Below are 57,671 nucleotides of genomic sequence, written 5' to 3'. Positions count from 1 at the left end.
ACCTGACGCCGATCGGTCGGCTATTCACGTATACATGAGTGGGGGCGGGGCGCATAATCCTGTGTTGACCAAAACGATAGAAGCGTTGCTTCCGGGTTGTACCTTTGCAAAAACTGATGACCTTGGCATTGCCGGCGACGCTAAAGAAGCGGTGCTCTTTGCGGTGCTGGCCAACGAAGCCGTCGCTGGTTCAGGTACGTCGTTCGGTGAACGACAAGGAGTGCCTAGTGTATCGATGGGGAAAATTAGCTTTACTAAATAGAGTTTAGTGTTTACCGTTTGCTGTCTTCTGTTGCTTCGATACATAACGAGTTACAGACTATAGCGAAGCAACAGAAAACAAAAAACAGCAAACGGTAAACGGTAAACACAAAAACATGATTGACGTAACTGTAATTGGAGGAGGAATTGTGGGGCTGGCCACCGCGCTGCAGATCAAACAGCAGCGGCCGGCTTTGTCGGTGGTGGTGCTGGAAAAAGAAAACCACGTAGCAGCGCACCAGACCGGCCACAACTCGGGCGTAATTCACTCGGGACTATATTACAAGCCGGGCAGCCTGAAAGCGACCAACTGCATTGAAGGCTACCGGATGCTGCTCGATTTCTGCGACCAGGAAGGTGTACCGTATGATCTCTGCGGCAAGATCGTGGTGGCGACCAGGCAGGAAGAAGTAGGGCAGCTGAACACGCTCTTTCAACGCGGACAGCAAAACGGGTTGGGTGGGCTGCGGCGAATCGCACTGGCCGAAATGCGGGAAATAGAGCCGCACGTAAATGGCGTGGAGGGCATCTTCGTACCACAAACGGGGATCATCGATTACACGCAGGTCTGCGAAGCCTATGCCCGAAAATTCCGTGCGTTAGGCGGTGAACTGCATCTTGGCGAGCGCGTAGAGCAGGTAACGCCGGGTACGTCGCTGAGCGTCGTGGTGACAGACAAGAGTCGCTACGAAACGAAGCTGGTGGTGAATTGCGCCGGGTTGTATTCTGATAAGATTGCCCAGCTGACGCAGCGAGAGCCGATCGGCTTGCAGATTGTGCCATTCCGGGGTGAATATTTCAAGATCAAGCCCGAGAAGCACTACCTCGTTAAAAACCTGATCTACCCCGTACCCGACCCGAACTTCCCGTTCCTGGGTGTGCATTTCACCCGCATGATCCACGGCGGTGTTGAAGCGGGCCCGAATGCGGTGCTGGCGTTCCAGCGCGAAGGCTATAAAAAGTCGGACGTGAATCTGAAAGAGTTCTTCGAGACGCTGGCGTGGCCGGGTTTCCAGAAAGTGGCCATGAAATACTGGCAGATGGGGCTCGGTGAAATGTACCGCTCCTTCTCGAAGGCGGCGTTCACAAAAGCCCTGCAAGAGTTGATTCCTGAAATCCAGGAAGACGACCTGATCGAAGGCGGCGCGGGGGTTCGTGCCCAGGCCTGCGACCGCACCGGCGGCCTTCTGGATGATTTCTCGATCATTGAAACCGACCGTGCCGTGAACGTCTGCAATGCGCCATCCCCGGCGGCAACCTCGTCGTTATCGATCGGCAAAACCGTGTCGGAGAAAGTGCTGGCTCGGTTTTAAAAAGGGAAGCCTGTAGGGGCAACCGGATCGCCGGACCGCCATCGTGGTTGCCGCTCTCGGGCGCGGCAGCGACCGCAACCAGTATGCTGACCTCTACTGAGTGACGGCTAATGCGCGGTAAGCGACGGTGCCTTGGCTAGCTACAACCCAAACAGCGGCTATTGCATAGCCGAAAGCGGGCGACCACGATGGCGGTCCGGCGATCCGGTCGACCCAACAGATCAACGATATAGTGATAAGGCTACCGTTCCAGCTTGAAGCCGGGATCGACCGTGGGGCGGGTTGGGGCGTTGGCCACCTGCCAGGCCGTGACGTACATCCAGCGGGTCATGTTGGCCAGTTTCGCATAGTCGATCCGGGCAGGCTCGTCGCGGGGGGTGTGGTAGTCGGGGTGCAGGAGCGTGGTGAAGCAGATCGCAGGTACGTTGGCGCGGGCGTAAGGCAGGTGATCGGAGCGGAAATACCAGCCTTCGGGGTGGTCGGGGCGGTCCCAGAGCGTATCCAGTTTAAATTTCGCCGTTGCCTGATTCGCCGTCATGGCCTGATTGACCAGGTCTGTTGAGTTGCGGTGGGGCACCTGCGAACCCAGCAGGGCCGCGCTGTCGGGCGCGTTCCGCCCCATCATTTCACCGTTCAATACCGCCGCAATGGCTGATTTAGGAACGGTAGGGTGCTCAACAAAATAGCGTGAACCTAGCAAGCCCCGTTCCTCGGCTCCGTGAAAAACGATCAGTAACGACCGTTTCCCTGGTTTTTTGGCGAATGCCCGGCCAATAGCCAGCGCGGCGGCGCAACCCGTAGCGTTGTCATCGGCGCCATTATAGATGGAGTCGCCCGCTACTGCCCGACGAATACCGTCGTGGTCCTGATGGGTGCTGATCAAGACGTATTCATCTTTCAGCTTGGCGTCGGTGCCCGGTAGTTTGGCCACAATGTTCACCGATGGGTAGCTGAAACTTTCTACGTTCACCACGTTGGTAAACTGCTGGTTCGGCTGTTTGATCATGTCCAGTTTGCTGGCGGGTAACCAGAGTAGCGGCGCCTGCGCAAATACACGCGTGTTGGGGCCACCGGGAAGGTCGTAACGGCCCATCTCCATGGCGCTGCTCCACCAGTTGTAGATCGCGTCGGCCCGGGCATCAGACACAAAAATGGTGGCTACGGCGCCCGCTTTCACGAATTCGGCGGCGCGGCGATTCATTGTCGTCAGCATAAACCGACGAAAGCTGAGGTCGCCCGGCGGGGTGCCAGAAAACAGGATAGCTACGGCTTTGCCCTTCACGTCGACTTTCGCCATGTCTTCGGGAGTACCCGTGCCCACATACACCAGCGGCGCATCGACCGACGCAATAGCCGGGGCCAGCGCAATCACATCGGGGCCATAGGTCAGGGCTTTTCCGCCAACAACAAACCGGCTGGTTTCACTCACGCGGGTACGCTGGATGTGGAAAAACTGAAAGTACGTGCCATCGTCGCCGGCGGGTTGCAGGCCCATAGCCCGAAGTTGCTCGGCAATCCAGGCCGAGGCTTTCAACTCATTGAGCGACCCAGCCACACGTCCCTGAAAATGATCGTCGGCGAGTTTATACAGGTCGCGTTTCAGGTCTGCTTCGTTGATGGTCGCCCGATTATCGGCGGGCTGTTTCTGGGCAAAGGTGGTCGAGGCAAACAGCAGCAATAGCCACGCTACCCGGTTGATGAAGCGAATTCGGTTAGTCACGAAAGCAGTTGGTTAGATGAATAGCTAAAATAAGGCGAATCAGGCACATTATGTAGCGGGCTGGCGCGAGGATTTCCTCGCGCCAGGTGACGCTGGAAGCCTACAGGGCCTGTCGTAGCTGCTTCAAATCATTGATCGAGAATTTGAAGGCCAGCGTTAACATGCCGTAAACGGCCCCGCCGATGAGTATCTCAGCTATGGTGTTGATGATGCCTTCATAACCAACCAGGGCTTTATAGGCCATGATTGAGCCGACCATAAGCGCGCAGAACAGAACCGGTTGGGCCACATTACGAAGAAAAACGCCCATGAAATTACCGATCAGGTAGTGGACAATCGCGAAGTTGGCCAGCAGGTTGAACGCCGTGGCCAGCAGAAAGGCCGTGGCGGCTCCCGTAACGCCGTAGGTACGTCCCAGCCAATAGACCAGCGGAATCTTGATCAGCAGGGTAACCAGGTTCAGGTAAAACAGCAGATTGGGTTTACCCTTGGTGAAAGCCAGCGTAAACAGCGGGTGGCTGAGGCACATCATCATGCCGACGAATACAAAAATCTGAATCAGCCCAACAGTAGCGCCCCAGCCTGGTCCGTAGAAGAGGGGTACTACGCTATCGGCGGTGATGTATAGCCCGGCCAATAACGGGAAATTGCAATAGCTCAGCACGTCCAGAATTTTGAGATACGACCGCTTCAATTCGGCGTTGTTGTTCTGCATCCTGGCCAGCACCGGATAGGCTACCTGCAAAATAATGGGGTTCAGTTTGGTGATCGGGAAAATGGCCAGCTGGTAGGCCAGCGTATAGAGCCCCAGCATTTCGTTACCCAGAATGAAGCCGATGAACAGGTTGTCGTAATTCGACTGGACATAACCCAGAATACCGTCGCCCACGTTAAAAAGACCAAAACGCAGGTGCTCACCGATATCGCCGAATGAGAATCGCAGAACAGGTTTGAACAGCGGGCTGCCGAACACGATCTGTAGGGTGGTTTTGATCGCCTGCGTAATGAGCTGCCCCACCACCAGCGACAGTTCGTGGTACCCATTGACGGCCATCACCAGTGTGGTAGCTGTGCCAACGAACGTACCTGAAATTTCGATGAGCGCGATGGTGCGGAACCGCAGTTCCTTCTCCATCAGAAACAGGTAGATCTGCCCAAAGTAAACGATCAGAAAATAACAGGATGATAAGTGCAGTACCCGGTCGAGGCGGGGTTCCCCTTTAAAGGCAATAATGGCGGGGGTCGCCAACTGAATAATACCAAAAATCAGTACACCCAGCGTGATATTCAGGAGATAAAGCGTGGATAGCACCGAACGGTCGCTCTCCTGTTTGTAAATGATTGAATTGGAAAAGCCGAGATTCGTGAAGAGTTGGAAGAAAGTAAGAATCAGGTTGCTCAAAGCCACCAGCCCAAAGTCGCTGGGGGTGAGCAGGCGGGCCAGAACAACCATTTGGCCAAACTGGAAGACAGTAGAGATCACCGTAGCGATGGTGATCCACTTCCCCCCATTCATGGCCGCACTTTTTGTGTTCATCAGTTACTGATTATGAATAGATTATCTGGTGTGTACTTGCTGAGGAGCCGTTGGAGCCAACAACACGAAGCTGGGCGTTTCACCTATGGTGAGCGGTATACTACCATTGAGACTGGAAATCGTGCGTTTTGTCATGTCCTTATTAAACGCATTTGGTACATACAGATCGATCGTCTCTCCTTTGGGCACGGGCAGCGAGTAGGCCACTGTTCGGCCCCGTTCGTCAGGAACCATCAGCACATAAGCGGTCTGAGTGGTTCCGTCGGGTCGTTTGTCGACATACCGGTCAACAATGGGCTGGCCGGGATTTGTGCGCCGGTTCGTTTCACGAAATGTAAAAGTACCAATAAGCCGGTTTACCTGATAGAGGTAGTTGGCTGCCGGCTTCCGCGTTTTGTCGCCGTTGATAAGGCCCATGGAGCTAAACTGCGTGGGATCGGCTGGATTTTCATCGTACATCTGGTAAAAAAATACCCGATCGATGCCCCCCCGCAGATACAGCAGGGCCGTGCGAAGTGTCCAGTCGGCCTGGGTTTGCTCAACTGATTTCGGACCAATGGCGACCGCGTGGAATGGGCTGCCTTGGTTGGTGTCATACCCCGCCTCGGTAATCCAGACGGGCATATCGTGGCATAACTCGTGCGATAGCCGGACAAACGCGGCAGCCTGCTCGCCAACGCCCGCCAGCTCAGGGGCTGCGCCGCGGGTAGCCGCTTTTCCACTGCCCAGCTGCGACGTACCGGCGTCATTGGCATACAGGTGCTGGTTGATCACGTCCCAGCAGAGGTTCACCCGGCCGTCGGGAAGGTACCCCCGGAACTCGCGGCACCAGTCGACCATAGCCCGTACATAATCGGTGGTGCTGGCGGCTAGTCCGCCAATGACTACCGTAACCGTCGGATCGGCATTTTTCACCCCTGCGCCCGGCCCCAGTGTGTGTTTGTGCCCATCGTAGAAGGCCGACAGGTTAGCCGCATATTCGCGGGCCGATTGGTACCCTTGCCGACCTTTCCAGGTTTTGTCACGCTCATTCTCACACTCGATGTACCGGATCAGGCCCAGCCCGATCTTTTTCTGATTGGCTGGTGCCCACTGGTTATGCTGCGCTGTTACGCTAACCAGGTTGGGGTCGATTCGCTTGTTGTAGCCGTAGCGGGCCATGTACTGAAACGCCACCCGTGCCTGTTCGATGTACGAAGTGGGTTTCGACAGGTCACTGCCATACCGGACGGGATTGTTGCCATAATCGCGCTGATCGGCCGGATACAGGTTTTCGAGCCATTTCGGAATTGTTTTCAGGCAAGCCAGCACGTCGATATGTTCGGCTTTCAGGCGTTCGTACAGGGCGTCGTAATTCCAGGCCCCGCTGAGCGTGAGGTTATACGAGTACTGGCCAGGTTGCGCTTCAAGCTTTTCCCAGTCCAGATAATGCCGAACGGCCGCGAAACTGCGCATGGCGGGCATTCGGCTTTCATCGACCTCCCACGAGCGGGCCGCTTCTTCCAGGTTCCATTCAAACATATTCACGCCAACGGCCTGCCGAAAGGGCGTCTGACGTACCTGAAGCGCTTTTCTGACCGGTGCCGGGGGCGTATAGCTGCCATACAGTTCCAGTTCGGACGGGTAGGCGCCTGATGTATTGATCAGCAAAAAGCGAGCGCCTGAAATGGGGGTTTTCAACCGGAACGTACCTGGCTGCTGAGGGTCCGGGCCAACCCATTCCTGGTACTTATCGCCGATGAACCGGGCAATCGGAATGCGTTTCCAGTCGGCTGTAATGATCGATAGCGTCATCGGCTTATCGAGGTTCTGATCGGCGTAATCGTACAGTCGGATGCGGTCGATGGTCATCTGCTCGCCAGCGCGAAGCGGGTAATAGGCATCGTAATTGTCGAGCAGTTTATGCCAGCCTGTATTGACGTTCACGTCTGTCACGCCGTCGAAAAGGGCGTCTAACCCACTACTGGCATTCACTACCTGATACCACCGTTTCGCGTCGATTGGAATGCGGCCCGTTGTGTCGAAGGCACCGCTGTTCGTTGAAACTGCCAGTTGTGGCGGATGTGATACCGCGCTGTTTGGCCGGTTCAGGAACAGAAGCGTAATGCCAACTGCCGCCACCGAAACGAAAAAAAGAGGTTTCATTCTTAGTGTGCCAATGCTCCAGCATCGGTTATAATCAGCAACAGGACGACTTCCGAAACTGGAGCTTCGGAACGACAAAACCAGTATAGTACCAGTACGCAGTTACTGCACAAATACGTTGCCGTGGTAGCAAAACCTGTCTGGTCTATAGTGCTCTATACTGTCAGACAGAACGAAAAAATTGGTTCGGTTTGTTGATTTAGACCTAAATCCTGCAACTTCGTCACGCAACTCGCTCGTGCCAATAGCCTTATGACCACGCTACTAGTCGATACCCTGTCTGCTGTTCAGTGGGAACCATGGCCCGCCCCACTCGTGCCGCCTGGTATAGCCGTTTTTCGGTACCTGATTCGGGCAGATGATCAGCCGTGGCTATACGAACTGCTTCAGACAGAGGAAATTGACCGGGCTGCCCGTTTCCGGCAAGTGGCTGATCGGCAACGATTCATCGCTGGTCGTGGCTGGCTGCGAATGCTGGCTGGCCAGCTGAGCCGTCAGTCCCCTCAACAGGTTCGTTTTAGCGTTGGTCCGTCGGGCAAGCCTTCCTTGGTGCTGGCCGACGGCTCGGTTCATCACTGGCATATCAACGTGTCGCACTCGGGCGATTGGGTACTGCTGGCGGTTGGGTCTGTCCCGGTAGGTGTCGATGTGGAATGGATAAGGCCAAACTGGCCTTTTCAGGATCTGGTCGAAACGAGTTTCAACGCCCACGACCAGGCCCAGCTCGCGGCCAGCCCTACCCCCCGCGACCTGTTCTACACCCTGTGGACGCGAAAAGAAAGTTTGTTTAAAGCAACCGGAAAAGGATTAACAAATGACTTTATGAGCATTTCGGCGTCAAAAGGGGTACATCAGGTTGTAACGGGCCTGCCAGAAGGGTCGGGTACGTGGTCGATACGAAGTTTTACGGTTGCCCATGCCTACGTTGGGGCTGTAGCCTGCCACTGTCCGGTTGTTTCGGCTCGTTTTTTTACACTTGATAAACCCGCGTTGGGTTGTCAGGCCTCCTTGTTTGGTCATCAGTAAACAGGAGGATTCACCGTATGATCATTGGCATTGAAGCCCAGCGGTTGCTGCGGCCCCACAAACACGGAATGGACATTGTAGCCCTGGAAACCATCCGGGCGCTGGCTGCTCACCGTGACCACGAGTTTGTTGTTTTTGCCAAACCCGATACCGACCGTGCCAGCCTCTCCCATTCGCCTAATCTGCGGATAGTCGAGCTCAGCGGCGGGCCGTATCCGGTCTGGGAGCAATGGGCTTTACCAAAAGCAATTCGGCAGGCAGGCGTCGATGTGGTGCATTGCACGGCCAATACTGCCCCACTTCGGGCGTCGGTGCCCGTCGTGCTGACCTTGCACGACATTATCTTTCTCGAAAAGACCATCGTTGGCGGAACGGCTTACCAACGCTTTGGCAACGTTTATCGCCGGTGGAACGTACCTAAGGTGGTGCAAACAGCCGACCGCATCCTGACCGTTTCGCATTACGAGCGGCAACGAATCATCGATCACCTGCGGGTAGCGCCCGAGCGGGTGACAACCGTGCATAACGCCGTTAGCCCGCAGTTCCGCCTGATCGATGACGCCAATGCCCTGGCCGGCGTGCGGGCGCGTTTTACCCTGCCAGAGGCCTTCCTCTTTTTTCTGGGCAATGCTGATCCTAAAAAGAATGTACCCAATGTGTTGCGGGCGCTGTGGTTGCTAAAACAACGCGGCCAGCTCACGCTGCCACTGGTGATGGCCAACGTGTCGGCTGGGTACGTTGATAAGGTGCTGGCCGAAACCGGTACAATGGCGCTAAAGCCAGACATCATCTTATGTGGCTATATCCCCAACACGCTCTTGCCAACGGTCTATAATCTGGCTACCGTGTTTCTCTGCCCGTCGCTGCGCGAAAGTTTCGGCCTGCCCATTCTGGAGTCGATGGCCTGCGGAACACCCGTGCTGACGGCCAGTACGTCGGCCATGCCGGAAGTAGCTGGCGACGCTGCCCTGCTGGCCGACCCAGCCTCGCCCGAAGCGATGGCCGATCAACTGGCCCGGTTACTGACCGATACGGACCTGTGCCTTAGCCTACGGCAGCGGGGCCTCGAACGGGCCGCCTTATTTTCGTGGGCCAATACGGCCAAACAATTGCTGGGTATCTATGCAGGCGTTTCGTAACGGCTGGATATTATGATTCAACAACTATTGCTCAAATCGCTCTACGTCGTTGCGGCATTGCGCTACCCTCGCTACCGGCCCGACCTGCGGTACTTCGTGCGGGATAATTACTTTGCCCGCCTGAGTCAACTCCGCTTTTGGAAAGCCGATTTCGTGTCGAAAAAACCGTATAAGGTGGTCGAGTTCTACGGCGAATTTGACCAGGAAGTGCGCTACGCCATGCCGTTTGCCTACTGGCATCACCTGAACGGCACTCTGAAACAGACTATCTCGGCAAAGAACACCCGTCCGTTCTATTTCTTCAGTCCCGATCACGTCGAGAAGCACGAAAAGCGCGTTTGGGAGGCAGGGTACGGTAATTACAGCATACCAAATATGACTCACGCCCCTACCTACGATTTCTCGAAATGGGCGCGGGTGCCGTTCAAGCAGCACTACAAAAACGAGCTGTTTGTGTACGATAAACCACTGCTGGTCATTGCCAATAAGTACAACATTGAGTGGGACAAACCACCCATCAACTTCCTGGATATTCCGGCCCTCGATCGCTTGATCAATGGCTTAAAAAGCCGGTATCAGATCGTCTACAACCGCCCGCTGGGAGGTCAGATCGTGCTCGACAACAGCGAGATCATGGACCTGGGGGAGCATGCCTGGCTACAAAAAACACACCCTGACGTGTTGCTGATGAACGACCTGTTTGATACCTATCACGATCGGGTAGCTAATTTCAACCACCTGCAACTACTGGTCTACGCCAACTGCGACCGCTTCATCTCGATGCATGGGGGAACGGCGGCGCTGGCCAGTTGCTTTGGAGGTATCAACGCGCTGCTGTCGCACCCCGGCGGTGGCTTTGAGCACGACTTCGACGAGTATACAAATCTATTCCCGGCTTTGTCGGGCGCTACGATCCTTCACGCCAAAAACCGCGACGAGTTGTTCAGATACGTGGAAATAAATTATTAGGTTACTGTTTGCTGTTTACCGTTTTCTGTTGCGCTGCCTGTAGAACGCGACAGTGATTAGCAGCGCAACAGCAAACAGCAAACAGAAGACATTTTAACTGATTTATGGTTATTGCAAAAATCACGTCGGGGCTGGGTAACCAACTGTTTCAGTATGCGCTGGGGCGGCATCTGGCGTTGCAGAATAACACGTCGCTCTGGTTTGATTTACGCTATTTCCACCAGGAATACGAGACCGATACGCCCCGAAAATTCAAGCTCGACCGCTTCAAGGTATCGTATAACCTGCTCGATAAGTCGCCCTGGCTGTATGCGTCGAAGGTAACCCGGCTACTGCCCAACCGATCGTTACGCCCCTTGATCGAGACCCGCTACGAAACCGAGTTTCATTTCGAACCCCGCATGACTCGCCCTGCGGCCCCACTGACAATCCTGTGGGGTTTCTGGCAATCGGAGCGGTATTTTGAAGCCAGTACAGCCCAGATTCGACAAGAGTTGACCTTTCAGCGGGAGGAAGGCAATACGTTTCGGTCGTACAAGCGTCAGATCGAGGAGGCTGACATTCCCATTTCAGTACACATCCGTCGGGGCGATTACGTCACGCATCCCGAGTTCAGCCAGTCATTCGGTTTTCTGGGGCTCAACTATTACCAGACGGCTATAACGTACCTGACCAGCCGACTCCCGAACGCCACGCTGTTCTTCTTCAGCGACGATCCCGACTGGGTACGGGCCAACCTACAGACTGAGCACCCCAACGTACTGGTAGCCAATGCCGGCCCCGATGCCGATGTGGATGATTTGCAGTTGATGAGCCTGTGCCATCACCATATCATTGCCAATAGCTCGTTCAGCTGGTGGGGCGCCTGGCTCGACCCGCGCCCCGATAAAATCGTGATTGCCCCCCAACGCTGGTTTGCCAATAAACCCTGGGACACCAAAGATTTGGTGCCCGCGTCGTGGTTGCGGATGTGAAGCAGACGCGTTAACGTACCTGCTGCATCTCGGGCTGATGACGGACGGTAAGCTGAAACACGTCATGGCGGGAATAGTGACCAACGCAGTCGAAATCCAGTTTGCTTTTAACCAGTTCTGAAAAGTCCAGCTCGGCCGTTAAGAGCCCTTCCTGATCCCAGAGCGGTCCGGCCAGTACCTCACCCATCGGCGACATAATCACGCTGCCACCCCGGCTCATCACGTCGGGCTCATCGATGAGGTGGGCCTGGTAGCGTTCGGGATAGTCGGCTTTGGTCACGTATTGGTTGCTGGCCAGCACAAAGCATCGTCCTTCCAGGGCAATGTGCTGCATGGTCGACTGCCAGGAAGGGCGGGCATCAGCGGTGGGGGCCAGGTAAATTTCCACACCTTTCTGATACATGGCCATTCTGGCCAGTGGCATGTAGTTTTCCCAGCAGATTAGCCCGCCAATCTTGCCTATCTCAGTGTTGAAACTAACCAGTGTGCTGCCATCACTTTCGCCCCAGATGTACCGTTCGAGGCCTGTTGGCTTGAGCTTGCGGTGTTTTCCAAGCAGTTGTCCGTCTTTTCCGAAGTAAAGCAGAGTACAATGAAGTGAACCGCCGGTTGGCTCTCGTTCTGTGACACCCAAGGCCACCAGTATGCCTGCCTGCCGAACGGCCTCGCTGAGCCTGGCCAGTTGGGGCGAGCCAACATCAAGGCTATTGGTCCAGTAGTCGAGCCACATAGCCCGACCCTGATCTGACCGACGGCCAACGACGGCGTCGAATCGAAGGCCGCGGGGATAGCAGGGAATGAACGCTTCGGGAAACAGCAGCAGTTCGCAACCCGCTGCGGCGCCTTTGGCAATCCAGGCCAGTACAATGTCAATGCTTTTCTCCAGATCGAACAGGGCGGGCGTGGCCTGCACAACCCCTACGTTAACGCGTTTCATAAGGCTTTCCCTGATCAATAAGCGTAGCAAAAACCGCCTCGAACTCGTTCGCCCGGTGCGCCCATGAGTTGGCGCGGGCCATGTCGACGCGCGCCTGAACACGGTCGGGGGCGTTGTCGGTGAGGGCGTGGCGGAGGGCGCTGGCGAAAGTTCCGGGCGTATCGGCCATCGCAACAATCCCCGAGAAGTCATCGAGAATCGAGAAGGGCGTTGACACGACCGGCAGACCACCCGCCAGATATTCGTTGATTTTCAGGGGGTAGATCGTGTATGTATGCGCGTTGCATACGAACGGGATCATCGTGGCCGACAGCCCGGCGAGCAGCGGCGGCAGGGTAGCGGGCTGCTGCGGCGGCGTGAACACAACATTGGGGAACGTACCCAGCCGTTGCCGGATGGCGGGCTCCTTTATTTCGCCGATGAACTGGAATGTCACGTCGGGCATTGTCTGAACGCAATACTCAACAAGATCGATGTCCACCCGGTCGTCGGCGGTGCCGAGGTAACCTACAACGGGGCGTTGGGTGGTGTTCGCCTTCTGCGATGAATTGGTGGCAATCAGGGAACGTACCTGGTTGAAGAGGGGAAAGTCAACCCCGTTTTTTACGCAAAACGTACGTGGCTGAATGGTTGCTTTGGCCTGGCGCAATGCTTCTGATGTCGTTATCACCGCATCGACCCGGCGCATATACTGGGGTTCGTAGCGGCCACCGTGTTTGCTCATCCATTTGGCAATGGTGATCTCGTCGAAGCAGTAGTAAAGGGTGCCTGCTTCGTTCAGTTTGCCCAGCATGGCTTGTCCCAAAACGGGGTGCATGCCATTGATAACCAGTGGTCTTTTAAAGCCTAGTTCAGTCATGGCCCGCCGTAGCCCGGCTATTAACCGGTTGGCGTTGACCGCCAGTAACGGGTCGTGTAGGGCAGGGGGCAGGAAATTGATCGGCACCATCACGGGCGGCTGCCAGACATGAACCACGCTGCCTTCTTTGCCTGCTTTGGTAGTCAATGGGGTATCGAGCCGCATGATCGACCGCACAGGTACGTCTTTCTGTCTGCCCAACGCGCCCATGATCAGATCTTTTGCCGTATGCTGATAATCGACATACAGCACCCGGTGCCGCACCGATAGCTCGCACATGAGTTGAACCACGGCTTTCTGAAAATCGCCTGCCCAGGTTGTCTGGCCTACACAAATGATACTATCGAATGGGGGCATAAATACGTTTACTGTTTTCTGTTTACCGTTTTCTGTTGCGCTGCGAATCACTGTTGCGTTCCACAGGCAGCGCAACAGAAAACGGTAAACAGAAAACAGTAAACTACTTTTTCTTCTCCCACCGGTCGGCTGAGGCGAAGAGCATGGAGTTGATATACAGCAGGGTACTGGTTGGAAACTGGCCCAGGATTGGGTTTGAGTAACTAACCACGCAGATGCCGATAAATTCGCAAAGCAGCACGAGCATGAGTGTGATCAACCACGGGTCTTTCAGTTGCCAGAGCTTCCAGATGCCCGTCAGAATGATACCGGCCAGCACAAACAGGTAAACACTGAGCCCCACGATCCCCGTTTCGATCCAGAGCTGTACGTACCAGCTATCGGGCGGAATCTGGGCGGCCCAGTGCCAGGGCGTAAACCGGACCCCTGCCCCCGATGAGCTACCGATGCCCGTTCCAAACGGTAGATCGGCCAGGTAAGCCTTCAGCCGATTCTGGTTTTCGAGGCGAACCAGAAACGATTCATCTTTGGTTGGATGCAGCGCCGTGCGGATGCGGTAAATCTGGTAAACGCTGTCGCCAATGTTTGTGAAGTAAAGGATGGCCATCAGCGGAATACCCACAATGGCGCTGTAGACAACGGGCATCAACTTGCGCTGGAGTACCAGAAACGCGCCGAAGCCACCCACCAGCACAAAGAGCGCCGACCGGGTGCCAGACACGGCGAAGCCCCAGAAAATGACCAGCGTAAGGCCCCAATAAAAAAACCGGTAGAACCAGTTTTTTTCGGCCATGAACAGAATGAGGCAAACCAGGGTAACGCCAGCCATCTCGGCTCCGAACTGCCCGGCATCGGAATAGAACGAGAAACTGCGTAGTTGGCCCCATAAGATGTGGGTACGTGCCCCGCCCGCTGCCAGCCAGTTCAGCTCGGCCTGTTCAAGGTCGCGGAGGCCAATGGCATGCCCATACTGCTGTTTGAACCCCCATACGGCCGCCAGAACAGACCAGACAATCCAGGTTTTGATCAACAGCCACACATCGTTTTTAGTGATGGGGTTTACCAGCACAATCAGGGCCAGGAACGACCAGCTCAGCGAAAACGAACGGGCGTGGTAAAACCAGGCCGGTGGATAGGGCGAATCAGGGTTGAAATATTCCAGGATGGTGTAGAATAGCCAGAGAAGCACCAGAAAGAAGGCTGGATTTTTCAGTCGACTCCACTCCATCCGACGGGCATTGAGCAACGTACCCGCAAACGTGAGCACCAGCAGCCCATCAAGGCCAAGGCCCACCTGAACGTCGCTATCCAGGAAACGGGCCATACCAATCATGAAGCTGAAGTTGGCGTACAGATAGACGCCAATCTTCGGCTCTAGTAAGATGCCCAGCAGCGCGGCAATGCCAATGGGCAGGCCTACGACCATCAACCCGCCTGTAACGCCAAATTTGGCCAGCAGATACCCCGCCATCAGCGCCAATAAGATACCTGCCCCGCCGTAGATCCACGGGTTGTATCGCCATCGGCTGGTTCGTATGGAGAGTTGATCAAGCAAAAAAATAGTCAGTTTACTGTTTTCAGTTTACTGTCTTCTGTTGCGCTGCTAATCACTGTCGCGTTCTACAGGCAGCGCAACAGAAGACAGTAAACTCTTTCACACCGCAGAAGCCGTGCCATGTCGGAAATTCCAGAAAGTTGCTTTCAGGAAAGCGCTGGCGTGTTCGAAGCGGCCTTTAAGTACATACGAAGCTACGTGTTTGGGCAGTACAGCAACGGCAAAAAAGCCATAAAAAATCCATCGCTGCGCCAGCGAGCCATGTCGACGGATAAACAGGATGCGGTTGCGGGTCAGGTAATAGGTGCGAAGGGTGCTTTCGCGACCCACCGACGCCGACTCCTTGTGCCAGATGGTAGCCGTGGGCTGGTACCGGATCAGGAAACCCGCATTACGAATACGCTGCGACCAGTCGAGTTCTTCGTAATACAGGAAAAAGCGATCGGCGAAGCGGCCAACCCGGTTCACCACCGCCCGGCTAACGAGCATCGCACAGCCGTGGGCAAACGGCGACGTACCTGGCCGGTCATACTGCGGGCCGTCGGGCTGGTTGAAACCAACGAGGTGCGCCGTGCCGGTAAACATGTTCATGGGCCCATAGCCCGCAAACTGCACCAGGTTGGGCGCGTCGAAGAAACGGATCTTCGGACAAACAACACCTACCTGCGGATTTTCCAGAAACGGCTTGATCAGCTCGGTCAGCAGGGTGGGCTCCAGCTCGGTGTCGTTGTTGACGATAAAGAAATAGTCTCCCTTCGCCGCGTCGATGCCAAGGTTATTACCGCCCGTGAAGCCCAGGTTCTGCTCGCTCCTGATCAGTTTGACAAACGGATATTGAGCCAGATCGAGCTGCGTATTGAGCGCGGGCGATGAGGCATTGTCAACGACGATCACCTCAAACGCCGGGTACGTCAATGTCCGGGCCGAGTCCAGAAAAAGCCGGGTCATGTCGGCCTGGTTGTAATTGATCGTGACCAGCGAAATCAGCGGAACGGCCGGGTTCATGCGTTATGGGGCGTATGCATAAACGATTTGAACGCCTTCCGCATATTGAGCAACGCCCGTCCGAAACTGATCATCAGCGTAAACACTACGCCCAGATCACGAATCGACAGGCGTTTCCAGAGATAGGCGGGTATCGACAAGGCCATGCTCAGGAACAGCGCCAGCAACAGCACCGCCGAAAGAAGCAGGGTAGGTACGTTGCCGATAAGCAGACAGGCCAGCGTGGTGATCAGCAGAATTCCCAGTAGCAGAACTTTCGGCAACGCCATTTCCTGCACCAGTTTGATACCGCTGAGCCATTGCCCCGCCAGCAGATTACGCATACCGGGTTTGAAATAGTCGGCTACAAACTGCCATTGCGCGGCGATCCAGCGGGTACGTTGATGCTCGAAAACGGCTCGTTTGGCCACTTTTTCGTCGTACACATACGCTTTTTCGAGGTAGCCGATCTTGTGATTGTCCACCGCCAGTTTCATGGCCAGTTCTTTATCGAAGCCGCCAATCGTGGTCAGGTTGTCCATGGCTGCTTTCATCAGGCCCAGATCGACAGCCATGCCCGAGCCGATGATCGTGGCCGAAACGCCAGCCGCCCGGTAGCCCTTGCGGGTAATGTGGTTGTTGATCTCTTCACTGACAGCATCGAGCACGGCCACGCGGGTGTTGGTGTTCTTGGCCACCCGGTGCCCCTGAATGGCTTTCCAACCCTGCACAAAGGCCGCGTTGACCCGGCTCAGGAAATCAGGGGCGAGGTGGTTGTCGGCGTCGGCAACCACCACCATGTCATAGTCAGTGGTCGACAACGTACCCAGCGCGGCATTGAGGGCTTTGGTCACGGTCGATACCTCGAAGGAGACAGGCAGCACCCGGACAGGCAACCGGGCCAGCGCATCGAGCGTGTGTTGCTGGAAGGAATCGGCAATAACGATGAGGTCGTAGTGGCTGTCGGGGTAATCCTGCTGCAGATTGGCCCGTACGGATTCCAGAATGACGGCATCTTCTTTATAGGCTGGCACCAGCACCGCGATGCGCCGCTTCGGTTGCTCGGCCGTGGGTAGTACATCGTCGGCGCGACCCAGCCGGCCCAGCATGGCGTAAAAAAAGTAGTGTAGTGTGTTGAGCGCCAGAAAACCGAAAAAGAGGCTAATCAATAGCCAGAGAACCGTTTGCATGAGAATAAACCAACGAGCCGGCAAAACAGGCCTCGCTGGTTTGGATGTTCAGCTATTTAGACGCGAAAAAGGCCGTTCAGTAACACCAGCTTATCCGGCTCCTGAATGACCTACTGTTCCTGCGACCGCTTTTTGCCATACCGGATCATTTCGCCGTAGCCCATGCCCATTGAAAAGCCAGTGATCGCCTGGGCAATCCGTTTCGCTTTGGTCTGAGGCGTTTTGGCGCTCTCGATCCAGTTGGTGTAATACCGCTGATGCCCCGGTGCCAGCGAATCGAAGAAATCCTGCGCGGCCGGGTCGTCGGCCAGGCATTCCAGCAGGTCGGCCGATTGGGTGAAGGGCTCGTCATCGGCTTCGATTGTCACCTGCACTGATGCGCCTTCTTCCTTGCGAATAGCCCGGCGCATGGTGGCGTTCACGACCAGGATAAACAGACCGTCGCCCATCGGAAGTAGCGCAATCTGCCGGATCGGATGGGCATCGAGCAGGCCCTTCACCCGGAACGAGGTGCGCTGGCCGGGTTTGAGCGTTTCCGTTAAGCTGGGAGGCACCTCGATGTAGGTCCAGCCCGTTTTTTCGCCGTTCTGGCCGAATTTCAGCAAGGTTGTTTTAAACGAGACAGACATAGCAGGCTTCGCAGGTGAACAGACTCAGCGCTGCAAAATAAACCAAAAAGGCTGAGCCGCGAACACGACCGCTGCGGTTTAGCCCCCCGGTGAGCCGTCGGCCGTGGGTATCGCACAGATTCCGTTAGTCTACCTCTGTCATCGATCGCCAGATCGACTTGGCGGCTGATTGCAGAAAGCCGGGTCCTTCAGATTTTCCTTCGTTGAATTCGAAGATGTATCCGTCGGGATCGGAGACAAACAGCGACGATTTTCCGCCTGTCTGCAGGTTCTGCCGGGTAGCAGCCACACCCCGCTGGCGAAGCTGTTGTTCTGTTTTCCGTAGCGAGCTAACCGATAGCGCTATGTTCATGCCCGCTGATCGGTTGGCATCCGGGCGACCTTCAACGAGCCGAATCTGCTGGCCGCTGCCGACATCAAACCAGGCCTGCGAGCTGGATATGCTACCAGGCACTGCCACTGGTTTCAGGCCAAGTATGTTGGTATAAAAAGGCGTACTGACCGTCAGTGATCTCACCGGCAGCACCACATGGCCATATCGTTGAATGCCCAGCCGCTCCTGACCGGCCGCCATGAGCGAAACCAGCATTAGTAAGGCCGTCAATCGTTGTTTCATGCGTTGACTTGTTTCGTTGAGCAAGTTAGCGGTTAGGCAGGTACGTTGTCGATACCAACATCCTGCAAGTAACAGATGCCTACTGCGTACACACCCGTTGCATCATAACGACTTAAAAATGCTTTTAATCAACGATATGCCCAACAAATTGAGCCGTATTGTCAATGACAGCACCGCCCCTGCGGAAGCCTAGCCCGCACGCTTCACCGGAAAAAAAGACGCCCGCCTGGTACCGGTTGCCGGCTGCATCCTGCGGAAAATCAATGTATTGCTGGTAAATCGTGTCCTGGCCACCGTAGTCACCATCAACGGTTTGTGTGGCCTGTCCGGTGGCGTCGAACATACGAATATTGGCCCCTTCGCGCCCGAAAATGACTTTCTCGACCGACGGTTTGCCGGCTAGCGGTTCACTATCCGTTTCGAGCAAAAGCGGGTTGTCGGGAAACAACTCCCAGAGAATCTTCAGCATGTATTTCGACTGGAACAGCAGCGCGTAGGCCGGATTCAGAATCACTACTTTGCGCTCCCTGACCAGTTGCGTCAGGATCGTGGCCAGTTCGGGTTCGTCATGGCCGATGAATTCCCAGGGTATCAGTTTGAACCAGAAATCGTACCGCGTGAACGTCCCGTCTTCAAAACGATAAATCCCTTCGGTAGCCGAAAACTCGACTTCATCGATATAGGCGAAGGCCACGTCGAACCCGGCTTCGCGGGCGGCTTCGCCCAACAGGGCCACGTTGGCATCGTCTTCGGGCGAGTCGCGCATAGCCGAGAGTAAGATCGTTGGCGTGAGGTCGTCGTTTTGCGCCTTGATTTCTTCAAATTGGGCCACCAGCGCTTCAAAAACGGCATTTACCTGCTGACTTTCGTCGAGGCCGTTGGCTTTTAAATGGGCGTATTGCACCACCGCCGTCTCGGGCAGGCAGGTAGCTGTATCGGCGTTGAACTCGATCAGTTTGATGGGTGCCTTGTCGATGCCGCCCGCCAGATCGAAGCGGCCGTAGAGCAGAATATTCCGGTCATCGTCCCAGGAGTGGCGGATAAGCTCGACCAGATTGGCGGGGATGCCCAGCTCAGTAAACCGATCCTGATCAATCACGTGCTGACCAGCCTCAACCAGCATTTCGAAGAGTCGATTGGCGGCTTCGGCATAGCCCATGGCCTGCTGCACGTTGAGTTGAACAACCTCATTGGTGAGGTAAGGCAGCGTATCGGTGCCTAGCATCCAGTCCCAGCCAATCTGCCGCAACTGCGCATCGGGCGATTGGGGGAGGGGTTTGAGAGAAATCATCTGAAAAGAGTTTAAATTTTGTCCTCTGTCCTCAGTCCTCTGTTGCGCTGCTTCTCAGCCAGTATGGTGATGCAGCAGCGCAACAGAGGACTGAAGACAGAGGACAAAAAACGATTACCCCGAAAAGCCCCGACCGCCGAAACCACGGCTGAAGAATCCGCTTCGCCCACCCGATGGGCGACTGGTTACGACCCGTGAGGAGGTAATGGTTCGGCCCAACTGCTGCGAACGGTTATATGTAGTTGGGTTTGTGTAAAAGCCTGAACTATAGCGCTGCTCGTTGTAGCGAGGTGCCGTGCTTCGACCCAGCATATAACCCATGCCACCCCAAAGCAGCGCATTGGCCAGGCCATTCGAGTGATGCTGCCCATACGCCGACGGATTATGAAAATACTGGCTCGTCGACGGGTCGTTCTGCACCAGTTTCCGGGCGGCTTCTACGCTCAGCGTGTCGGAGTGACCGTCTTTATACTTCACGATCGCGCCCGACTGGCTGGGTTCAGCTTCGGTCTCGTCGGTAATTTTGAATTCGCCGGGAGCCGTTTCGGTAATGACCGAGCGAACGCCTTTTTTGAAGGTAACGGTCTCTTCGGCAGGGCCATCACCATAGCTCCCCCCCGCTTCGTCGGACCGGTTGTTGCCGCAGCTTTGCAGCAGCACCGAACCATTGAGCAGAGCAATGGTAAGCGTGGTGCCCAGGGTTATGTCTTTTACACGCCGCAACAGCGTGCCTTGTCTGATTGTCGTCATAGGAGTAAAGGGCCTGTCTGAGTATACTAAACTACAAGCTGCCGGTACTGGTTGCAATTGCTTTCGGGCAGGCGGTCCGGGGGCTGGGCAAACGTTAGTTACACTGGTTGAGTGGGTGGTATCGCGGAACATACCTGATCAGTTGATCAATTCTTGCACATACGTCTGTACGGCTGTCGATACCCGCTGTTTGACCTGTGGCCAGGTTGTATTCTGTAAATCGATTGGGTTTTCCTGTTCTTCCGCATCATCAAAATAGACCAGCGAACGCACCACCTGACCAGAATTACTTTGAGGATATTTCTGCCTGTAAAATGCGATCATATCAGCGATCGTGAAGCGACTAAGCAGTCGGTCAATATCCCAGAAATCTTTTTTTGCACCACGACCCGCTACTGCCCCTAGTTTCATCGCTATTACGTCTGGTAATGAAGCCAACCGAATGCCATCAATCAAGTCGACGGGTTCTATGTAAATATAGTTATGACGGATCAGGTCCACTTTAACGCCGTCAATAATGCATAGCAGGGTTTGTTTACGGGCTTCAAGTTCATGCGCTTCGCTGAACCGTTCACGAATAGCATCCTTTACTGCCAACAAATCGAATGATTCTGGTGTGAATAAATCCAAATCGACAGAAACGCGGTGCCCTAGCCGTAAGGATAGATTTGTTCCGCCAACTAACGCAAAATCGGCTAGCTCAGGAATAGCCAGGAGACGATTTAGTAAGTCCAGGGTAGGTTTTGCGACTGTCTCCGTGTGTAGCATGTGAAGTCTTGGGGTGACAAATCGAACACGACGCATAAAAAATTGAGTACGTCTTTCTTAAGATAGGCCGCCTTTACAATTTCACAGCAAAACCGGTCAGCACCATAAAAACGAACCATACCAATGAAGTCAGCCCAGGTGCCGTAGTTGGCCACCTTTTCCATGACGAACAAAGGTCGTTTCTCAAAGTCAATCCTGTCGAAATCGACATCCCAAAAAGCTGTTGCCGAGATGGGGGGACGGTCATGTGCTGTCATCGCCTTATACTGATTACCTGCTAATGTATGAATTTCTGTCATCCCGACGTGAGGAGGGATCGTGGCGTTCCTGTTAAAAGTGCCAAGCACTATCAGAAAGAACGCCACGATCCCTCCTCACGTCGGGATGACAGAAAAACGCTTACCCCGCCAGTTCCATAGCCAGGAACTTGCCGGTGTGGCTGCCTTTGACTTGGGCTACTTTTTCGGGGGTGCCTTCGGCGATGATGGTGCCGCCTTTGTTACCGCCTTCGGGACCGAGGTCGATCACGTGGTCAGAGACTTTGATCACGTCGAGGTTGTGTTCGATCACCAGCACCGTATTGCCTTTGTCGACAACGAATTTAAAGATAATAAACTGATTTTCAGGATTTAAATTAACGATATACAAATTGAATCCGATAGAAAGTATACAAGGTTGGGGGTTTTTACGTAATTTCGAGTAATTCTATAGAATAAATATATTTTATTAGAGTAGACTAACTCTTTAGTCGCGAAGTTTACCACAATAAAAATTACCCTAATTCTGAGTTACAAGCTCAACTGTTTATAAACAGAAAAAAATTCCTGAAAAATGCTACCGTTTTTGCTGGCGGGTTCATCGTATTAGGCTGTGAGAAGCAACTAGTCTCCGACCTGATGCCTGATGATAGTGGCGAAGCACTCTCTGTAGAAGAGGCCGAAAAATGGTTTCAAAGTACGTACCTAAAAGGACCAGCAGGTGCTCGGCTTGCAGGGGACACAGGGGGCCATAAGCGAATTGCTCAATGGGAAAAGGCTGTTAAACACAAACAATCGGGTAAACGGGAGTTTGTTTGGGCGCCTATTGCTTATGAAGATGAAAAGAGACCGGTTTTATTAGATTGGGACGAGAAAACAGAATATAAGGTGGAACTGGCAAAATACTTTGCTAAGCCGCTTGTGGAAGGCGTAGTGGTTGTCAAAGAAAAAGGAGTTACCAATGCCTTTTTAGTGCAAATCGCTTATGACCCCGTTGCGCTACAGATGAAAGGCTCTGTAACTCGTGAGAACTTTTCTGGATGGTTAGTAAGAGCCGATTGGAACGACCGCTTTATTGACGGAATCAAATTTGAGGAAGGCAAGAGTGGCGAGTACTATGTTGATAGCAAAATTGATGTGAAGGGTGGCCGTAGGGTTTACCAAATGATAACCGTAAAATACCAAACTGTAACAGGTTCTTCATGTGGCCCTAATTGCACGGAAGTTACAGTAACAGAGCATACTGATACACAGTGGATATGGATTCCAGATGGTGGTGTATCTGGTGGCGGTGGAGGTGGAGGGCCTGTCAATACTGGCCCTTACTACGATCCTAGCTTTGGTGGAGGTGGGGTAAATGGCGGTACTTCAGCACCTACCTCATTTCACATGACTACAGCGTTGAGCAACCGATTTAGTAATGATCGAAGGGTATTTAGTCAAGCAATAAAAGACGCGGTAAATGCAACAGGTTTAGCCGCTTCAATGGCTGGATTTACTGTGGATAAAGCCCAAGCTATAGCTGGAGCTATCGGAGCAGAACTCAGGGGACTAAGCCCCGTTGTCAGTATAATGGGAAAATCATGCGCTGTTTTGAGCTTGGCAACCAGTGCAGGGGCATTATATATGGGAGTGGCAGACGACGGCTTTACATGGGACGATGATGGGTGGAATGCAGTACAGACAGGACTTGGCGTTATAGGTGTTGGCTTAATTATTGCTGGTGCCGCTCCCGTATTCGCCGTAGCTGTAGGCGCGGTGTCGATTGGTATAGCTGTTGGAACGACGATTCAGGCGATGGAATAACAGCCAATAATTTTCTACCAATAACCCAAAATGAAAAATGAGATTTATCCTTTTAGCAATCAGAGATTTTGTTATCGTCAACTTTCGTCAACGAGGATACTCGGAAGACCAAGTGTACTCGAACGCAAAACAAGGATTGGTGGCCTGGTTCTCTGGCTGGTATATGTCATTGGTTGTTGGTGTCGCTGTTATGTCACATAAATTAGGCTTCAAACCTGTCTTCGACCATAGCTTTCTGGCAGTATTGCTTGGAGGATTACTGCTGCTTACTCCCTACGTGCTGTTTATGTGGCCACTTGCTGATAAGATTATGCAGTTTCCTGAACTTGTTAATGAGACAATATCTCGTAAACAATCAGTCTGGATTAGCTGGGTCGTATTCTTGGTTGGCATTTTAATGATCGGCATTGTACCAACCGTCCTTGAGGCACTTGTACCTGCTATGTCGCCGAGATAGGTACGTTCGCTGGAAGCCTGAATGTAAAAAGCCTGTCAAGAGGGTTCAAAGTTATTGAACCCTCTTGACAGGCTTTTTACGGACTGAAGTCCGTGTTACCCCGCAAGTTCCATTGCCAGGAACTTGCCGGTGTAGCTTCCTTTGGTTTTGGCAACTTTTTCGGGGGTGCCTTCGGCGATGATGGTGCCGCCTTTGTTACCGCCTTCGGGACCGAGGTCAATCACGTGGTCAGAGACTTTGATCACGTCGAGGTTGTGCTCGATCACCAGCACCGTGTTGCCTTTGTCGACGAGCTTTTGCAACACACCGAGGAGCAGGGCAATGTCCTGGAAGTGGAGGCCCGTGGTAGGTTCGTCCAGGATATACATCGTCTTGCCCGTATCCTTCTTCGACAGTTCTTCGGCCAGCTTCACCCGTTGGGCTTCCCCGCCCGAAAGGGTCGTGGCGTGTTGGCCGAGCGTGATATAGCCGAGGCCTACGTCGTTGAGGGTCTGTACTTTGCGCAGGATTTTTGGGTGGCTCTGGAAGAACTCCAGGGCCTGCTCAACGGTCATGTCGAGCACGTCGGCGATGGATTTGCCTTTGAACCGTACCTCCAGCGTTTCGCGGTTGAAGCGTTTGCCTTTGCAGGTTTCGCAGGGTACGTGTACGTCGGGCAGGAACTCCATTTCGATCTTCTTCATGCCCGCGCCTTCGCAGTCTTCGCAGCGTCCGCCTTTCACGTTGAACGAGAAACGTCCCGGTTTATAGCCCCGGATTTTGGCTTCCGACAGCTCGGCAAACAACGTGCGGATCTCCGAGAACATACCCGTATAGGTAGCCGGATTCGAGCGCGGGGTACGGCCAATCGGTGACTGATCCACCTCGATCACTTTATCCAGAAACTCCAGCCCCTCCACGCTCTTATGTGGCATCGGCTCGCGCTTCGACTTGTAGAAATGCCGGTTCAGCACCGGAAACAGCGTGTCGTGAATGAGCGACGATTTACCACTACCCGACACGCCCGTAATGCTGATCATGCGACCCAGCGGCAGTTTCAACGTGGCGTTCTTCAGGTTATTACCCGTTGCGCCTTTGATGATCAGGAATTTGCCGCTGCCTTTGCGCCGTTCAGCAGGTACGTTGATGTTGGTCCGGCCGCTCAGGTAATTGGCCGTGGTACCACCTTTCTGAATGAACTCGCTGGGCGTTCCGTAGCTGACCACCTGCCCGCCATGCCGACCCGCGCCGGGACCGATGTCGAGAATATAGTCCGACTCGAGCATCATGTCTTTGTCATGCTCAACGACCAGTACGGTGTTGCCCAGATCGCGCAGGTTTTTCAGTGACTCGATGAGTTTTACGTTGTCGCGCTGGTGGAGGCCAATGCTTGGCTCATCCATAATGTACAGCACGCCAACGAGTTGCGTACCGATCTGCGTAGCCAGCCGGATGCGTTGCGCTTCGCCGCCCGACAGTGTTTTCAGCGAGCGGTTCAGCGTCAGGTAATCCAGGCCAATGTCGACCAGGAAGCCGATACGCTTGCGAATTTCTTTCAGAATCTCTTTGGCAATCGTGTTCTGCCGGTCGGTCATGCGGCTCTCCACGTCAACGAACCACTCGGCCAGCTCGGCAATGTCCATGTTAGCCAGTTCGGAGATGTTCTTCTCGGCGACCCGGAAATATTGCGACTCTTTTTTCAGACGGGCCCCGTTACACTCCGGGCAGGTGTTGACCACCAGAAAATCGCGCAGCCATTCCTGAATCTTCTCAGAACCCGTTTCCTGCTGCCGTTTCAGGAAGTTGACAATGCCCTCGAACTTGAAATTGTAGTAATCTTCCCCCGGATGTTTTTTCGACGGAACCGCCGCTTCCTCCTCCGTACCGTGCATCAGTACGTGCAGCAACTCGGGTGGGTATTTGCTGACCGGGGTGGTCAGGTTCATCTTGTATTTTTTCAGGATGACCTCCACTTCCTTGAAAAACCACAGTTCGCGGTATTCGCCCAGTGGTGCAATGGCTCCCCGGCTAATGCTCAGCGACTTGTCTGGAATAACGGATTCTTCGGTGATCTCTTCCACCACACCAAGGCCCTGACAAACGGGGCACCAGCCGTAGGGCGAGTTGAACGAAAAGGAGTTGGGCGATGGCTCGTCATAACTGATGCCCGACTCGGGGTCCATCAGGTTTTGCGAGAAGTAGTGCAGCTTATCCTGATAATCGAGCACCTGGATGGCGCCTTTCCCCTGCTTCAACGCCGTAGCTACTGACTGGCTCAATCGGAACCGGTCTTCTGCCGTTGGAATCAGGCGGTCGATCACAATCTCAATGTCGTGGACCTTATACCGGTCGACCTGCATTTTGGGCACAATATCCTGCACCGCGCCGTCGACCCGCACTTTGGTGTAGCCGAGCTTGGCGATCTGCACAAACAGCTCGCGGTAGTGCCCTTTCCGGCCGCGCACCACCGGAGCCAGCAGGGTCGTTTTCTTGTTGGCGTACTGATCCAGCAACGTATCCACGATCTGGTCCTGCGATTGCCGAACCATCTTCCGGCCCGTCACATACGAATACGCTTCACCCGCACGGGCGTAGAGCAGCCGCAGAAAGTCGAAGATTTCGGTAGTGGTGCCCACCGTTGAGCGGGGGTTTTTCGACGTCGTTTTCTGCTCGATGGAAATCACCGGGCTCAGGCCGTTGATCTTGTCGACGTCGGGCCGTTCCATATCGCCCAGAAACGAGCGGGCATAGGCCGAAAAGCTTTCCATATAGCGCCGCTGTCCTTCGGCGTAGATGGTATCAAACGCCAGCGACGATTTGCCCGATCCGCTGATGCCCGTTACGACAACCAGCTTGTTTCGGGGAATGGAAACGTCGATGTTTTTGAGGTTATGTTCGCGGGCGCCGAGCACGTCGATCTGCTCATAGCCGGTTAATTGTACGTCGGTAAGCGACGAGCGATCAGAGGGGATCGATGGCTCGGCTACTGGCGTAGTATGGGTCGTTTGTTGTTCCTGCGTCACGTGTTGCTCATTGGCCCAAAGCAATAGGGCTATTCCTAAGATCAACACCCAATCGGAAAGGGGAGTTTCCGGCGAATTTTATTTGTACCGGGTTAATCCTGGTGCGCGCCGCCGTAGGTCCGTTCGCCGGCCTTGATCGCTACGGCCAGGCGGTTGGCGGCTGGTGGAATCGGGCAGGCATAGCCCGATTTATAAGCGCAATACGGATTATACGCTTTGTTGAAATCGAGCACGAGCGTTCCGTTCTGAATCTGGCCGGTCCGAAGGTCGAGATACCGCCCGCCGCCATAGGTCTCCTGCCCGGTGGTTGCATCGGTAAACGGCAGAAAGAGGTAATCGCGATACATGGGGTTGTTTGCCAGGCCCAGGCTCCTGTACACCGTTAACCGGCAGGGTTTACCGTTGATGGTAAACGATAGGGTAGCATACGGCGCTTCGCTAGCGGTTCTGTTGGCCATCGACGTAGGAAAATCGACCGGGGCAGAGCCGGGCGTACGCGTTACGGTAGCTGTGACCCGATAAGCGGAATCGGCCGGGTAAAAACGAAGTAACGATACCGCTTCCTGCGATGGCAGCGGGCTGCTTTTCGTGCTCAGAAACTCAGCCTTATAGTGCTCGCGATGGTCCTCAATCTGCTGATCGAACGCCGTTTGGGCCATACCCGGCAAGCTAAGCAGAGCAAAAAGAAAGAGGAAATGGAAGCGCATAGGTACGTTGTCAGTTTTTAAGCAATACACTACAACAGAAGCAAAGCTATTCACTGCTCTGGAGCGTCAGGGCAATTTGGCGGTTATTGGCCAATGCCTGGCCGGGTTCCAGCGACTGGCCGATTACTTTACCACGCCCCTGCGCAATGACGTGGAGGCCCCGGTTTTCGAGTAGCGGCAGGGCGTCGCGTAAAGGTAAGCCCCGCACGTCGGGCACACGGTCTTTCCGGACAGGCAGGCTTCGCCACGAGCCGCCTTCCGTACGACGTACCCAGCCTTCGGCGGCGGGCTGACTGTCAATGTTCAGTTCAGAACCAATTGTGTGCAACTCATCGGCGTAACCAGCGCTGGCCAGCATGGCTCCCTGCGGACGAGATGCCGTGGTCTTGCGCATCCGCATAGGCGCGTGAATATCGATGTCGTACGCATAGATGCGATCGGCCACCTCCTTGAATACAGGAGCCGACACACTACCTGCATAAAGCAGATTGACGTTCTCGCCATGCGGATTGTCGACCATGGTGAGCACGCTGTACTTTGGTTTATCGGCGGGGAAATAACCGATGAACGAGGTGTAGTAGCGGCCTTTCTGGTACAGGCCATTCACGATCTTCTGCGCCGTGCCTGTTTTGCCGCCAATTGAATAATGCGGATTTTGAATGTTACGGGCCGTGCCGTGGGTCACAACCCCCTCGAGCATCTTCTTCACCAACCGAATCGTTTCTGGTTTGGCAATCGGATTCGGTGATACATACGGTTCTGTTTCTTCCACAACCTCACCGGCCAGTTTCACCTGTTTCACCAGCATCGGACGTACCCAGCGCCCGTCGTTGGCCACGGCATTATAGAACGTGAGCATCTGTAGCGGCGTGAGCTGCATTTCGTAGCCGTACGACATAAATGTGAGCGACGTTTTGCTCCAGCCTTTCATGTCGGGGTTGCGCATCACGGGCGGCGCTTCGCCTTTCATATGAATACCCGTTGGCCGGTTCAGGTGGAACCGACGCAGGTACTGGCAGTATAAATCGGGGCGGGCGTAGAAATAGCTCTGCATCATCAGGTGAATCCCCACGTTCGACGACTTTTCAAAGACCTGTTGCGCCGTAATACTGCCCGAGGCGCCACCCTTCGAGTCGGCCACGTCAACGCCGTGATACCGAACAGCGCGGTCGCCGGTGTGGATCATCTTACCGGGGTAGATCGCCTTTTCCTCCAGCAAGGCCATCATGGTGGCCAGCTTGAACGTGCTGCCGGGGTCGGTGCGGCCGGCCAGGGCGTGGTTGAAGTTTTCAACGTACCCATCGCCTTGCCGGGTCAGGTTGGCCAGTGCCCGAATTTCGCCCGTCTGTACGTCCATCACAATCACGCAGCCTTTATCGGCATTGTACTTATCCAGCGCGTTTTTTAAGGCCGTTTCGGCAATATCCTGAAAGTTGACGTCAAGTGTCGTATGCAGGTCGAGCCCGGGCTCGGGCTTCATGTCGGGGCCGTCGTCGACCGGTTTTTTCACGCCGCCTGCCAGAATTTCTACCAGGCCAACGGCATTCTTTCCGGCCAGTACCGACTGGAAGGAAGCTTCAAGACCCATTTGCCCCTGCCTATTTTTCGGGTTCAGATCGCCAACGGTTCTAAGCGCCATCTGACCATACGGGTGATAGCGTTCGTAGTAGGCCCGTAAGCCACCCCCCCGAGCCGACAATTTTTTTGTTGACCGAAAAAAGGGCCAGGTCAGCATTTTTTGCCGTTCCTGAAACGAAATACGCCGGCGGTTCAGCAGCAAATATTTCCGGCCACTTTGCCGTGCCGCCCGAACCAGTCCTGTATACTCGTTGGCCGATTTATCCCGAAACAAACCTGACAGCAGCATACCCAGCGAATCGACCTTACTATTGAAATAGCCCTCTTTAGCCACACGCGGATCGATACCCACTTCATACGTTGGCAGAGACGTGGCCAACAGGCTGCCATCGCGGGCGTAAATGTCGCCCCGTTTAGCCCGCAGGGTATCCTGTCGAATCTGGAAGCCTTCTATTCGTTCGTTCCAGTACTTGGCTGTCGTTTCGCCCTTCTTTTTAAACGTGGCGAAATATTGCATATACACCAGTCGACCGATAATGGCTACGCCCAGCAACACCAGAAAATAGAAGGCGTGCCGCGACCGGATGAGGAATTCTTCTTTGATGTTCATGGGAAAGGAGTTTGCTGTTTGCTGTTTACAGTTGCTCCGCTAGCGAGCAGTACGTGCCCTGGCGAAGCAACTGTAAACAGCAAACTGTTTTATTCGTTGACAATCAGTTTCGTGGGTGGGCTTTGGCTATCCAGTAAGCTGTCGGCCAAAACACGTTTGCTGAGCTCCGATTGCTTGCTGCTGCGGGCCAGGTCGGCCTCCAGCGTCGTGGCCTGGGCACGTAGCTCATCTACATCGGTGCGGGTGCGGTGAATCCGGCGGACGAGCCGTTCGGCGTTGTGGTTCAGGCCGATATACAATACCAGCAGCAACGTGACCCACAGAATACGGTTGATGTTCCGAATAGGCCAGGCGTTGTCTGACCCGAATAGCCGGTCGAAACCCATAACCTCATTGATCCAGATGGCAATGCGGTTGGGCTTCCGTTTACGCCGCGTTGGTTTCACCGGCGGCTGGTGCTTGAAGGTGTTAAGGGCCATGGGAAGGGGGGAGGAAAGGGAGGAAAGGGAGGAAAGGAGGAAAGGGAGGAAGGGGAGCCTGGCGGAGCTACCCTTTCCTCCGTTCTCCCCTTCCTCCTTCCTCCCCTCTCTCTGCTATTCTCAGTTTTGCGCTTCTGGCCCGTGGGTTATGGGCTACTTCGTCGGCGCTGGCTTCAATGGGTTTGCGCGTGACGGACTGCAGGGGCTTTATCTCGTTGCCGTAGAGGTCTTTCTCTACCTCGCCCGAGAACTTGCCTTTGTTGATGAAGTTCTTCACCAGCCGGTCTTCCAGCGAATGATAACTCATCACCACCAGTCGGCCACCGGGAACCAGTACGTCGGGCGTTTGCTCCAGAAACTCTTCCAGCACCTTCAGCTCGTCGTTCACTTCAATGCGCAGCGCCTGAAACACCTGCGCGAAATACTTGTTTTCTTTCCCCCTTGGCGCACAGCGCTTTAATGCGTCTTTCAAGTCGTTGATGGTCTGGATCGACTGGTTGGCGCGGCCCGATACCAGTGCAGCGGCGGCGGTGCGGGCGTTGGTCAGTTCGCCGTACATACCCAGAATACGGTGCAGTTCTGTTTCCGGGTACGTGTTCACTACCTGGCGGGCGGTGAGGTCGCCCTGCTGGTTCATCCGCATGTCGAGATCGGCGTCAAAGCGGGTGGAAAAGCCGCGTTCGGGCGTGTCGATCTGGTGCGACGAAATACCCAGATCGGCCAGGATACCGTCGACCTGCCGCACCCCGTAGAGGCGCAGGTACCGTTTCAGGTTCCGGAAATTGGCGGCGATAAAGGTGAGTCGCGGATCGTCGATGGCGGCGGCATTGGCGCGGGCGTCCGGGTCCTGATCGAACACCAGTAATCGGCCCGCGTTTCCTTTTGCATCGGGCACCATCGCGTTGAGCATAGCCCGACTGTGCCCGCCGCCCCCGAACGTCACATCGACGTAGACGCCACCCGGTTTCAGGGCGAGGCCGTCGATGCACTCGGCCAGCATAACGGGATTATGGTACTCGGTAGTCATAGGGCGTGGGGTTAAGGTGGCTCGTTGGAAAAGCCTTACACAAACTTAACAAAACCCACTCACCCAACCAGCCCAATCCGTATTGTTACGGCTGAATATTGCTTGAAATTATGTTGTCTTCTTTCAGCTTCCGCACCACTACGCGCGGGTCTAACGCATCCTGCCTGAAGGATTGAATTGAGGTTAGGCCCTTCCAGAAAGGGGTATGATCGGGAAGCGTTTCCAGTTCAAGCACCACATCATTCACACTGGCAGCATACTTTCCCTGACTGATCAGGCTGCTTTGTCCGAGATGCAGGGTCAACATGACCTCACTGGTACACGCCCTGCTTTTCGCCCGGATCAGTGAATCGACATTCCCGAACGCTAATGGCCCCGCATCGACGGTGCAGACGGAATAGTTGGCCGGAAACGCCCGTACATACTGATCCAGGTAATGGGGCGAAGTCCGAGTCAGCTTTGACACGACCAGGATGCGGGTAAAGTCAGGCGGTGTGCCGTTGGTATTGCTCTGAAAAGAGACGCAACTAGCCAACAGGCTTATCGACAGGCAGTAAACCAACGTTTTCATGAGCTGCAATAAAGTTATTGTGACAGGCAAAGCACCGTTAATGCGGCTTTCAATCCATTAACGGTCAATGAAATAGCGATGAACAACCCGTTAAATGTCACCAGGAATAGGCCCTGGCTCCGGCCGCTCATCGCTGGGAACGTACCGACACACAGGCACGCTCAGTTGCCACTGGTCATCTCGCGTACGTACGGGACCTCGCCCGATATGATTCGATCAGCACGTAATTGCCTTACGATTTGTTCGGCGCTGGGCACAACGCCGCCGGGAGCCTGCGCAATGGCTTTCCAGAATGATTTCTGCGTAGTCATGTCTGTCATCTCCAGCAGTACTTCGTCGGTAGACCGAATGTATTCGCCCGAGCCCGTTGTGTAGTTCCGATACGGGTTAATCGTTAGCACAACCTGGCTTTTGCAAGCCGCCAATTCCTTCCTGACCAGGCTGTCGGGGTTGCCAAAAGCCAGCGGCCCGGCCGCCACCACACACACTTCATAGTTGCGCGGAAACGAGTTGAGGAACATGTTCAGGTAGTCGACCCGCATGTTGGGTAGCTTGGAAACGACCAGCAGGCGCGTAAAGTCAGGAATGGCCGCCCGGTCTATGTTGCTGTTGAACGATACACAACCGGTAAGCAGGGCAAGGAGCAGAAGTAAGGACGCTTTCATGGTGACCGTAGTTTTGTTGAATAGACTGTAGCGCGTTGATTATCTGGCTGAGATCAAGTAAGTAACGGATGGTTTAATAAATGACCCTATTTTGTTTTTGAACGGGAATGCCCCCTTTTACTGTTGCCCCTGTTGAAAAACGGAGCATGGCGTATACGCTATCATCGCATGAAGAATCGACTGACTTACCTCCTTACGACCTTACTTGGTTTACCCTTCCTGGCGAATGGCCAGTCGGCCACAACGGTGAAAACGGGCATATGGCGGGCTGCCCTGGAAACCAGCGGTGGCCAGCTCCCCTTTGGCCTTGACATCAAACCAGCCGCAAAGGCGGGCAAGTACACGGTTTTCGCCATCAACGGAGCCGAACGCTTGCCTATGGACGAGGCAACGCTGCAAGGCGATACCCTGCACATGCCGATGGGGCTGTTCGAGTCGGAACTGGTGGCGAAAGTAGACGGTGACAGGCTAACCGGTACGTGGCGCAAGCGGCGCGTGAACGATCAGTTTCAGCTCGTACCCTTCAGCGCCCGCTTTGGTGAAGCCAGCCGCTTCAACGTACCTGCGGGCGTAGCTCCGTCGGGCGACCTGTCGGGTAAATGGCAAACGGTGTTCCGGGCCGCAGGCAACGATGGTGCGCCGGGCGATACCACCGTTGCTGTAGGTGTATTTGCGCAGAAGGGCAATGAGGTGACAGGTACGTTCCTGACCCCCACCGGCGATTACCGGTACCTGGCTGGTAATGCCTTCGGCGACAGCCTGCTGCTCTCCTGCTTCGATGGCGGCCATGCATTTTTGTTTAAAGCCCGGCGTGGAGACGCCCGGCGTGGAGGCGCGAAAGAAGGCCCGAACCAGACCCTAACCGGTGTTTTCCATTCCGGCCCAACTTATCGCGAAACCTGGACGGCCCGCCTCGATCCCAAGGCTTCGTTGCCTGATCCAGCCAAACTAACGTACCTGAAACCCGGTCAGAAATTCACGTTTGCCTTCCCGGATGCTTCGGGAAAGACGGTGTCGCTGACCGATCCGCAGTTTAAAGGCAAGGTAACGGTGGTGCAGATTATGGGGTCGTGGTGCCCGAATTGCATGGATGAGACCAAATTTTTGGCCCCCTGGTATGTCAAAAACAAAGCGCGTGGCGTTGAAGTGGCGGGGTTGGCGTTCGAGAAAACGGCCGATCTGGCTGAGTCGGGACCAAAGCTGAAACGGATGAGCGAACGATTCCAGATCCAGTATCCCGTATTGCTGGCCGGAACCAATAACAAAATCGAAGCGGCGAAGTCATTACCAGCCCTGAGCAGCGTGGTGGCGTTTCCGACAACGATCTTCATCGATAAAAAGGGAACAGTACGCCACATTCACACTGGTTTTTCGGGACCGGGTACGGGCGTTTATTATGATCAGTACGTAGGTGAATTTAACCGGTTGATCGATAAACTTCTGGCCGAATAATTGCTTAAGCTTCGCCGGTTACGGCCACACAACTGCGTGCTCACCGTGGACGAAACAAGTGCGTACGTCGACACAAGGAACTTGTGTATCGACACATATTTTTTTCTGTCAGAAAGTAATCCGTCTTTTGTTTAAGAATCTAACTTCTTTTAATCGCATGAAATTTCTACTCATCCCCGTAGCAGCCCTGCTGACCCTGTCGGCTGCCAATGCGCAAACCTGGAATGTTGACAAAGGTCACTCTCGGGTTGGCTTCTCGGTTACTCACCTGCTGCTGTCGGAAGTTGACGGCAACTTCAAAACGTTCGATGCCAAGATCACCTCATCGAAAGAGGATCTGTCAGACGCCGTTATCGAACTGACTGCCGATGTTAACTCAATCAATACCGACAGCGAGCGCCGCGATGGGCATCTGAAAAGCCCTGATTTCTTCGATGCCGCCAAATTTCCAACCCTGACGTTCAAGAGCACTTCGTTCAAGAAAGTGGAAGGTAAAAAATATAAACTGACGGGCGACCTGACCATGCACGGTGTAACGAAGCCCGTTACGCTGGACGCGTTTGTAACGGGTCCCGTTAAAATGAAAGGGATGGGCGGCAAAGAGCAGGAGAAAGTAGGCCTGAAACTGAACGGCACCATCAAACGGACTGATTTCGGCGTAGGATCGCCCGGCGGTACTACCGTTAGTGAAGAAGTAGAACTGAAAGCCGCCGGTGAATTCGCCAAGCAGGCTGCTCAGTAGTAGCTGGTCAATCCAGGTACGTCCTTATACATCAAGGCCGACGCGTTTCAACGTGTCGGCTTTTTTGTTGGTGGCGGTGATAAGTACGCGGACAACACGATGGCACACGTCAATCTGTTCAATCCATTTAATCCGCGTACTATCGTGTTGCCCACGTACCCGTATAAAATTCGTATTTTTGCGGCCTTAACGTGGCCCCGGCCCCATCAGACGGCATGATTGCAAAGACATATTCACCCACCGATATTGAAGCCAAATGGTACCAGTATTGGCTTGATAATAAGCTATTTACCTCTACGCCCGACGAGCGTGAGCCGTATACCATCGTGATTCCGCCGCCCAACGTAACGGGCGTGCTGCACATGGGCCATATGCTCAACAATACCATTCAGGACGTGCTGATTCGCAAAGCCCGGATGGAAGGAAAAAATGCCTGCTGGGTGCCGGGCACCGACCACGCCAGTATTGCCACCGAAGCCAAAGTGGTGAATATGCTGAAGGAACGGGGCATTGATAAAAAAGACCTGAGCCGCGACGAGTTTCTGGCCTACGCCTGGGAGTGGAAGGAGAAGTACGGTGGCATCATCCTGCAACAGCTCCGCAAACTCGGCGCCTCCTGCGATTGGGACCGTACCCGCTTCACAATGGATCCCGCCCTGTACGAATCGGTGATCGACGTGTTTGTTGACCTCTATAATAAAGGCCAGATCTACCGGGGTGTTCGTATGGTAAACTGGGATCCGCAGGGCAAAACCGCCGTATCGGATGAGGAAGTAATCACAAAAGAGGTGCAGCAGAAACTCTGCTACATCAAGTACGAAATCGTAGGCAGCGACGACCACGTTATCATTGCCACCGTTCGGCCCGAAACGATCATGGCTGATGCCGCCATCGCCGTAAACCCAACCGACGAACGGTATGCCCACCTGCATGGTAAAAAGGCACGTATTCCGCTGATTGGCCGGGAGATTCCGATCATTACGGACGATTACGTAACGATCGACTTCGGAACGGGGTGCCTGAAAGTGACGCCCGCCCACGACCCGAACGACTACGAACTGGGTATCAAGCACAACCTGCCTGTTATTGACCTGCTCAACGACGATGGCACGCTGAACGAGAAGGCGCAGATCCTGGTCGGTATGGATCGGTTTGCGGCCCGGAAGGCGATTCTGAAGAGGCTGGAAGAGTCGGGCAATCTGGAAAAAGTAGAGGAGTACAAGTCGAACGTGGGCTTCTCGGAACGGACCAACGCCGTCATTGAGCCGAAGCTGTCGTTGCAGTGGTTCCTGAAAATGCAGGATATCGCCAAACCGGCGCTGAATGCAGTCATGACCGACGACATTGCGCTGGTACCGCCTAAGTACAAGAACATGTACCGCTCGTGGATGGAGCAGCCTCACGACTGGTGTATCAGTCGCCAGTTATGGTGGGGGCAGCGCATTCCGGCGTTCTACATGCAGGATGGCACCGTCATTGTGGCCAAAAACAAGCGCGAGGCGCTTCGGAAAGTGCAGCACGAGAAACTGCTCTTCGCCATGACCGAAGCTGACCTCACCCAGGACGACGATGTGCTGGATACCTGGTTCTCGTCGTGGCTGTGGCCCATTTCGGTATTCGACGGCATCCGCCACCCCGACAACGACGAGATCAGTTACTACTACCCCACCAACGACCTCGTTACGGGCTTCGATATTATCTTCTTCTGGGTTGCCCGGATGGCGATGGCGGGCTTCGAGTTCCGGGGCGAACGGCCGTTCAAAAACGTGTATTTCACGGGGATGGTCCGCGACAAGCAGGGCCGCAAAATGTCGAAGCAACTCGGCAACTCACCCGACCCGCTCGTACTGATCGACCAGTTCGGCGCCGATGGCGTTCGGACGGGTATGCTCTTCAGCGCCGCCGCCGGGAACGACCTGCTGTTCGACGAAAAACTCTGCGAACAGGGCCGTAACTTCTGCAACAAAATCTGGAACGCGTTTAGACTGGTGAAAGGCTGGACGGTGGCTGACGCAGGCGCATTGCTGACGCGTGTAGAGCCGCAAAATCTTGCGGCTCTACACGCGCGTCAGCAATTGCCCATCCAATGGTTCGAAGCTAAACTGAACCAAACGCTGGTTGAGATTGAAGGTCATTTCAGCAAATTCCGTATTTCGGATGCACTTCAGAGCATCTACAAGCTGATCTGGGACGATTTCTGTTCGCAATACCTCGAACTGATCAAGCCGACGGAATACACCGAAAAAGACGCCGACGGGAATTATAGCGGTATTATCGACGAGGCAACGTACCTGGCTACGATCAACTTCTTCGAGCGGCTGATGGCCCTGACGCACCCGTTCATGCCGTTCATCACCGAAGAAATCTGGCAGGATATTCGCGACCGTCAGCCTGGTGAAAGCCTGTGTACGGCTACCTTCCCGAAAGCCGCCTCGATCGATACGGGTATACTGGCTGATTTTGATACGCTGTTCGAGATCGTGACCAGCATTCGGAATATTCGCAACGCCAAGCAAATTGCGCCGAAGGTAGAATTGCCGCTGTCGATTCGGACCACTACACCCGATCGGTTTAAAGTGCTGGAAGGGCTGATTCAGAAAATGGCGAACGTACCTGCGATTGACTACGTGTCGGAGAAGCTGAACGCAGCCCGGCCAGAGAATGCGACTTCGTTCCTGATCAAAGGCGACGAATTCTTTATTGATCTGGCCGATCAGCTCGACGAAGAGCAGGAGAAAGAAAAGGCGCAACAGGAGCTGGATTACCTGATCGGTTTCCGCGATTCAGTAATGAAGAAACTCGCAAACGAGCGGTTTGTCGCCAATGCCAAAGCCGACGTTGTAGAACGCGAACGCCAGAAAGCCACCGACGCCGAATCGAAAATCGCGTCGTTGCAGGCGTTTTTGAACAGGTAATTTGAGACACCTCTTTTCCACGAAAAATGTCCAGCCAGAACTAGCTGGGCATTTTTTATGGAAAAGTATACGCTTGATTCTAGCGTTTCCCAGTTAAAAATTGCCAGAAAGAACGCCGTTTGGGCGTTTCCTGCTGAACGACAGTAAAGCCACCGCCAACGATGGTACGTTGTTCAAAGGTGGCATACATCGTAATGGAGAGCGGTTCCTTCGGCTGCTTAGCAGCTACCTTAATGGTCATCCTACTACCGTCCCCGATAAGGCGGAGGCGAATCGTGTCCTGAACGTGGTCAGACGCATAAATCGGCAGGTTGAACTCCCCCTGCTCGTTGGTAGTCACAAAACGTCCGCCGCCCTCAGGTCCAACGATTGCCTGATTGTAAGGTATGCTGTCTTCATTGACGATGCGCCCTGTTATACAGAAGAGCACAGGATCAGACAAGGTAACTGTGTTTCTAGGCTGTATTGGTGAGGCAGCCGTTGGTAAACTCGTCGGCTTTGACGGTGCTGGCTGTGCCCGCGCCGTTTGCCAGCCCAATACGAGTGCCATCGCCCAACGTACCCAGGCCATATAGCCAGCTTGTTCTGAACGTACCTGAACTGGCTGAATCGACCGCTCTAACTGATCGGTACGGAACCGGCCACAGGCCGCCTCGCCCGTATACGTTGCCAGCCAGTTGGCCAGTTCCCGGTCTGAAAAGGCCGAAAAATCCTGCACTGTTTTCTGGCAGGCTGCACAGTGTCGCCCGCCAGTCACACTGGTCATCTGCTCCCACGATTCGGTACAGGGCAAAGGAATGGAAACTACAGCAGACCGTGGCATACAATACTTGTTTATTGAAGCTATACAAACTTGAAATTCGATATGCTTATAATAGATCCTGATTGATGAAAATCAGGTTCTCATGCTTCATGTCGAAGCTGAAATTGAATTGGCTTGTCGCTCTGAAGACCGCTGCTGAACTGCCCATCTGCATCTGGTCGTGTACCTCCACCAATAGCATCCTCACGCGAGGAAGCCAGATGTCATAGTTTGTAGAGAATAGCTCTTTTTCTGATCCCTCAATATCGATTTTCAGCAGGTCTATAATTGGCCAGTTACGCTGTTGCATAAGTGTTGGCAGGCAAACCGCCGGTAGGGCGGTTGCATCATCCGGCGTTGTTACGACCACCTGAAATGAGTTGCTGGTTGCCTCTGTATTGCTGATTTTCAAATAACCGTCAGTTGACCATACGCCAGCACAACGAGCCTCTATTTGCGGATAATTGGCACAATTACGCTGAAGTTGTGCAAAATTAGCCTTATCGGGCTCGATAGCTACAAGCTGTGCATCTGGAAATCGGTGCGCAAAGTAGACAGCTGATAACCCGATATTGGCGCCTGCATCAACAATCGTCTTGGGATCGAACGGATAGGGGAGCTTGTATTGATCCTGAATGAATACCTGATCGAATGTATATAGATCGGACGTGTGCGGACGTAAATGGAATGTTGTACTGTACCGACCCGATGAAAGCCGTTCGTTTTGATGCGTCTTGATAGCCGTATACATACGGAGGGCATCGAGCCATCCAAATGTTTTAAGCAATCCTTTTAATCGTGATGCCATACCGGCTGGCAACGTAGAAACGCCACTTCTAGTGTGCTGGCAGAGCGAAGTGCGGCTTTTTAACCTTGCTTATTACTGTACGGCCAGTGCTGGCGTGGCAACTTCCAGTCAACTGGCTATAGGTTGGTTTATGAACACTAAAGCCCCGGCCTGCTACAGCAAACCGGGGCTTTGACGTAAATCGTAAATGCTTATTTGTTGCCGTACTTCTTACGGAATTTATCAATACGACCAGCGGTATCGAGCAGTACGTTCTTACCCGTGTAGAAAGGGTGCGACTGTGAGCTAACTTCGATTTTCACCAGTGGGTACGTTTGACCTTCAAACTCCATTGTGTCTTTTGTCTGAACAGTTGAGCGCGTTACAAATTTGTAATCGGCCGACATGTCGTGGAATACCACATCGCGGTACTCTGGGTGAATGCCCTTTTTCATTGTATCTATCTGATTATCTGCCAAAATTCGGTTTCCGTCCGAAAAGGATTGCAAAAATAAAGGCTTTTTCGCTGACACACAACACTTTCTGACAACGAATTGCAGAATTAACCGCACCCTAATATTAATGACCTAAAAGAGGCGCGGGCACTGGGATTTTCGATGGTAAATCGGCTATTTTGATCAGCCTCACAGGAAAGCTTTCTTCATTTTAAATACCAATTCTATATACGCAGTAGTTTTTGTAACAGAAATGCTGCATACTTTTTCAGAGTAGTACCTTTTTTAGATCCGCTACTTAGTAGAGTACTGTAAGTCGTTTACGATCAGTCATCAACGGATTGGTCTGGCAGTTCGTCAAGTTTCATTTTTCAAAGGACTTCTTGGCGAAGCGAATTTTTCGACCGGTTTGGGGTTACCTTTAACAGTGGCTTACTACTCGGTTTGGCTGCTCTATGTTTCTGTATTTGTCTAATTGTCAACACATTGTATCATAATAGACTGACTCGTTGCGGAACGGTTTTTACTGATCGTTCCACAGCCCTGTTAATCGTAAAATCACGGTAAAACGCGTATCTAACCCCTACAAGCACCATGTATGTAATTAAGCGAGATGGCCACCGGGAGTCGGTCAAATTTGACAAGATCACCGCCCGTATCGAAAAACTGTGCTACGGCCTTGACCCGGCCTACGTACAACCCGTTGAAGTAGCCATGAAGGTGGTCAACGGGCTATACGACGGCGTGAAAACCACCGAACTCGACAACCTGGCCGCTGAAACGGCCGCGTCGTTGACGACCCGGCACCCTGATTATGCCATTCTGGCGGCTCGCATTGCGATCTCCAATCTGCACAAGGAAACGAATAAATCATTCTCGGGCACCATCAAGCGGCTGTACAATTACATTGATCCTAAAACGGGAGAAAATGCGTCGCTGATCTCGAAAGAAGTATATGACGTAGTTCGGGAGAACGCGGCTATCCTTGACTCAACGGTTATTTATGACCGGGATTACGGTTATGACTATTTCGGCTACAAAACGCTCGAAAAGTCATACCTCCTGAAAATGGAAGGCCGGATTGCCGAGCGTCCGCAGCATATGCTGATGCGCGTGGCGGTTGGTATCCACATGGATGACATTGACGCGGCCATTGAGACCTACAACCTGTTGAGCGAAAAGTGGTTCACCCACGCAACGCCAACGCTCTTCAATGCCGGTACGCCGAAGCCGCAAATGAGTAGCTGTTTCCTGCTGACGATGAAAGACGACAGCATTGAAGGCATCTACGACACGCTGAAACAAACGGCCAAAATCTCGCAGTCGGCGGGTGGTATTGGCCTGAGCATCCACAACGTGCGGGCAACAGGTACGTATATCAAAGGTACCAACGGCACCTCGAATGGTATCGTGCCCATGCTGCGCGTATTCAACGACACCGCCAGGTACGTTGATCAGGGCGGGGGTAAGCGCAAAGGCTCATTCGCCATTTACCTGGAGCCCTGGCATGCCGACATCTTCGACTTTCTGCAACTGAAGAAGAACCACGGTAAGGAAGAAAACCGCGCCCGCGACCTGTTCTACGCCCTCTGGACACCCGATCTGTTCATGAAGCGGGTAGAAGACAACGACTCGTGGTCGCTGTTCTGCCCGCACGAGTGCCCTGGTCTGTCTGATGCCTACGGCGATGAGTTCGAGGCGCTGTACACCCGCTACGAGCGCGAAGGGCGCGCCCGCCGCACGGTAAAAGCGCAGGATCTGTGGTTCGAAGTGCTGGAAAGCCAGACGGAAACGGGAACGCCATACATGTTGTATAAGGACGCTGCCAACCGGAAGTCGAACCAGAAAAACCTCGGTACCATCAAATCGAGTAACCTTTGCACCGAGATCATGGAATACACCTCGCCCGATGAAGTGGCGGTGTGTAACCTGGCCAGCATTGCCCTGCCAAAGTTCATTCTGAAGGGCGACGATGGCGTGTTGCGCTTCGATCACCAGAAGCTGTACGAAGTAACGCGCACAGCCACCCGCAACCTGAACAAGATCATCGACCTGAACTACTACCCCGTTGAGGAAGCCCGTCGCTCGAACATGCGTCACCGGCCAATCGGATTGGGTGTACAGGGTCTGGCCGATGCGTTTATCATGCTTCGTATGCCGTTCGAATCGGACGAGGCGCGGCGGTTGAACGAAGATATTTTCGAGACGATCTATTATGCCGCCATGACTGCCTCGCTCGAACTGGCCAAGCAGCATGGCCCGTACGAAACCTGGAAAGGCTCACCGATCTCGCAAGGTCAATTCCAGTTCGATATGTGGGGCGTAACGCCAAAGTCTGGTCGCTGGGACTGGAATGCACTACGCACCGACGTAATGGAGCACGGTGTACGGAACTCGTTGCTGCTGGCACCCATGCCAACGGCATCGACCAGCCAGATTCTGGGTAACAACGAGTGTTTCGAGCCGTACACGAGCAACATCTATACCCGCCGCGTACTGTCGGGCGAATTTGTGGTGGTGAACAAGCACCTGCTGCGCGATCTGGTGAAGCTGGGTCTATGGAATGATGCGATGAAGAATAACCTGATCATTGCCAATGGATCGGTGCAGGACATCCCGAACATTCCGCAGAACCTGAAAGATCTGTACAAAACGGTTTGGGAGATCAAGCAGAAGCACATCATCGACATGGCGGCCGACCGGGGCGCGTATATCTGTCAGTCGCAATCGCTGAACATCCACATTCAGGATGTGAACTTCGGTAAACTGACGTCGATGCACTTCTACGCCTGGAAAGCGGGTCTGAAAACGGGTATGTATTACCTGCGCACCAAAGCCGCCACCGATGCCGTGAAGTTCACCGTAGTACAGCCGCAGGCCGAGCCACAACTGGCCCCCGCCATTGCCGAAACTGCCCCTGTTGAGGTACCACTCGACTACGTAGGGTACGCCAAAGAGCACGCCGCCCAGAATCCACAGCAGGTCAGCGAAGCCGAACAAGCCTACGCCGCCATGATCTGCTCACTGGATAATCCAGACGCCTGCGAAGCCTGTGGAAGTTGATTTTAAGGTTGAATATCAGTTACTTATCACTCCCGGTTGTGTCTGACATGGCCGGGAGTGTTCGTGAAAAAGAGAATTAATTACACAGTATAAAAAGACATAAATCTAAAATCTGATATCTATTTGTGGATAAGGATAAGGCGTATTACGAAAATTGGTTAAATTATATTGAAAATGCCCAATTAAGCGCTGTAGGCGATTTACCCACAGTCGAGTTGTCGCTTTAGGAAGCTCGAAAAATAATTCAGGTTGCGCTCGAATTGAACGAATACAATAACCCAGCGTTAGACAGGGTAAAATCACTCTTGAGCCAACTCAAGAGTAAACAGAAAATATTGGCAGAGGAAATCGATAGCCACGATTTGAATATTAATCACTGCCGGTTCATGATTGATTTATTAAGCAGACTGACTAACGAAGATGGATAATCAACAGGTGATAGACGATTTGGCCAAGCGGGCAGAAGCTATTCTTGAAGAAGGGATTAATAAGGCTGATAGTTTGCTCGTCAAGAATGCCAGTATACGCACACAGCTTGAGCAGTTCAAACGAGATGTAAGTGAACGACTTGCTCAACAGGACAAGTCAGAGCCTCTTCATCCCTAAAATGCTATATGAAAGCCTCAGCAGAACAGAAATCGGTCAGTTTAAAGGATGTTGTAATAACGGAAAACCCTGAATCAGGTCGCCTTTTTGGAGGCCGTGTTCTTTTTCCGGAGACGAATGAACTGGCTAAGGAGCAGATTCGCCAGTACGGATTGCCCAAGGATCTATCCATTCCCAGGCCTTTCAAGCGCTAGGGACAGTCAATACGTCACTTATTTAACGATTATAAAGAGAATGCCCACCTAGCTCTAAAACTGGGTGGGCATTCTCTTTATAATCGTTTATCAGAAATTCGACCCAGCTACTTCATCACTAACTTCACCGCAACGGGTTGGTGATGAAATAGCATTTCGATGTGCTGTGTTGGCCCACTTATAACGCTTCGACCCAGTCGGCTATGGCTGGGTACGTATGGAAGACGTATGATACGTGAGACTTTTACTTCATCACCACCTTCACTACAACGGGCTGGTGATCGGAGGGGTAGCGCTGGTCTTTGGCGTCGGTGAGCACAGCGTAGGAGAGGACCTTGATGGGTTTGCTGACAAACACGTAATCGATGCGGTCGTTTAGTGGAGCATCGAATTTAAAACCGTTGAACGTACCCACGGGGCCGTAGGGTGGCAGGACGGTCACCTGATACGAATCGTTCAGGAGCGTTTGAATCGTCTTTACCTGCTCTGTCTCAGGGGTTGAGTTCAGGTCGCCGACGCAGATGGTCAAGTCGTTGCCGGCGATTTCCTTTATCTTCTGCACCATCAGTTTCCCCGATTCGCGGCGGGCAACCACGCCCTGATGGTCGAAATGGACGCTGAAGAAGTAAAACGTCTTTTTCGTGGTTTTGTCGTTGAATTTCGCCCATGAGCAGATTCGGTTGCAGCAGGTGGCGTCCCAGCCTTTTCCAGGTACGTCGGGTGTCTGGCTCAGCCAGAAGTCACCGGCATTGAGCACGTCGAACCGATCTTTCCTGTAGAAAATGGCGGAGTGTTCACCAGCTTCTTTCCCATCATCGCGGCCTTTACCCAAAAAGGCGAATTCGTTCATCTCAGCCAGATCGACAAGCTGGCCCCGTAAGGCTTCCTGCACGCCAAACAGATCAAAATCGTGGTACCTCACCAGCGCTTTTACCATCTCTTTCCGGTTAGGCCAGGCATTGACGCCATCGCCGGGGTTGTTGTAACGGAGGTTGTATGAGGCAACGGTGATTGGGTCTTTCTGCTGGGCAACCGCTATGTGCATCCAGAAAAGGCTGCCTAGTACTAGAAGTAGTCTCATACTATGGCAAAGGAAAAAGGCGGCCTGAGTTAATCAATAGAGCCAGGTACGTTGTGCATCTGAAAGAGCCAGGGGCGGCTGGTGTTACGGTTGCCCTATCTGATAGAGTGCCACTTCTGTCTGAGGCAATATAGGGTAGATAACCAGCTAAGCCTGGTTTGATAAGTGGGGGCATAAAATAGGGCTGAAAACATAGTTTCAAACCTATTTCATACTAAGTGGGCCAAAAAGGGCGAATAATATTTAAAAAGTACAACTTATTTGTGTGGTTTACAGTTGCCTATACGGTGGGTTATACTATACCCGCACGGATTGGTAGCCCGTTCAGGCGTTTGCTTACCATTCTGGAAACCAATCCTGGCGCATGCGCGCGGGTTCTCTCACTTAATACCAATCATGAATGGAGACATTTAGCAAGAAAGAAAAAGAAAAAGCAAGACAGAAAAAGAGAAAGGATAAAGAAGAAAAGCGGGAAGAGCGCAAAGCCAGTGCTCAGAAAGGTCTTGGCCTTGATGACATGATGGCTTACGTTGACGAGAATGGCAACATTACCTCGACGCCGCCCGACCCCAATAAAAAGCGGCGGGTGATCGACCAGGCAGACATCCAGATTGGCGTGTCTAAACAGGAAGATGCAGCCCCCGAAGATTTAGTCCGGAAGGGCGTGGTTACCTTCTTCAATTCATCGAAAGGATATGGTTTTATTCGGGATCAGCAAAGCCAGGAAAGCATTTTCGTGCACATGAACGGCCTTGTCGATGCAATCACCGAACAGGATAAAGTGACCTTCGAAATCACGAAGACGCCTAAAGGTCCGAATGCGGTTGAGGTTAGAAAACAAGTAGCGTAAACTAGTTCTTTCGAGTTGCCCGGCAACAGACCGCATGCGCCCGGTCGACAAGATTCGCGCAAAAATACGTTGACTAATCAGACAGGGTGACCGCACAGTCACCCATATTCATTTTTATCATACGAATCATGAGCAAGCCAGTTTATACATCCATTCCGCCTACTACCGACAACGTCTACTGGATGCTCAAATTCTCGGACGGGAAGACCAGCATCTACGTTCCACGGGATAAGGAACTTGATCGTCAATTGAAGATCAAATTTCAGGCCGAAGTTGCCGCCCGCACATCGGTCAAGCGGAAGCGAAACAGCTCAGCTTCATAACCGCTAGTCAGGTACGTTACTTTTCGGGGCATTTGCAGGCTTTTTACCGTCTGTGGATGCCCTGTGTTTTTTTGCCACGGCAACAGCCCGTTTGCCATCTTCTTCCTCTTCTTCGCTCAGTTTGTACTGGGCATCGCGAATGGCCTCTTCCACCGAGTGGGTCTTGCGCAGGTCACTGGCGTGGCGGGTCAGCTCTGCCATGGTATGATAATGCTCGCAAAGCACCTGTAATTCCTGCTCCGAGAGTTCTTCTACAGAAACAAGCCGGTTGCTGGCCCCTTTTGTGGCGGCAATCAGTTCATTCAGCTTTAGTTGCACAGCCAGCGATTCTTTATTCTGCGCTTTCTGGATCACGAACACCATCAAGAACGTGATGATCGTGGTACCTGTATTGATAACCAGCTGCCAGGTTTCAGAATAATGGAAAAGCGGACCCGTGGCTGCCCAGACCAGAACAGTGGCAAAAGCCAGCAGAAAAGCCGTTGAACTACCAGTAATGCGGGTTATGTAAAGCGAAAAACGGTCGAACCGTTCGGCCAAACTATTCGGAGAAGGTTTTTCCTGGTCCATGTGTGCTGTGGGAATAGCCATTATATACGATTGTATAACACGCAAAACGGCTCTAATCTATCGATCAGAGCCGTTAAATTCTACTTAAAGGGATACTGATAAGTTATACGCCAACTGGCTGCGCTCGTTTCTCCTGCTTCTTTCGGTCACGGCGCGTATAGATCAAGCCGTAGATGACGGGTAGGATCAGCAGTGACAGAATGGTGCTGGTGATGAAGCCACCGATCATCACGGTAGCCAGTGGTTTCTGCGTTTCGGAGCCAATGCCTGTCGACAGGGCAGCGGGTAGCAGACCCAATGACGCCATCAGCGCGGTCATCATGATGGGCCGGACCAGCGCGATGGCTCCTTCACGAACGGCTTCGAGAATGTCCATTTTTCGGTGCTGGTTCTCTTTGAACCGGTTAATCAGGATCACCCCGTTTAGCACTGATACGCCGAAGAGACAGATAAAGCCTACCCCCGCCGAAATACTGAAATTGATACCGGTAACCCAGAGGGCCAGGAAGCCACCAATGAGGGCGAACGGTACGTTCAGGATCACGAGCGTGGCGTCGAGCGCACTGCCGAAGGTGAAGAGCAGGATCAGGAAGATAACGGTGATCGAAATGGGCACCACGACCATCAGCGTTTTCTGGGCCCGGGTCTGGTTCTCGAATTCACCTGCCCACCGCATCCGGTAACCGTCGGGCAGTTTCACCTGGGCGGCCACTGTTTTCTGCGCTTCGGCAATGGTGCCGCCCAAATCACGCCCGCGTACCGAGAACTTGATGGCAATGAACCGGGCGCTGTTCTCGCGATACACAAACGCCGGACCTGACTTGGTTGTGATCTCCGAAATCTCTTTCAGTGGTACCTTGGCCCCCGACCGGGTGGGCACCAGCAGGTTTTCGATCATTTCGGGCGAATACCGGAAGCGCTCGTCGTAGCGCACTTTGATGTCGTAACGGCGTTCACCTTCAAAATACTGGGTCACGGTTTTACCACCAATGGCCGTTTCAATGACCGACTGCGCCACGTCGGTAGGTACGTTGTAGAGCGCCAGTTTCTGCGGGTCGAGCGTGATGCGGAATTCGGGCTGGCCCAGGTTACGGAAAACGCCGAGGTCTTCGACGCCCCGGATTTTCTTCATCACGTTGAGGACCCGCGTGGCTTCCTTATCGAGCACGTTCAGGTCCTGACCAATAATTTTGATGGCCATCGACCCTTTCACACCCGACACGGCTTCTTCCACATTATCAGAAATAGGTTGCGAGAAACCGAACGTAACGCCGTGGAAACGCGCCAGCTTTTGCCGCATCTGCTCAATGATCTGATCTTTGGTCAGGCCGCGCGTCCATTCTTCTTTGGGGTACAGGTCCACAAAGAATTCGTTGTTGAAAAAGCCGGTAGGGTCAGTACCGTCGTTGGGGCGACCAGTTTGCGAGATCACGCCCCGGACCTCCGGGAATTCCTTGAAAATGGCCCGGAACTTCCGCGTGTAGGCATAACTCTCGTCGAGCGATACGGAGTAGGGGAGGCTGGCCCGTACATAAATCGATCCTTCGTTGAGGCCGGGCAAGAATTCGGAGCCTACGTGCGCGGCAAAAATGTAGCCCGAAATAGCCAGCCCCGCCAACGCAATGCCGATAATGGCTTTGGGCTTTTGAATGGCCCAGTCGAGCGCAGGTACGTAGCCTTTCTCGATGCCCTGCACAATGGGGTTATGCCGTTCGCGCACGTTCTTTTTCAGCAAGATCGAACACAACAACGGAATCAGCGTAAGACTAACGATCAGGGCACCGAGCAAGGCAAAACCGATGGTCCAGGCCAGCGGGCTAAAGAGTTTACCCTCTACTTTCTGGAAGGCGAAAATGGGCAGCAGGGCCGTGATGATGATAATTTTGGCGGTGAAAATAGACTTGCCTACCTCTGTTGCCGACGAGGCGATCCAGCTCAGTTTGGCGCGTTTGTTAAACTGCATCATGCCGAGCTGATCGGCGCGGTGAGCCAGCATCACAAACAGACCCTCTACCATGATCACGGCACCGTCGATGATGATACCGAAGTCGAGCGCACCAATGCTGAGCAGGTTAACGGTCATGCCGCGCAATCGGAGGCAGATGAACGCAAACAGCAAGGATAGCGGAATCACGATGGCGACCATGAGTGTGGTGCGCCAGTCGGCCAGAAAGAGCAGCAGGATAACCGTGACCAGAAAAATGCCCAGGAATACGTTCTCGCCCACCGTATGCATGGTGTAGTTGTTGAGCGTGGTTCGGTCGTAGAACGTCTTGATCTTGACGTCTTTGGGCAGAATCTGGTTGTTCAGCTCGTCGATCTTCGCCTTCAGGGCGGGAATGACCTCATTGGGGTTTTCGCCCTTCCGCATCACCACGATACACTCGACCACATCGTCTTTCTTGTCGCGGCCCACAATGCCGAGCCGAGGCTGAAACGACTCACGGACGGTGGCCACGTCACGTACCCGGACGGGGGCACCGTTCACGTTATCGATGATGATACCCGCTACGTCTTCGGGTTTGGTGAGCAGGCCAATACCCCGCACCACCAGCGCCTGATTCCCCTGCTTAATGACATCGCCACCTACGTTGACGTTACTCTGGTGAATCGCTTGATCTACATCGACGGCCGTGAAGCCGTAGTTGGCCAGCAGCGTTGGGTTCAGGCTTACTTCGATGGTTTTTACTTTGCCGCCAAAGCTCACCACGTCGGCAATACCCGGCACTGCTTTGATCTGCCGCTCGATCACCCAGTCCTGAATCGACTTCAGCTCGGTAATGTCTTTGGTTTTGCTTTCCAGCGTGAAGCGGTAGATCTCGCCGGTCGGGCCGTAGGGCGGCTGAATTTCGGCCTGTACGCCTTCGGGCAGGTCAACGCCGGCAATGCGGTTGGCTACGTTGGTTTGCGCGGTGAAATTATCGACCCCATCATCGAAGATCATGGTGACAACTGAGAGGCCAAACAGCGATACCGACCGGAGCGTCGTTTTCTTGGGTACCGAATTCAATTCAGTCTCGAGCGGAATGGTCACGTAGCGTTCCACTTCCTCGGCCGACCGGCCCGGCCACTGCGTAATAACAATGGTGTTGGTATTGGTTACGTCTGGAAACGTCTCAACGGGCGTATCCATAAAACTGACCACGCCGCCCACCATGATGAGCAGGATGCCGAAGAACACGGCGAACCGGTTCGTCAGGGCAAACGTGATGATAGAGCGAATGAACTTGTTCATGATGGTGAAAGAGTGAAAGCGCGAAAGCGGGACGCCGCCCGGAATGAAAGCGTAACTATTGGTACAGGAGCCGAGCCAACTATCTGGCGAAGCTCTATCGCTCTTTCACTCATTATTTTTAGTCTGTTAAGTCGTTGTACAACAGCAGGCTACCCTCGGTGATGACGGTTTCGCCGGGGCGGATATTCCCTTCGACGAAGGCGTAGCGCGACGTGTTTTTCTCGACTTTCACTTCCCGTACATCGTATTTGTCTTTACCTGTCTGCACCACCACATAATAATGGTCACGGTCGAAAACGACGGCTTTCTGTGGTACGGCCAGTGCGTTACCCGTAATGCCGCCGCCGTTGTTACCCACGTGTACATGGATGGTGGCGAACATATCGGGTTTTAGCAGACCCTCTTTATTATCGAGCACAATCCGCACTTTCAGCACGCGGGCCTGCTCGTCGAGCACGTTGCTGATGTTATCGACGTGCCCCCGGAACACACGGTCAGGATAGGCCAGCAGTTGCACGTCGACCGCCTCGCCCTGCTTGATCTGCGGAATATCCTGCTCGTATACATTGGCCATCACCCAGATACGCTGCAAGCTCGAGATGGTGTATAACGGGTTCTGGTTATCAGACCGCAGATCCTGGCCGGTGTTCACATTCTTCTCGACGATGTAACCCGCAATGGGTGCTTTCACCGTAAAATAAGGCTGGCCCGTATTTGCGTTTGCGCCACCATATACGCGCAGCACATTCGTTGACCGGCCCAACTCTTCCTGCGCTTTCTTAAGGTTATTCCGCGCTGTGATGAGGTCGGTTTGCGAGGCAAAACCGGCTTTATACTGGGCTTCGGTGTTCTTCACTGCCTGCTGCGCCACTTCCAGATCCGCTTTATCGGCCTGGTAGTTATTAACGTAGTTCGAGATATCGCCCGACCGAATGACAGCCAGGTCCTGCCCTTTTTTGACATACGTACCTAATGTCACGGTCGCTTTCTCTACGTTGCCCGACACCAGCGGAAACACGCGGACTACATTATCCTGGTCGAAGGTGACGGTACCATTAAGGATCAGTTCGTTCTCAGGGTTCATACGCCGCACCGAGTCGGTAAGGTAACTGGCCGTTGAATCAGCATCCGACGTAGGTACGTTGCTGGCCTTGTCATCTTTGCTTCCGCACGCGGCCAGTAGGCAAGCGGCGAAAAGAGGGAAAATTGCGTGGATTGTTTTCATATAGGTCAATGAGTGAAAGGGTGAGAGGGCGACAGAGTGAGAAAGCGAAAGAGCGATCCATAACACCGCTCTATACCCATGCGAAGCGTGCGCTCGCTCTTTCGCCATTCACCCTTTCACTCTTTAGAAAAACCGCGTGTTCGTTACAAAGTCGAGCTGTTGCTGGCTTTGAAAGACGTTATTGAGCAGATTGATGTGGTTGAGTTGTGCTTGTTGGTAGGTACGTATCTTATCCAGATAATCGAGCAGGCCGATGTTACGGGCATTATAGGCTTTGGTGGCTTCGGCGCTGATGTTCTGAATTCGGCCGAGGTAACCGGCTGGGCGGGTATTTACCTGCTCGTAATACGCATTCAGCACATCATAGGCGTTCAATACATCGCTCTGTACAACCGCCTGCATGTTCTCGAGGCCTGCCCCGGCACTCTTCGCCGTGATTTCGGCGGCCCGAATGGCGCCCTGATTCCGGTTCCGAACGGGCAGATCGATACTCGCCTGCAAGCCGACGAAATTGGTATAGGCATTTCCGTAGCGTTCGTAGAGTAGACCAGTCATCAGGTCGGGTGTGCGGCGGGCACGCTCAAGGCTCAGGCTGCGCTGGGCATTGGCGATCTGTTCCTGCGTCAGGGCCAGATCGGGGCGGTTCGTCAGGGCCGAATCGAGCGCAACGCTTAAGGCCGGGGCTGGACTGGTTTGCTGTGCCAGGGCGGTAGGCAAAATAAAGGTGGGATTCGACTGCCGGAGCAGGATACGCAGGGTAGCCTGTTCGTCGGCAATCCGGTTTCGGTAGTCAGCAATGTTGGCCTGTAGGTCGCGGTTGGCTACATCGAGACGCGTTACTTCATAAGAGGCCGCACCACCCGTCTGCAACGCAATGCGTGTTGACTCAACCAGCCGTTGTTGTCGGGCCAGCTCATCCTGAAACAGGTCGAGTGCCTGTAGGTCGAAATAGAGGTTGGCGTAGGTGGTGTAAAGCTGATAACGCAGCGACCGCAGCACATCGCGAAACGCGATCTGGGCTAGCGACCGGTTACTTTCGGCCAGCGCCACCAGCTTCGAGCGTTTTCCGGCCAGCATCACTACCTGCTGAAGCTGCACGGCGAAATAGCCGCTGTTGAACGTTTGCCTTTCCAGGTCAGACTGCGATGGGGTGCCCAGGGGCAGAACCTTACCGGTGTTGGGATTGTACAGGTTGGTCTGAAACCACAGGTTCGGATTCAGCCGTAAACCCGCCTGTGTAATGGCAGCCCCGGCAATATCGATCTGATACCGTTGAGCCAGCAACTGATAATTACGAGCCAGCACCTGTTGTTCCAGATCGGGCAGGCTAAGTCGGAGTGTATCCGTTACGGATGGGATGATGGGGGCAACAGGTGCCTGAGGTTGAGCATGTCCGAGTAGACAAGTGCAAAGAAGCAGGCCCAGCAATGAGTAATTCCATTGGCTAATGCGAACTCCAACTGAGCGATTCATAAAAATTACTAGGCTATGATGTACGTGGCAGGCGGCGCACTGATTAATGCCCTGACTGCGGCTGCAAGTAGCTGCCACCTCGTTAATGTGTAATTAAACACCTATTAAGAGCCTCTTAAACAAAATGGACAAATCGTTTAAGCCGTTTTAACGCCTCGTTCACGCCTCTTTAATGTGCGGCCAATACCTTCGACCTACAAGATTTTACTCATTTGTTCATGCAACGAAGCCTTACCTGGTATTGCCGTATATGCTTAGCTACCTGTATTGTACTTGGTTATTCAAGGCCTGATTTATACGCTCAGAAAGACAACAACAATAACTACTTAGATTCATCGCAGGCCTGGAGTTTACACTATCAGTTCACAACGATTGCGCAGGGACATACCGGTTTTCAGGGGGCTGGGTACGTTGGCCGTAATACGTTGAGCACCCAGCCCGACACGGCTTTATCGGTTACAACGACTCTTTTCGTTGGTCGGAAATTGTGGAAGGGCGCTGCCATTTACGCTAATCCTGAAATTGCGGGCGGGGTAGGCGTTGGCCGTCGGGATGCCGCAGAGCCTTACAATGCAGGGCTCTATAATGCGGCTGTTGGCATCGCGGGCTTTCCTAATGGGGAGAGCTTTCGTATCGGTAGCCCGAAACCGGCAGTCTACATGGCCCGGTTCTTTGTTGAACAGGTCTTTGCGTTGAGGGGCGCACAGGCGGAAGAGATCCAGTCGGAGGCAAACCATGTGAAGCAGCGCCGCCCCGATTCGCGGGTGGTTATCACGGCCGGTAAGTTCTCGATTGCCGATATTTTTGATAACAACAGGTTTTCGCACGACCCCAGAACGCAGTTTTTCAACTGGTCGCTGATGAGTTACGGGGCCTGGGATTACCCGGCCAACACGCGTGGCTATACCTGGGGGCTGGCAGTAGAATATGTGCGCCCCGCCTACGAGGTGCGTGTGGCTTACAGCCTGATGCCAAAAATGGCCAACGGTAACGTCCTCGACTGGAACATCAGCCAGTCGGGTGGCTTAACTGTTGAGCTTGAAAGCCGGTATCATTTGCTGGCACAGCCCGGAACTGTTCGGTTACTGGCGTTCAGAAATGCCTCGAAAGCGCCCGCTTATCAGGAAGCTACCCAACGATTGCTTGCTGGTACTTATGATACGTCATTGCCTTATATATTGAATGGCGAGCAATATGGCGGCGTGAAATACGGGTTTGGCGTGAGCCTCGAACAGCCCATAGCCAAAAACAGTGGTCTGTTTGCCCGCGCCAGCTGGAATGACGGCAAAACAGCCACCTGGGCGTTTACCGAAATTGATCGGAGTGTATCTGCGGGCGCGTTTATCGCGGGTAGCCGCTGGGGTCGGCCAGAGGATGCTATCGGTATAGCTGCTGTAGTGAACGGGCTTTCTCCCGATCATGCCGCCTTCCTGAACGCCGGGGGAATCGGGTTCATGATTGGCGATGGACGGCTGCCAAACTATAAAACGGAACAGATTCTTGAGGCTTTCTATAAAACCAGACTAACTCGTGCGCTCTTCCTGACTGCCGACTATCAGTTGGTTGCCAACCCCGGCTACAATGGCGATCGTGGCCCGGTAAACCTGTTTGCACTACGTACCCACGTGGAGTTTTAGTGGATTTACTCCCAACTCCCCAAAGGGGGCTAGAGCTCCGTGGCGCTATATAGTAGCGCAGTAGCCCCCTGTAGGGAGTTGGGGGTAAATCCGTCAAGATTGCAAATTTTGACTAGCAACGTACACCAACAAAAATGCCCAACCATTGCTGATTGGGCATTTTTTGGTAGTGTACAGATTGAAGCCTTAAACGGCTTGCGACGTAATTTTAGCACCCAGGTACTCCCGGTTCAGGCGGGCGATGTGGTCGAGCGAGATCTCTTTGGGACACTCTACCGAACAGGCACCCGTGAATGAGCAGGCACCAAAACCCTCGGCGTCCATCTGGGCCACCATTTTCTCGGCCCGTAGGCTGGCTTCAGCCTGACCCTGTGGAAGAACTGCCAGGTGCGACACTTTCGCCGCTACGAACAGCATGGCCGATGCATTTTTGCAGGCAGCCACGCAGGCGCCGCAACCAATGCACTGAGCCGCGTCCATCGCTTCATCGGCAATGGGGCGTGGAATCAGCGTTTCGTTGGCATCGCGGGCCGAACCGGTGTTGACCGACACGTACCCACCTGCCTGAACGATGCGGTCGAAGGCCGACCGGTCGACCATCACGTCTTTGATCACCGGGAAGGCGCGAGCCCGCCAGGGTTCAACCACGATGGTGTCGCCATCGCTGAACGAACGCATGTGCAGCTGACAGGTAGTAGCTCCGGTTTGCGGGCCATGTGCCCGGCCGTTAATATACATCGAGCACATACCGCAGATACCCTCGCGGCAGTCGTGGTCGAAGGCAATGATTTCTTCGCCTTTCATGGTTAGTTCGCCGTTCAGCACGTCGATCATTTCCAGAAAAGACATATCAGGTGATATGTTGTCGAGTTGATAGTCAACGAGTTTGCCCTGAGCGTTCCCGTTGCGCTGTCTCCAGACTTTGAGGTTAACTTTCATTTTGAAAGAGTTTCAGGTCTCAAGTTTCAGGTTTCAGGTTTCAAGTGCTCTGCTCATAAACAACTGGTTGATCAGAAAAGCACTTGAAACTTGAAACCTGAGACTTAAAACTTATTTATAACTACGCTGGGTGAGTTTAACGTTCTCGAAGACGAGTTCTTCCTTGTGAAGCACTTCGGGCTTGTTATCGCCTTTGTATTCCCAGGCAGATACGTATGCGAAATTGGCATCGTCGCGGAGCGCTTCACCATCTGGCGTCTGGTACTCTTCGCGGAAGTGACCGCCGCATGATTCTTCACGAGCCAGCGCATCATCGACCATCAGTTCGCCGAGTTCAATGAAGTCGGCCACCCGTCCGGCATGCTCAAGCGACTGGTTCATCTCTTCGTTTTCGCCCATCACCCGAACATTCGTCCAGAAATCGGCTTTCAGCTCCTGAATCAGTTTTTTGGCTTTGGTCAGTCCTTCGGCGTTACGCGCCATACCGCAATACTCCCACATGATGTGACCCAATGCCTTGTGATACGCATCAACGGGCTTGTCGCCTTTGATGGTCAGGAACCGATCGATCATGTGCTTCACGTTTGCTTCGGCTTCCTTAAACGCAGCGTTCTCAACCGGCACTTTATCGGCAGGGCCGATCGTAGCGAGGTAATCGCCCAGCGTGTAGGGAATCACGAAATAACCATCGGCCAGCCCCTGCATCAGTGCCGATGCACCCAGGCGGTTTGCGCCGTGATCAGAGAAGTTGGCTTCGCCCAGCGCATACAGGCCGGGAATGGTCGTCATCAGGTTGTAATCGACCCACAGGCCACCCATCGTGTAGTGAACGGCCGGGTAGATCATCATAGGCGTTTCGTACGGGTTGTCGTCGACGATCTTTTCGTACATCTCGAACAGGTTACCGTACTTGGCTTCAATGGTCTTCTTGCCGTCGCGCTTGATGGCGTCCGAGAAATCGAGGTAAACGGCCAGGCCAGTCGAGGCAACACCGCGGCCTTCGTCGCACATGTTTTTTGCATTGCGTGAGGCCACATCGCGGGGAACCAGGTTACCGAAGGCCGGGTAGCGACGCTCCAGGAAGTAGTCGCGGTCTTCTTCTTTCAGGTCGGTTGCTTTCAGCTGACCCTTCCGAATTTTCTCGGCGTTCTCTTTCGTTTTGGGTACCCAAACACGGCCATCGTTCCGCAACGATTCCGACATCAGCGTCAGCTTCGATTGGTAATCGCCTTTAACGGGAATACAGGTTGGGTGAATCTGCGTAAAGCAGGGGTTACCAAACAGGGCTCCTTTCTTGTGTGCCCGCCAGGCTGCCGTCACGTTCGAGTTCATGGCGTTGGTGCTCAGGTAGAATACGTTGCCGTAACCACCCGTACACAGCAATACGGCGTGGGCCGAATGCGACTCGATTTTACCCGTTACCAGATTACGTGTGACAATACCACGGGCTTTACCATCCTGAACGACCACGTCGAGCATTTCGGTACGGGGGTACATCTTCACTTTCCCGTTGGCAATCTGCCGACTCAGCGCCGAATAGGCACCTAACAGCAGCTGCTGACCGGTTTGGCCCCGTGCGTAGAAGGTGCGCGATACCTGCGCGCCACCGAATGACCGGTTGGCCAGCAGCCCGCCGTACTCGCGGGCAAAAGGAACGCCCTGGGCTACGCACTGATCAATGATATTGACGCTTACCTCGGCCAGGCGATACACGTTGCCCTCGCGAGCCCGGTAGTCACCCCCTTTAACGGTATCGTAGAACAGGCGGAAGATTGAATCACCGTCGTTCTGATAGTTCTTGGCGGCATTGATACCACCCTGTGCGGCAATACTGTGGGCGCGGCGTGGACTGTCCTGAAAACAGAACGCTTTCACATTGTACCCTAACTCGGCCAGTGACGCAGCGGCAGATGCACCGGCCAGGCCAGTTCCTACCACGATAACCTCGTATTTGCGTTTGTTAGCCGGGTTGACCAGCTTAAGCCCAAACTTGTGCCGTGACCATTTTTCGGCCAACGGCCCTTCCGGAATTTTTGACTCTAAGTTCATAGACAATCGTTGTTAGGAAAGCTACTTATCCGATTATACCTACGTGTTTTAAGAACATGTATACCGGCATGGCTGCAAACAGCGCCGGAATAAGAATGCCGAAGCCATAAACCCCCAAAAACTCAATTAGTGGGGTATACTTTTTATGACGTAGACCAATGGTCTGGAAACCACTTTTGAACCCGTGAACAAGGTGGAAGCCCAGGGCCACCATAGATAATACATAGATGAGCACATACCACCACTGCGAAAATGCCGCCACTACAGTCTTGTACAGATCTTTATACTCTTTGCCATCATACTCGGCCATCGGTACGCTGCCGAAGTGCATCTCGTACCAGAACGTCCGCATATGAAGAACAATAAAGATGAGCAAAATGGTACCCAGAATACCCATATTTCGCGATGACCAGGGGCTGTTGGCTTCCGGACGGGCATAAGCATACTTCACCGGGCGCGATGCCTGGTTATGGCGCGTCAGAATGAGGGCCATCAGGGCATGAACGATAATCGACGTGTAGAGCAGGTAGGAAACCGTCATGATCACCGGGTTATGGGTCATGAAGTAACTATACTCATTGAAGGCCCGGCCTTCATCACCTTTAAAAAGCTGAAGATTGCCCGCAACGTGAACAATCAGAAACGTACACAGAAACAGGCCCGTTAGTGACATAATCACTTTCCGGCCAAGCGAACTGGCTAACGTTTGGGTTACCCAAGACATAGATTGATTGGCAGAGATAAACAGTTGAAAAACAACAAAACAAGTCTTTGGTTTTGGCTAAAATGTAGCCTCAGAAAGACCGCGTAAAAGTACTGCCCGATGCATACGCAAACAAGGTAGCTACTTGATTTTTGGCGCAGGTACGTCCTTTTACCGGATGTGCACTGGCTCGCTGTCGATCGGGGTTGCTTTGGTCGGGTAGCGTAGCAATGACCAGATGCGGGTAATCTACTGGCTAGCCCGTTGGTATTATGCCCCAACCGTAGCCTATTTTTCTGATAGCCAGTGTAGTTAATGGGCGGGCTGTTGCTTGTTATTGTGCCACGGAAGGGCTATATTTACTCTACTATTATAGTAAACTAACAACACA

48 protein-coding genes and 1 pseudogene (1 of these 49 only partly in view) are annotated in these 57,671 nt (G+C 53.6%); 16 read left to right on the top strand and 33 right to left on the bottom strand.

The window, feature by feature from the left end:
• Positions 1-262, top strand: the end of a protein-coding gene (locus tag ACAW75_RS13525) for an anhydro-N-acetylmuramic acid kinase (protein WP_370729258.1). 950 nt of this gene lie to the left of the window's left edge; the window shows 262 of its 1,212 coding nt (coding positions 951-1,212); the start codon falls outside the window, past its left edge; the stop codon is at positions 260-262.
• A 115-nt stretch (positions 263-377) separates the two neighbouring features.
• Positions 378-1,574: an L-2-hydroxyglutarate dehydrogenase gene (gene lhgD / locus ACAW75_RS13520; protein ID WP_370729257.1), complete on the top strand. Its 1,197-nt coding sequence runs from the start codon at positions 378-380 to the stop codon at positions 1,572-1,574.
• Positions 1,575-1,815: 241 nt separating this feature from the next.
• Here lhgD and ACAW75_RS13515 read toward each other — a convergent pair whose 3' ends face one another.
• The 3 genes from ACAW75_RS13515 to ACAW75_RS13505 form a co-directional block, all read right to left on the bottom strand.
• Positions 1,816-3,294, bottom strand: coding sequence for a M28 family peptidase (locus ACAW75_RS13515; protein ID WP_370729256.1), 1,479 nt, complete (start codon positions 3,292-3,294; stop codon positions 1,816-1,818).
• Between the two features lie 100 nt (positions 3,295-3,394).
• Positions 3,395-4,831 (bottom strand): MOP flippase family protein, encoded by a 1,437-nt coding sequence (locus ACAW75_RS13510; protein ID WP_370729255.1) that lies wholly within the window; start codon positions 4,829-4,831, stop codon positions 3,395-3,397.
• A gap of 21 nt (positions 4,832-4,852) precedes the next feature.
• Positions 4,853-6,976 (bottom strand): hypothetical protein, encoded by a 2,124-nt coding sequence (locus tag ACAW75_RS13505; RefSeq protein WP_370729254.1) that lies wholly within the window; start codon positions 6,974-6,976, stop codon positions 4,853-4,855.
• A gap of 252 nt (positions 6,977-7,228) precedes the next feature.
• Between ACAW75_RS13505 and ACAW75_RS13500 the strand changes: the two genes are divergently transcribed.
• From ACAW75_RS13500 to ACAW75_RS13485, 4 genes are all read left to right on the top strand, one after another.
• Entirely contained in the window at positions 7,229-8,002 is a 774-nt protein-coding gene (locus ACAW75_RS13500; RefSeq protein ID WP_370729253.1) for a 4'-phosphopantetheinyl transferase family protein, read from the top strand.
• Positions 8,003-8,019: 17 nt separating this feature from the next.
• The gene (locus ACAW75_RS13495) at positions 8,020-9,141 is read left to right on the top strand and encodes a glycosyltransferase family 4 protein (RefSeq protein WP_370729252.1); all 1,122 of its coding nucleotides are present in this window, start codon (positions 8,020-8,022) and stop codon (positions 9,139-9,141) included.
• Between the two features lie 12 nt (positions 9,142-9,153).
• Entirely contained in the window at positions 9,154-10,110 is a 957-nt protein-coding gene (locus tag ACAW75_RS13490; protein ID WP_370729251.1) for a hypothetical protein, read from the top strand.
• Between the two features lie 104 nt (positions 10,111-10,214).
• Positions 10,215-11,084, top strand: a complete 870-nt coding sequence (locus tag ACAW75_RS13485) for an alpha-1,2-fucosyltransferase (protein ID WP_370729250.1) — start codon at positions 10,215-10,217, stop codon at positions 11,082-11,084.
• A 10-nt stretch (positions 11,085-11,094) separates the two neighbouring features.
• Here ACAW75_RS13485 and ACAW75_RS13480 read toward each other — a convergent pair whose 3' ends face one another.
• From ACAW75_RS13480 to ACAW75_RS13425, 12 genes and pseudogenes are all read right to left on the bottom strand, one after another.
• Positions 11,095-12,021: a carbon-nitrogen hydrolase family protein gene (locus ACAW75_RS13480; protein ID WP_370729249.1), complete on the bottom strand. Its 927-nt coding sequence runs from the start codon at positions 12,019-12,021 to the stop codon at positions 11,095-11,097.
• A complete protein-coding gene (locus tag ACAW75_RS13475; RefSeq protein ID WP_370729248.1) occupies positions 12,008-13,237 on the bottom strand; it encodes a glycosyltransferase in 1,230 nt (409 codons plus the stop codon). The genes ACAW75_RS13480 and ACAW75_RS13475 overlap by 14 nt, the downstream gene beginning before the upstream one ends.
• Before the next feature lie 103 nt (positions 13,238-13,340).
• Entirely contained in the window at positions 13,341-14,792 is a 1,452-nt protein-coding gene (locus ACAW75_RS13470) for an O-antigen ligase family protein (protein WP_370729247.1), read from the bottom strand.
• Positions 14,793-14,891: 99 nt separating this feature from the next.
• Positions 14,892-15,797: a glycosyltransferase family 2 protein gene (locus ACAW75_RS13465; protein ID WP_370729246.1), complete on the bottom strand. Its 906-nt coding sequence runs from the start codon at positions 15,795-15,797 to the stop codon at positions 14,892-14,894.
• The gene (locus ACAW75_RS13460) at positions 15,794-16,966 is read right to left on the bottom strand and encodes a glycosyltransferase family 2 protein (RefSeq protein WP_370729245.1); all 1,173 of its coding nucleotides are present in this window, start codon (positions 16,964-16,966) and stop codon (positions 15,794-15,796) included. The genes ACAW75_RS13465 and ACAW75_RS13460 overlap by 4 nt, the downstream gene beginning before the upstream one ends.
• Before the next feature lie 110 nt (positions 16,967-17,076).
• Positions 17,077-17,595, bottom strand: coding sequence for a YdeI/OmpD-associated family protein (locus ACAW75_RS13455; protein ID WP_370729244.1), 519 nt, complete (start codon positions 17,593-17,595; stop codon positions 17,077-17,079).
• A gap of 124 nt (positions 17,596-17,719) precedes the next feature.
• Positions 17,720-18,211, bottom strand: a complete 492-nt coding sequence (locus tag ACAW75_RS13450) for a VOC family protein (RefSeq protein WP_370729243.1) — start codon at positions 18,209-18,211, stop codon at positions 17,720-17,722.
• Positions 18,212-18,335: 124 nt separating this feature from the next.
• Positions 18,336-19,502, bottom strand: a complete 1,167-nt coding sequence (locus ACAW75_RS13445; RefSeq protein WP_370729242.1) for a glutathionylspermidine synthase family protein — start codon at positions 19,500-19,502, stop codon at positions 18,336-18,338.
• Positions 19,503-19,616: 114 nt separating this feature from the next.
• A complete protein-coding gene (locus tag ACAW75_RS13440; protein ID WP_370729241.1) occupies positions 19,617-20,252 on the bottom strand; it encodes a Cj0371 family chemotaxis-regulating polar lipoprotein in 636 nt (211 codons plus the stop codon).
• A 138-nt stretch (positions 20,253-20,390) separates the two neighbouring features.
• Positions 20,391-21,020, bottom strand: a complete 630-nt coding sequence (locus ACAW75_RS13435) for a nucleotidyl transferase AbiEii/AbiGii toxin family protein (RefSeq protein WP_370729240.1) — start codon at positions 21,018-21,020, stop codon at positions 20,391-20,393.
• Positions 20,975-21,319: a DUF6922 domain-containing protein gene (locus tag ACAW75_RS13430; RefSeq protein WP_370729239.1), complete on the bottom strand. Its 345-nt coding sequence runs from the start codon at positions 21,317-21,319 to the stop codon at positions 20,975-20,977. Before ACAW75_RS13430 ends, ACAW75_RS13435 begins: the two co-directional genes overlap by 46 nt.
• Before the next feature lie 100 nt (positions 21,320-21,419).
• Positions 21,420-21,617: pseudogene (locus ACAW75_RS13425) on the bottom strand (hypothetical protein); the annotation flags it as partial.
• Between the two features lie 299 nt (positions 21,618-21,916).
• Here ACAW75_RS13425 and ACAW75_RS13420 point away from each other — a divergent pair.
• Both ACAW75_RS13420 and ACAW75_RS13415 read left to right on the top strand, forming a co-directional pair.
• Positions 21,917-23,083, top strand: a complete 1,167-nt coding sequence (locus tag ACAW75_RS13420) for a hypothetical protein (RefSeq protein ID WP_370729238.1) — start codon at positions 21,917-21,919, stop codon at positions 23,081-23,083.
• Positions 23,084-23,120: 37 nt separating this feature from the next.
• Positions 23,121-23,540, top strand: a complete 420-nt coding sequence (locus ACAW75_RS13415; RefSeq protein ID WP_370729237.1) for a hypothetical protein — start codon at positions 23,121-23,123, stop codon at positions 23,538-23,540.
• Positions 23,541-23,635: 95 nt separating this feature from the next.
• Here ACAW75_RS13415 and uvrA read toward each other — a convergent pair whose 3' ends face one another.
• From uvrA to ACAW75_RS13380, 7 genes are all read right to left on the bottom strand, one after another.
• Positions 23,636-26,491, bottom strand: a complete 2,856-nt coding sequence (uvrA, locus tag ACAW75_RS13410; protein WP_370729295.1) for an excinuclease ABC subunit UvrA — start codon at positions 26,489-26,491, stop codon at positions 23,636-23,638.
• A gap of 143 nt (positions 26,492-26,634) precedes the next feature.
• The gene (locus tag ACAW75_RS13405) at positions 26,635-27,249 is read right to left on the bottom strand and encodes a DUF1684 domain-containing protein (RefSeq protein WP_370729236.1); all 615 of its coding nucleotides are present in this window, start codon (positions 27,247-27,249) and stop codon (positions 26,635-26,637) included.
• Positions 27,250-27,295: 46 nt separating this feature from the next.
• Positions 27,296-29,437, bottom strand: coding sequence for a PASTA domain-containing penicillin-binding protein (locus ACAW75_RS13400; RefSeq protein WP_370729235.1), 2,142 nt, complete (start codon positions 29,435-29,437; stop codon positions 27,296-27,298).
• A gap of 89 nt (positions 29,438-29,526) precedes the next feature.
• Positions 29,527-29,916, bottom strand: a complete 390-nt coding sequence (locus tag ACAW75_RS13395; protein WP_370729234.1) for an FtsL-like putative cell division protein — start codon at positions 29,914-29,916, stop codon at positions 29,527-29,529.
• A 67-nt stretch (positions 29,917-29,983) separates the two neighbouring features.
• On the bottom strand, positions 29,984-30,943 hold the full coding sequence (gene rsmH, locus ACAW75_RS13390) for a 16S rRNA (cytosine(1402)-N(4))-methyltransferase RsmH (protein WP_370729233.1): 960 nt from the start codon (positions 30,941-30,943) through the stop codon (positions 29,984-29,986).
• 85 nt (positions 30,944-31,028) lie between these two features.
• Entirely contained in the window at positions 31,029-31,514 is a 486-nt protein-coding gene (locus tag ACAW75_RS13385) for a hypothetical protein (RefSeq protein WP_370729232.1), read from the bottom strand.
• A 161-nt stretch (positions 31,515-31,675) separates the two neighbouring features.
• Complete coding sequence (locus ACAW75_RS13380; RefSeq protein ID WP_370729231.1) at positions 31,676-32,179, bottom strand: hypothetical protein; 504 nt, start codon at positions 32,177-32,179, stop codon at positions 31,676-31,678.
• Between the two features lie 168 nt (positions 32,180-32,347).
• Between ACAW75_RS13380 and ACAW75_RS13375 the strand changes: the two genes are divergently transcribed.
• The 3 genes from ACAW75_RS13375 (at position 32,348) to ACAW75_RS13365 (ending at position 37,288) form a co-directional block, all read left to right on the top strand.
• A complete protein-coding gene (locus tag ACAW75_RS13375; RefSeq protein ID WP_370729230.1) occupies positions 32,348-33,631 on the top strand; it encodes a peroxiredoxin family protein in 1,284 nt (427 codons plus the stop codon).
• Positions 33,632-33,788: 157 nt separating this feature from the next.
• The gene (locus ACAW75_RS13370; protein WP_370729229.1) at positions 33,789-34,373 is read left to right on the top strand and encodes a YceI family protein; all 585 of its coding nucleotides are present in this window, start codon (positions 33,789-33,791) and stop codon (positions 34,371-34,373) included.
• Between the two features lie 215 nt (positions 34,374-34,588).
• Positions 34,589-37,288, top strand: coding sequence for a valine--tRNA ligase (locus ACAW75_RS13365; RefSeq protein WP_370729228.1), 2,700 nt, complete (start codon positions 34,589-34,591; stop codon positions 37,286-37,288).
• A 79-nt stretch (positions 37,289-37,367) separates the two neighbouring features.
• Here the strand turns inward: ACAW75_RS13365 and ACAW75_RS13360 are convergent, their stop codons facing one another.
• The 3 genes from ACAW75_RS13360 to ACAW75_RS13350 all read right to left on the bottom strand — a co-directional run bounded on the left by ACAW75_RS13360 (position 37,368) and on the right by ACAW75_RS13350 (position 39,332).
• The gene (locus tag ACAW75_RS13360) at positions 37,368-38,111 is read right to left on the bottom strand and encodes a hypothetical protein (protein WP_370729227.1); all 744 of its coding nucleotides are present in this window, start codon (positions 38,109-38,111) and stop codon (positions 37,368-37,370) included.
• Between the two features lie 46 nt (positions 38,112-38,157).
• Entirely contained in the window at positions 38,158-38,898 is a 741-nt protein-coding gene (locus tag ACAW75_RS13355; protein WP_370729226.1) for an FkbM family methyltransferase, read from the bottom strand.
• 191 nt (positions 38,899-39,089) lie between these two features.
• Entirely contained in the window at positions 39,090-39,332 is a 243-nt protein-coding gene (locus ACAW75_RS13350) for a type B 50S ribosomal protein L31 (RefSeq protein ID WP_370729225.1), read from the bottom strand.
• 594 nt (positions 39,333-39,926) lie between these two features.
• Here ACAW75_RS13350 and ACAW75_RS13345 point away from each other — a divergent pair.
• Together ACAW75_RS13345 and ACAW75_RS13340 are read left to right on the top strand one after the other, a co-directional pair.
• Positions 39,927-42,395 (top strand): ribonucleoside-diphosphate reductase subunit alpha, encoded by a 2,469-nt coding sequence (locus ACAW75_RS13345; RefSeq protein WP_370729224.1) that lies wholly within the window; start codon positions 39,927-39,929, stop codon positions 42,393-42,395.
• A 420-nt stretch (positions 42,396-42,815) separates the two neighbouring features.
• Positions 42,816-43,001 carry a hypothetical protein gene (locus ACAW75_RS13340; RefSeq protein ID WP_370729223.1) on the top strand — a complete coding sequence of 62 codons (186 nt, stop codon included), beginning with the start codon at positions 42,816-42,818 and terminating at the stop codon, positions 42,999-43,001.
• Between the two features lie 438 nt (positions 43,002-43,439).
• Here the strand turns inward: ACAW75_RS13340 and ACAW75_RS13335 are convergent, their stop codons facing one another.
• A complete protein-coding gene (locus tag ACAW75_RS13335) occupies positions 43,440-44,276 on the bottom strand; it encodes an endonuclease/exonuclease/phosphatase family protein (RefSeq protein WP_370729222.1) in 837 nt (278 codons plus the stop codon).
• A gap of 400 nt (positions 44,277-44,676) precedes the next feature.
• On the opposite strand from ACAW75_RS13335, the gene ACAW75_RS13330 reads away from it, so the two are divergent.
• On the top strand, positions 44,677-45,126 hold the full coding sequence (locus tag ACAW75_RS13330) for a cold-shock protein (protein WP_370729221.1): 450 nt from the start codon (positions 44,677-44,679) through the stop codon (positions 45,124-45,126).
• A gap of 128 nt (positions 45,127-45,254) precedes the next feature.
• Positions 45,255-45,449 (top strand): hypothetical protein, encoded by a 195-nt coding sequence (locus ACAW75_RS13325; RefSeq protein WP_207330295.1) that lies wholly within the window; start codon positions 45,255-45,257, stop codon positions 45,447-45,449.
• 3 nt (positions 45,450-45,452) lie between these two features.
• On the opposite strand, the gene ACAW75_RS13320 is transcribed toward ACAW75_RS13325, so the two are convergent.
• The 4 genes from ACAW75_RS13320 to ACAW75_RS13305 all read right to left on the bottom strand — a co-directional run bounded on the left by ACAW75_RS13320 (position 45,453) and on the right by ACAW75_RS13305 (position 51,952).
• On the bottom strand, positions 45,453-46,040 hold the full coding sequence (locus ACAW75_RS13320) for a low affinity iron permease family protein (protein WP_370729220.1): 588 nt from the start codon (positions 46,038-46,040) through the stop codon (positions 45,453-45,455).
• Positions 46,041-46,122: 82 nt separating this feature from the next.
• Positions 46,123-49,254, bottom strand: a complete 3,132-nt coding sequence (locus ACAW75_RS13315) for an efflux RND transporter permease subunit (protein WP_370729219.1) — start codon at positions 49,252-49,254, stop codon at positions 46,123-46,125.
• A 118-nt stretch (positions 49,255-49,372) separates the two neighbouring features.
• The gene (locus ACAW75_RS13310; protein ID WP_370729218.1) at positions 49,373-50,479 is read right to left on the bottom strand and encodes an efflux RND transporter periplasmic adaptor subunit; all 1,107 of its coding nucleotides are present in this window, start codon (positions 50,477-50,479) and stop codon (positions 49,373-49,375) included.
• Positions 50,480-50,602: 123 nt separating this feature from the next.
• A complete protein-coding gene (locus ACAW75_RS13305) occupies positions 50,603-51,952 on the bottom strand; it encodes a TolC family protein (protein ID WP_370729217.1) in 1,350 nt (449 codons plus the stop codon).
• A 218-nt stretch (positions 51,953-52,170) separates the two neighbouring features.
• Here ACAW75_RS13305 and ACAW75_RS13300 point away from each other — a divergent pair, with 218 nt between their 5' ends.
• Entirely contained in the window at positions 52,171-53,589 is a 1,419-nt protein-coding gene (locus tag ACAW75_RS13300) for a carbohydrate porin (RefSeq protein ID WP_370729216.1), read from the top strand.
• Positions 53,590-53,775: 186 nt separating this feature from the next.
• Here ACAW75_RS13300 and ACAW75_RS13295 read toward each other — a convergent pair whose 3' ends face one another.
• The 3 genes from ACAW75_RS13295 to ACAW75_RS13285 form a co-directional block, all read right to left on the bottom strand.
• The gene (locus ACAW75_RS13295) at positions 53,776-54,528 is read right to left on the bottom strand and encodes a succinate dehydrogenase/fumarate reductase iron-sulfur subunit (RefSeq protein WP_370729215.1); all 753 of its coding nucleotides are present in this window, start codon (positions 54,526-54,528) and stop codon (positions 53,776-53,778) included.
• Positions 54,529-54,639: 111 nt separating this feature from the next.
• Positions 54,640-56,577 (bottom strand): fumarate reductase/succinate dehydrogenase flavoprotein subunit, encoded by a 1,938-nt coding sequence (locus ACAW75_RS13290; protein WP_370729214.1) that lies wholly within the window; start codon positions 56,575-56,577, stop codon positions 54,640-54,642.
• A 25-nt stretch (positions 56,578-56,602) separates the two neighbouring features.
• Complete coding sequence (locus ACAW75_RS13285) at positions 56,603-57,301, bottom strand: succinate dehydrogenase cytochrome b subunit (protein ID WP_370729213.1); 699 nt, start codon at positions 57,299-57,301, stop codon at positions 56,603-56,605.
• Positions 57,302-57,671 lie beyond the last annotated feature (370 nt).

Source organism: Fibrella arboris, assembly GCF_041321095.1.
Classification (GTDB): Bacteria; Bacteroidota; Bacteroidia; order Cytophagales; family Spirosomataceae; genus Fibrella; species Fibrella arboris.
Note: the sequence above shows the minus strand (reverse complement) of the source record. Positions and strands in the feature narration are given on the sequence as shown.

Bases quoted from the DNA above. Each gene is read 5' to 3' on its own strand.
- lhgD (WP_370729257.1), top strand. From the start codon at position 378: ATGATTGACGTAACTGTAATTGGAGGAGGAATTGTGGGGCTGGCCACC.
- ACAW75_RS13510 (WP_370729255.1), bottom strand. From the start codon at position 4,831: ATGAACACAAAAAGTGCGGCCATGAATGGGGGGAAGTGGATCACCATC.
- ACAW75_RS13505 (WP_370729254.1), bottom strand. From the start codon at position 6,976: ATGAAACCTCTTTTTTTCGTTTCGGTGGCGGCAGTTGGCATTACGCTT.
- ACAW75_RS13500 (WP_370729253.1), top strand. From the start codon at position 7,229: ATGACCACGCTACTAGTCGATACCCTGTCTGCTGTTCAGTGGGAACCA.
- ACAW75_RS13495 (WP_370729252.1), top strand. From the start codon at position 8,020: ATGATCATTGGCATTGAAGCCCAGCGGTTGCTGCGGCCCCACAAACAC.
- ACAW75_RS13490 (WP_370729251.1), top strand. From the start codon at position 9,154: ATGATTCAACAACTATTGCTCAAATCGCTCTACGTCGTTGCGGCATTG.
- ACAW75_RS13485 (WP_370729250.1), top strand. From the start codon at position 10,215: ATGGTTATTGCAAAAATCACGTCGGGGCTGGGTAACCAACTGTTTCAG.
- ACAW75_RS13480 (WP_370729249.1), bottom strand. From the start codon at position 12,021: ATGAAACGCGTTAACGTAGGGGTTGTGCAGGCCACGCCCGCCCTGTTC.
- ACAW75_RS13475 (WP_370729248.1), bottom strand. From the start codon at position 13,237: ATGCCCCCATTCGATAGTATCATTTGTGTAGGCCAGACAACCTGGGCA.
- ACAW75_RS13465 (WP_370729246.1), bottom strand. From the start codon at position 15,797: ATGAACCCGGCCGTTCCGCTGATTTCGCTGGTCACGATCAATTACAAC.
- ACAW75_RS13460 (WP_370729245.1), bottom strand. From the start codon at position 16,966: ATGCAAACGGTTCTCTGGCTATTGATTAGCCTCTTTTTCGGTTTTCTG.
- ACAW75_RS13455 (WP_370729244.1), bottom strand. From the start codon at position 17,595: ATGTCTGTCTCGTTTAAAACAACCTTGCTGAAATTCGGCCAGAACGGC.
- ACAW75_RS13450 (WP_370729243.1), bottom strand. From the start codon at position 18,211: ATGAAACAACGATTGACGGCCTTACTAATGCTGGTTTCGCTCATGGCG.
- ACAW75_RS13445 (WP_370729242.1), bottom strand. From the start codon at position 19,502: ATGATTTCTCTCAAACCCCTCCCCCAATCGCCCGATGCGCAGTTGCGG.
- ACAW75_RS13440 (WP_370729241.1), bottom strand. From the start codon at position 20,252: ATGACGACAATCAGACAAGGCACGCTGTTGCGGCGTGTAAAAGACATA.
- ACAW75_RS13435 (WP_370729240.1), bottom strand. From the start codon at position 21,020: ATGCTACACACGGAGACAGTCGCAAAACCTACCCTGGACTTACTAAAT.
- ACAW75_RS13430 (WP_370729239.1), bottom strand. From the start codon at position 21,319: ATGACAGAAATTCATACATTAGCAGGTAATCAGTATAAGGCGATGACA.
- ACAW75_RS13420 (WP_370729238.1), top strand. From the start codon at position 21,917: ATGCCTGATGATAGTGGCGAAGCACTCTCTGTAGAAGAGGCCGAAAAA.
- ACAW75_RS13415 (WP_370729237.1), top strand. From the start codon at position 23,121: ATGAGATTTATCCTTTTAGCAATCAGAGATTTTGTTATCGTCAACTTT.
- ACAW75_RS13405 (WP_370729236.1), bottom strand. From the start codon at position 27,249: ATGCGCTTCCATTTCCTCTTTCTTTTTGCTCTGCTTAGCTTGCCGGGT.
- ACAW75_RS13400 (WP_370729235.1), bottom strand. From the start codon at position 29,437: ATGAACATCAAAGAAGAATTCCTCATCCGGTCGCGGCACGCCTTCTAT.
- ACAW75_RS13395 (WP_370729234.1), bottom strand. From the start codon at position 29,916: ATGGCCCTTAACACCTTCAAGCACCAGCCGCCGGTGAAACCAACGCGG.
- rsmH (WP_370729233.1), bottom strand. From the start codon at position 30,943: ATGACTACCGAGTACCATAATCCCGTTATGCTGGCCGAGTGCATCGAC.
- ACAW75_RS13385 (WP_370729232.1), bottom strand. From the start codon at position 31,514: ATGAAAACGTTGGTTTACTGCCTGTCGATAAGCCTGTTGGCTAGTTGC.
- ACAW75_RS13380 (WP_370729231.1), bottom strand. From the start codon at position 32,179: ATGAAAGCGTCCTTACTTCTGCTCCTTGCCCTGCTTACCGGTTGTGTA.
- ACAW75_RS13375 (WP_370729230.1), top strand. From the start codon at position 32,348: ATGAAGAATCGACTGACTTACCTCCTTACGACCTTACTTGGTTTACCC.
- ACAW75_RS13370 (WP_370729229.1), top strand. From the start codon at position 33,789: ATGAAATTTCTACTCATCCCCGTAGCAGCCCTGCTGACCCTGTCGGCT.
- ACAW75_RS13365 (WP_370729228.1), top strand. From the start codon at position 34,589: ATGATTGCAAAGACATATTCACCCACCGATATTGAAGCCAAATGGTAC.
- ACAW75_RS13360 (WP_370729227.1), bottom strand. From the start codon at position 38,111: ATGCCACGGTCTGCTGTAGTTTCCATTCCTTTGCCCTGTACCGAATCG.
- ACAW75_RS13355 (WP_370729226.1), bottom strand. From the start codon at position 38,898: ATGGCATCACGATTAAAAGGATTGCTTAAAACATTTGGATGGCTCGAT.
- ACAW75_RS13350 (WP_370729225.1), bottom strand. From the start codon at position 39,332: ATGAAAAAGGGCATTCACCCAGAGTACCGCGATGTGGTATTCCACGAC.
- ACAW75_RS13345 (WP_370729224.1), top strand. From the start codon at position 39,927: ATGTATGTAATTAAGCGAGATGGCCACCGGGAGTCGGTCAAATTTGAC.
- ACAW75_RS13340 (WP_370729223.1), top strand. From the start codon at position 42,816: ATGGATAATCAACAGGTGATAGACGATTTGGCCAAGCGGGCAGAAGCT.
- ACAW75_RS13335 (WP_370729222.1), bottom strand. From the start codon at position 44,276: ATGAGACTACTTCTAGTACTAGGCAGCCTTTTCTGGATGCACATAGCG.
- ACAW75_RS13330 (WP_370729221.1), top strand. From the start codon at position 44,677: ATGGAGACATTTAGCAAGAAAGAAAAAGAAAAAGCAAGACAGAAAAAG.
- ACAW75_RS13325 (WP_207330295.1), top strand. From the start codon at position 45,255: ATGAGCAAGCCAGTTTATACATCCATTCCGCCTACTACCGACAACGTC.
- ACAW75_RS13320 (WP_370729220.1), bottom strand. From the start codon at position 46,040: ATGGCTATTCCCACAGCACACATGGACCAGGAAAAACCTTCTCCGAAT.
- ACAW75_RS13315 (WP_370729219.1), bottom strand. From the start codon at position 49,254: ATGAACAAGTTCATTCGCTCTATCATCACGTTTGCCCTGACGAACCGG.
- ACAW75_RS13310 (WP_370729218.1), bottom strand. From the start codon at position 50,479: ATGAAAACAATCCACGCAATTTTCCCTCTTTTCGCCGCTTGCCTACTG.
- ACAW75_RS13305 (WP_370729217.1), bottom strand. From the start codon at position 51,952: ATGAATCGCTCAGTTGGAGTTCGCATTAGCCAATGGAATTACTCATTG.
- ACAW75_RS13300 (WP_370729216.1), top strand. From the start codon at position 52,171: ATGCAACGAAGCCTTACCTGGTATTGCCGTATATGCTTAGCTACCTGT.
- ACAW75_RS13295 (WP_370729215.1), bottom strand. From the start codon at position 54,528: ATGAAAGTTAACCTCAAAGTCTGGAGACAGCGCAACGGGAACGCTCAG.
- ACAW75_RS13290 (WP_370729214.1), bottom strand. From the start codon at position 56,577: ATGAACTTAGAGTCAAAAATTCCGGAAGGGCCGTTGGCCGAAAAATGG.
- ACAW75_RS13285 (WP_370729213.1), bottom strand. From the start codon at position 57,301: ATGTCTTGGGTAACCCAAACGTTAGCCAGTTCGCTTGGCCGGAAAGTG.